The sequence below is a fragment of the Acetivibrio sp. MSJd-27 genome (assembly GCF_018918095.1).
Taxonomy (GTDB): Bacteria; Bacillota; Clostridia; order UMGS1840; family HGM11507; genus HGM11507.
Window position 1 is genome coordinate 1 of the sequence record NZ_JAHLPV010000005.1, and the last position, 56,971, is coordinate 56,971.

A 56,971-nucleotide genomic window follows, 5' to 3' on the forward strand; every position below is an offset into this window, starting at 1 on the left:
ACATACGAAATCAGTTACAGGAGGATATGACAAGTGACCAAATGAGCATGAAAGAATACATAGACCCGTTCACGGGTGAGCAGGTAAAAGAAGGCTAGAAAAAAGCCCCATTAGGGGCAGCCGGTGAAAGCTTCGCGGTTGGCGAACCTTTCGGCGGGCCTATAGGCCCAGCCGGTATCAAGCCCTAAGGGGGCAGTGCATACCACCGGCACGACCGGTGGTTATGATTTTATTTAAATGCCTGCCGCGTAATAAAAACGTATAGGAATAGCTGTCTTATGATTGTTCTGTGAAGGAAAACAAGTATCAATGGAATTGTGGCATAAAAACTCTGATTTTCTGAAATATCGTTGCAAACGATATTGGATCCGTATATACTTTACGCCTTATACATCATTGTTTTTTATGGATTGCTTTTTTGCATTGGGATTATGATTATGATTTTCCTCTGTAAGAGGTGTTTGCCCTTTGGACTTGCGCTTTCTGGCCTTTTTATTGTCCGGTTGACTGTCCTTTGGCATAAAAATTCCTCCTATCTTTTGGTGTTTGGTCCCAGAGCTTCTTTTTTTGCATTGTGATGCTCATTTTGATTTTTTACTTCACCGCTTGTTTCTTGATTATTCTTTTGCAGGCTTACCTGGCTGTCATAGAGAGGTTTCTTTTTCAACACAGACATCTCCTTTCCTTTTTGAAATCTGTCACTTCGCTGTCCTATCCATAGTATTGGAAGACAACAGTGATTTATTCACAAAAACATAGAAAAATACCGCCTTTCCAAGTTTTAACGATTAAGCGCAAAATATTTAATTATTTTGGAAAATCTATTGATTTTGACGGATATTTGATGTATAATCCGTTGTGGAAGGTTTTCTGAAAATGATTAGGGCCTTTTGCCGTCTTAAAATGCAGGCGGATTAAGAATTTTTTGACCATTTTGTATATTTAGGAAGATTCCTGTACAAAATATATAGCCATGCGGACAGCTGGGTCAAATGCCGACACTGGCAACTTTTGTTGCCTTATTGATTGAGCGAATGCTCAAATTTCATAGAGAAATCACACTTGTGAATCAATCAATAAGAGTAGTCAAAGGTATTCTTATGGACTCTAATCTTAAAATCTTCGGCCACCGATTTATAGATTTTGAAACTCAAGTGTATTTTAGGTTGATACCTGAAAAGGCATTTGAGTTTTTTTTATCCAGACAAACCAGGGGAAAGAGTGATGAAATGGAAGATAAACTGAAATTATATGGGTTTAATAACCTGACGAAATCCTTGAGCTTTAATATTTATGATGTATGCTATGCGAAATCGCCCCGGGAACAGAAGGACTATGTGGCTTATATTGATGAGCAGTACAATTCGGACAGACTTACGGATGTTTTATATAAAGTGACGGAAATGATCGGCGCAAACGTGCTGAATGTATCCAAGCAGGATTATGAGCCGCAGGGGGCAAGCGTTACTTTTCTGATTGCGGAGGAAAGCATGATACCCTGCGGGGATACGGTGGTAGCGCATCTGGACAAAAGTCACGTGACGGTACACACTTATCCGGAATACCATCCGGACACTTCGATTGCAACTTTTCGAGTGGATATCGACGTGGCAACTTGCGGGGAGATCACGCCTCTTTCCACACTGGATTTTCTGATCGGCAGCTTTGATTCGGACATCATCACCATGGATTACCGGGTGCGGGGCTTTACCCGCGATATTTCGGGCAGGAAGCTTTTTATGGATCACAAAATGACTTCCATTCAGGATTATATTGATGAAAAAACGCTGGAGCACTACGATGCCATTGACATCAATGTTTACCAGTCCAATATTTATCATACAAAGATGCTGATCAAGGAAATTGACTTGCAGAACTATCTGTTTAATACCGATGTTTATGAAATTCCGCCCAAAACCAGACTGAACATCATGAACAATCTGCACAGCGAAATGATTGAAATATTCAGCGGGAAGAATATCTATTAGAGAGGGGTTAGAAATTGTCAGGACAGGAAAGAGCTCCTATATTGGAAGCATTGAATCAATTTAAAAAGCAGCGTGTGGTGCCATTTGACGTTCCAGGCCACAAAAGAGGAAAAGGAAATCCCGAGCTGACCGGATTTTTAGGCGAACAGTGTATGACGGTCGATGTGAATTCCATGAAGTGTCTGGATAACCTCTGCCATCCTGTTTCCGTTATCCGCGAAGCGGAGGAGCTGGCAGCGGAGGCGTTTGGGGCGGCTCACGCTTTTTTTATGGTCAACGGAACAACCTCCGCAGTGCAGAGCATGATTCTGTCTGCCGCAAAGCGGGGAGAAAAGATCATTCTTCCCAGAAATGTGCACCGCAGTGTCATCAATGCGATGATTTTAAATGGCGCAATCCCGGTTTATGTCAATCCCGAGACGAATAATGAGCTTGGCATTTCGCTTGGAATGTCCCTGGAGAAGGTGAAAAAAGCGGTTGAGGAAAATCCGGAGGCAAAGGCAATTTTAGTGAATAATCCCACCTATTATGGAGTTTGCTCCAACATTCGGAAGATTGCGAAGCTGGCGCATGACAATGGGATGCTGCTATTGGCGGACGAGGCGCACGGCACACATTTTTATTTCGGGGAAAATCTGCCTGTTCCCGCAATGCGCGCTGGGGCGGATATGGCATCGGTCAGTATGCATAAATCCGGCGGTTCCCTGACACAGAGTTCCTTCCTTCTGGCAGGAGAACGGGTGAATCCGGATTATATACGGCAGGTGATTAATCTGACGCAGACCACCTCGGGTTCCTATCTGCTTTTATCCAGCTTGGATATCTCCAGAAAAAATCTTGCGCTGCATGGAAAGGATATCTTTTCCCGTGTGTGTGACATGGCGGAGTATGCCCGGTATGAGATCAATCAGATTGGGGATTACTACGCCTATTCCAAAGAGATCATAAACGGGGATTCCATCTATGATTTTGATGTGACAAAGCTGTCAATTCACACGCTGAATGTGGGGCTGGCGGGGATTGAAGTCTATGATATCCTCCGGGATGACTATGATATCCAGGTGGAGTTCGGCGATCTGGGCAATATCCTTGCCTATGTCTCGGTGGGAGACCGCATTCGGGATATTGAGCGGCTGGTCAGTGCTCTGTCGGAAATCCGCCGGCGGTTCAAGCGGGATAAAACCGGTCTGATGAAACAGGAATATCTGAGCCCTCAGGTTGTGATTACACCTCAGAAGGCTTTTTACAGCGAAAAGGTTTCCCTTCCTCTTAAAGAGAGCGAGGGGCATGTGTGCAGTGAATTTGTGATGTGCTATCCGCCGGGCATTCCGATTCTGGCGCCGGGGGAACGGATCACCCGCCAGATTCTTGACTATATCGAGTACGCAAAGGAGAAGGGTTGCAGCCTGACCGGGGCCGAGGATATGAATACGGAACGGTTGAATATCGTAAAGGAGTATTGAGAAAGAAAGGAGAACGTGCATATGGAATTATGGTTTACTGAGCGGCATACCCCCCATGTGGAATTTTCCATCCGGGTGGATCGCCAGCTGTATTCCGGACAAAGTGAATTTCAGAGGATTGATGTGTTTGATTCCAAAGAGTTCGGACGCTTTCTGACGCTGGACGGCTATATGATGCTCACTGAGAAGGATGAGTTTATCTATCACGAGATGATGGTGCATGTACCCATGGCGGTGCATCCCGACCCGGAAAAAATTCTGGTGATCGGGGCAGGGGACGGCGGCGTTGTCCGTGAACTTGCAAAATACCAGAAGGTGAATACCATTGATGTGGTGGAGATCGATGAGCTGGTGGTGGAGGTGTGCAAGATTCATTTGCCTCAGACTGCCTGTGGGTTTATGGATGAGCGGGTTAACCTGCACTTTGAGGACGGTCTGAAGTATATCCGTTATCACGAAAATGAATATGATCTGATTATTGTGGACTCCACCGATCCCTTTGGACCAGGAGAAGGGTTGTTTACCAAAGAGTTTTACGGCAACTGCTACAAGGCGCTGAAAGAGGATGGCATTATGGTGAACCAGCACGAGAGTCCCTTCTATGCGGGGGATGCGCTGGCAATGCAGCGGGCCCACAAGCGGATTGTGGAATCTTTCCCTATCAGCAAGGTGTATCAGGCACATATTCCGACGTATCCCTCCGGACACTGGCTGTTCGGCTTCTCCTCCAAGAAGTATCATCCGATCCGTGATTTGGATAAGGCGCGCTGGAATACCTTTGGGTTCAAAACAAGATACTATAACACGAATCTTCACGTGGGTGCTTTTTATCTGCCCAATTATGTAGAGGAGCTGCTCAGAGATGTTGAATAAAAACGTGGAAACTTTTATCGGATGTGACTGTGAATACGGGGAGGCAGAAATTGTCCTGTTTGGTGCCCCTTTTGATTCCACAACCTCTTTTCGTCCGGGAACCCGGTTTGCCTCCAAGGCGATCCGCTCTGAGTCCTTTGGCTTGGAGACATACAGTCCGTATCAGAACAAGGACTTGACGGATTATCGGATTTTTGATGCCGGTGATTTGGAACTCTGTTTTGGAAATCCGGAAAAAGCACTTGGGCAGATCGGTGAATTGACAAAGAAGATTCTGAAGGATGAGAAAATTCCCATGATGATCGGCGGGGAACATTTGGTCACACTTGGAGCATTTCGTCCGGTATTTGAAAAATATCCTGAGGTACACGTGATCCACTTTGACGCGCATACCGACCTGCGGGAGGAATACTTGGGTGAGATATTGTCCCACGCGTCGGTGATCCGGCGGCTTTGGGATCTGACGGGGGATGGAAAGATCTTTCAGTTTGGAATCCGCTCCGGTGACCGGAGCGAATTTGTGTGGAGCAAAGGGCACACCGCTCTTCAGAAATTCAATTTCGACGGGCTGGAGGAAGTGGTTGAAAAGCTGGAGGGAAAGCCGGTCTATTTTACGGTGGATCTGGACGTGATGGATCCTTCGGTGTTTCCGGGAACAGGAACCCCCGAGGCGGGCGGCGTTTCCTTCCTGGATTTGTTATATGCTGTCTTAAAGGTGGGCAGATTAAATATTGTGGGGCTTGACGTAAACGAACTGAGTCCAGTATATGATCCAAGCGGAGCATCCACTGCGGTTGCCTGCAAAATCATAAGAGAAATTCTTTTGGGGATACAAAAATAATGACAGAGAGGTAGGTTGAAACAAATGGGAAAAGTATTGGTGATCGGCTGCGGCGGCGTTGCCGGCGTTGCCATCCATAAATGTGTGCAGAATGCGGAAGTGTTCGATGAGGTGGTGATTGCCAGCCGGACAAAATCCAAATGCGACGCGTTAAAGGAAAAGCTGTCCGGCGGAAAGGTAAAAATCGAAACCGCCCAGGTGGACGCGGACAACGTGGACGAGCTGATTGCGCTGATCGAACGGGTAAAACCGGATGTGGTGCTGAATCTAGCACTTCCTTATCAGGATCTGACGATTATGGACGCCTGTCTGGCAACTAAGGTTCACTATGTGGACACCGCCAATTATGAACCGCTGGATACTGCAAAGTTCGAATATAAATGGCAGTGGGCATACCGGGAGAAATTTGAGAAAGCCGGAATTACCGCCCTGCTGGGAAGCGGCTTCGACCCCGGCGTCACCAGCGTGTTTTCCGCCTATGCCTTAAAGCATCACTTTGACGAGATCAACTATATTGATATTTTGGACTGCAACGGCGGTGACCACGGCTACCCTTTTGCCACTAACTTCAATCCGGAGATCAATATCCGAGAGGTATCCGCAAAGGGAAGCTATTGGGAAAATGGCAAATGGGTGGAAACCGAGCCGATGGAAATCAAACGGGTTTACCATTTTGACCAGGTGGGGGAGAAGGATATGTATCTTCTGCACCATGAGGAGATCGAATCTCTGGCCTTGAACATTCCGGGCATCAAGCGGATTCGCTTCTTTATGACCTTCGGGCAGAGCTATCTGACCCACTTGAAATGCCTGGAAAACGTGGGGATGACTTCGATTGAGCCGATTTTGTTCGAGGGGAAAGAGATTGTCCCGCTGCAGTTTTTAAAGGCGGTTCTTCCCGATCCTGCTTCTCTGGGACCTCGGACCGTGGGCAAGACCAATATCGGATGTATTTTCCGCGGCAAAAAGGATGGAAAGGACAAAACCTATTATCTGTATAATGTATGCGATCATCAGGAGTGCTATAAGGAAGTAGGATCCCAGGCGGTTTCCTATACCACCGGTGTACCGGCCATGATCGGCGCGATGATGGTTATGACGGGAAAATGGCAAAAGCCCGGCGTTTACAATATGGAGGAATTTGATCCGGATCCCTTTATGGACGCGCTGAACAAATGGGGACTTCCCTGGAGAGAATCCTTTGATCCCCAGCTGGTAGACTGATATGACGGAAGCGCTGAAACAGGTACAGACGCCCGCTTATGTAGTGGATCAAGGTTTGCTCACAAAAAATTTAGAGATTTTGAAATCGGTGCAGGATCGGACAGGCTGTCACATTCTTCTTGCACAGAAAGCGTTTTCCATGTTCTATTTCTATCCGCTGATCGGACGGTATCTGAAAGGGACAACTGCGAGCTCTTTGTATGAGGCAAAGCTGGGAAAAGAGGAGATGGGCGGCGAAACGCATATATTTTCTCCAGCCTATTTGGAGAGGGAGTTTGACGAGGTGCTTTCGCTCTGTGATCACATCGTATTCAACTCCTTTACCCAGTGGAAAAAATACAAGGAAAAAGCGCTGCAAAGCGGAAAAAGCTGCGGTCTGCGCATCAATCCCGAGTGTTCCACACAGGATCACGCTATCTATGATCCCTGTTCGCCCGGTTCCCGGCTGGGGATTCCGGTCTCTGCGTTTGAGGGAGAAAATCTGGATGGAATCGAAGGACTTCATTTCCATACCCTCTGTGAGCAGAACGCGGATGCGCTGCAAAAGACTCTTGAAGCGGTGGAGCAAAAATTCGGCAGGTTTCTGTATCGGATGAAATGGCTGAATTTCGGCGGCGGACATCACATTACACGGGCGGATTACGATATTGGGACGTTGGTTTCCTGCATTCTTCACATGAAGGAGAAATATGACTTGGAAATCTATCTGGAGCCCGGGGAAGCGGTGGCGCTGAATGCCGGCTTTCTGGTGACGAGGGTGGAGGATATTGTCCGCAACGGAATGGATATTGCAATTCTGGATACCTCCGCGGCATGCCATATGCCGGATGTGATTGAGATGCCCTACCGTCCGCCTCTTCTGGATTCCGGGATGCCCGGGGAAAAGGCTTATACTTACCGGCTGGGAGGACCTACCTGCCTGGCGGGGGACATCATCGGCGATTACTCCTTTGACCAGCCGCTTCAAATCGGAGACAAGCTGGTGTTCGGCGACATGGCGATCTATTCCATGGTCAAAAATAATACCTTTAACGGGGTGAGGCTGCCGGATATCGCGGTAAAGGATGAAATGGGTGTTCACGTGGTGAAACACTTTGGATATCAGGATTTTAAGGGACGGCTGTCATAGCCGTCCCTATTTAATGACTGCTGAATAATCCTGAAATGCAGCTGCATAGCGGTATGCAAGTGTTTCAGAATTGTTCAGGCGCAAAGTTTTTTGCTTTTATTCCGGTTTTGTATACGATTGCAATAAAAAATAAATGATATGTCAGGGGAGAATTGGGAGAGCAGAAAGCACTGCGCAGTGTACTATGCGCTATAATGCGGGCGAACACAGTTCGCCCCTACGGTAGATGGTAAACGGTATACGGTAAACAGTATTTTGTGGGTGCGGTTTGTTCTCTCGGCAGAACAGTCTAACTGTCAACTGTAAACTCGTTACTTATACGGGCGGATGATATCCGCCCCTACGATGGGAATGCTGGGAAATCTGGTGTAGGGAACGGTCTTGACCGTTCCGAAAACAGCAGTTCCGGGCTTGCTCCTGCTGTAAAGGATTGTGCATAGGTTGACAATCCCTCCACCGCTGAAGCGGTTCCCCTCCCTTTACACAAGGGAGACTGGGGAGGACAGAGGGCAATGCACACTGCACGCTGTTCTATGTGCCGTAATGCGGGCGGAGCAAGCCCCGCCCCTACAGTAGACGAGAGATGTCAAAGAGACAGTTTATTGACAACTCGGATAAACCAAAATTTTTAAAAGAGGAGCTGAAAAGCCCCTCTTTTGCTATTTTCTATATTTTTGTTTTGGACATCTTATGGATCGCTTCCAAAAATTTTTTTACCTCTTTTTCCTTGGTGAAGGCGGAAACAGAGACACGAACGGTTCCGGTCTTTTCTGTGCCGATGGTTTCGTGAGCCGGATAGGCGCAATGAAAACCGGAGCGGACAGCTATATGATAGTCATCGTTTAAAATGTTGGCGGCAACGCCGCTGTCCATTCCATTGAGATTGATGCTTAAGGTGCCCGTCTGACGTTTGGAATCCACTGGGCCGTAGACCGTTACCTGTTCCATATTATAAAGCGTTTCTTTCATCAAATCCAACAGGAAATGTTCATAGGAAAGGATGTTTGAAACGCCTTCCTTCAGGACATATTCCACTCCTTTTGACAATCCGTAGAAGCCAGGCGTATTCAAGGTTCCGCTTTCCAATTTATCCGGCAGAAAATCAGGATTATTCAGAAGGGAGGACTCGCTGCCTGTGCCGCCCTCTATGATGGTTTTCAGATTTAAACCGGGACGAATATAAAGCCCGCCGGTTCCCTGAGGACCGTAAAGTCCTTTGTGACCGGGAAATCCCAGTAAATCAATCTGAAATTCATTTACATCTATGGGTAATACGCCGGCGCTCTGAGAAGCATCGACCATAAAAAGAATTCCATGCCGTTTGGCAATTTGGCCAATGGTGCAGATATCCTGGATACTTCCCGTTACATTGGAAGAATGGTTAACCACAATCAGCTTGGTTTCCGGTTTGATTTCCGCCTCGATCCAGGCGGGTTCCACAAATCCATAACAATCCGCCTTTACCCGTGTTACGGAAATTCCTGAAAGCGCGTGTAGCGGCCTTAAAACGGAGTTGTGCTCCATGGAAGTGGTAATGACGTGATCGCCTTCCGACAGGATTCCTTTGATACCGAAATTCAGGGCATAGGTCGCATTCGGAGTCAAAATAATGTCTTCAATATTTTCAATATGAAATAAATCGCCAAGAACTTTCCTTGCATTGTAAATACGCTCAGAAGATTTTAAAGAGCAGTTATGACCGCTTCTCCCAGGATTAGCGGAATTTTTCAATTCATTTTCAACAGCTTTTAAAACGCTTTTCGGTTTGTGACGCGTGGTCGCCGCATTATCCAGATAAATCAAGAAATGCGATACTCCTGATAAGCATGGTTCGGCATCTCCCGGTAGATCGCTTTTATCGGGATATCAAACCGGTTTGCCGCTTCCATGACATCATTGAGTTTTTCTTCACGAAACCGCAGACAGTACGCACAGCCATTCATGGGAATCGAAGTGGGCGCATGCATCAGCGCCATAAAGCTGCCGTCATATTGAAAATGCTTTTTCAGCTTATTTGCCAGTGTAATGGATGAAAAAACTGCGATATAATAATTCATTTTCTTCTCCTCTTTGAAAAGCCGGCAAGCCGGCCCGCTGTTGTCAAACAGCTATGGTATTTACAGTTTAATATATGAAACGTACCTATATTCGGTGAATGAAAGCATTGTGAAATGCGGTTTGGCAAAAATGAAAACCGCTTCGTTATTCATTAAAGGATCGTTTCCAGATTCAGCCTGTTTTTTTCGATGAGATGCCGGAAATATAACTTTAGTTTATAACTGGTCTGATAATAGTCTTCATATATATTTTTGATAAAGTAGGAATCTATTTCTGCAAACTGTTCCATAATGCTGTCGATTTCGTTGTGTTCGATGGAAATGGTCAGGATTTTTTCACTTTTCAGCCAGTCCTTTTTCAGCCGGGCGTATTCCTCTTTCGCCGCTTCATAATCGCCTAAATCCATAGAGCGGTCCATTTCCTCCACAACAGCAATGTATTTTTTCATCGTATCCTCCAAATATGCCTGATAACCTATGGCGAACCCTATCATCAAAAGCAGGATACAAAGGGTTATCACAATCATTTTCATTTTTGTTTCTTCTCCTTCAGCTGTGTGAACATTACTTTCTTGTCATTTGCGCATAATAACAATATGTCCTTCTTATTTGTAATATGCAATTTTTTTAGTTCGCCGTTAAGCCAGTCTTCCGTGCGGTTAATCCGTTTGAGATTATCCTTGTAGATTTCACCTTTTACAACAATAGGGAAGGGCATCTGATCATCCTGAATGGGAAGAGATAAATCCTCCACAGTAGGAGTGGATGCGGATTTTTTTAAAACAAAGCTGACCTGTCCGTTTGTCTCCATAATGGCATATTGAATATCGGAAATATTGGTGATACCGTTCATTCGCATTTCTTCTAACAGATCATCCGTGGTAAAGCGCAGATCTTTCAGGGCAGACTGCTGCAGGACACCGTGCTCCACCAGGATACTAGGTTTCCCTGAAATATATTTGCGGACTTTGACGTTTTTTAAAATGAGCCAGGATATCAGCACTTCACAGCATACCAGAATTAATACAGGTACAATACCATTTACAAGGGGAATATCTTTTGACTCCATCGGAATGGAGGCTAATTCAGAAATCATGATAGCTACAGCCAGTTCGGAAGGTTCCAGCTGGCCAATCTGTTTCTTTCCCATAAAACGCAGCGAAAACACAACAAGAAGATAAAGAATGACAGTTCTCACAACGATTGCAAGCATAGAAATCTCCTCTCTGTGGAAAAATATAAGAAATATATAAGAATTTCTTCATAAAAAGCAAGCGGTATCAGCTGTTTGTGTTACCGCTGTTTCTATTTATAGTATTATGGATTGTTTTCGGTTCAAAAATTCACTTTGTGAATATTCTGTGATCTTTCTGCACAAAGCTTTGCTTTTCCGAAAAAAATCATGTATAATAAAAATATCCGGTTAAAAATGGAATTCGTTCGGCGCAGATTACAATATGTTATTTAGAGAATGCAAGAGAGAGGGGATGTATACCTTTGCTGAAAAAGTGGACAGCCTTTTTGGTGACAGTTGTCTTGGTGGCGGGAACGATTTTTGTTTCGGCAGAGGATGAAAACTCGACTTATTCGGCTCTTGTTTTTATCGATGATCCTTTTGTCAGCAGATTAATGGAATATGAAGGTATGACTGCCGGGCAAGTGGAGTCTTTCATGGATGACATAGATGATTTTATAGCGAGTTTTAAAGAAAATATCTATGAATCGGACGCAGATACCATTTTTATCACAATTTTGTTACAGGTCATGCAACGCGAAGAACATCTTCCTGTTATGGTTGCTTTTGACGCAATGTTTCCGGAAGAAATTGCATATATGCTGCAATACCGTAAGGTTCCAGAGGTTATGGGGAATTTTATGGACGTCGCCATGAGAAGAAAAATTATCATAGAGGTGGGACCAGCAAGAACAGAAGAGCCGCAGGAACCAGAACCGACTCCTACAACACAGCCGGAGGAGGAGAAATCAAAGTATTTTGACGATATGGCAGATTATAAGTACGCAGTGAAAGCTGTGGATGCAATGGCTCAGAGGGGAATGATAAGAGGTACCCAGGAGCGCTGCTTTTCACCGGGAGCCAATATTACGAGAGAGGAATTCACAAAATTAGTGGTTTCAGTACTTTTGGAAACAAATGATGTTTATACAAAGGAATATTTCAAGGATCCTTCCGGGGCATGGTATGAGCCTTACATAGCTGCCGGAGAATTTTATGGATTGTCTTTTGGCTACTATGAATGGCCCTATGAACTGGAAAAGCCGATCACGAGAGAAGAGATGGTGACGGTTGCATACCGCGCCGTGCGGAGGGTGGGACTGCAGCTTCCGGACATAAAGTATCCCACTCATTTCGATGATATGTATCAGATTAAATATTATGCGGTGGAACCAATCAATGAATTGCAAAAGGCGAATATCATCAGCGGAGTGGGGAATAATAAATTTGAACCAGCCGGGGAAACAAACCGTGCAGACGCAGCTTTGCTTCTGTATAAACTATTGTTGCTGAAAGAGAACTAGATCTTGGAAAGTTCTGAAATCACACCGAAAAGCATTGCAATTTATCATTTGAAATGCTATAATAAATAACAGAAAACAACAAAAAATCCTGCCGTTCACGTGAGTAAGCGCGTTATATAAACCAACATTTTTAATAAGGGAGTCCGTTCTCTGACCTGCGGCTTGCATGCCCCCCGGTTTTATTGCCGGCTTTAGGGGACCGATAAGCAGTCAGGAGGACACCCACCTGCTTAGGCAGGTTTGTATAAGGCTTATAACGGCTCGGCGGGGATATACATAATGAGATAAGAATGTTAGGTTCACACCTAGCATTTTTTTGTGAAGAAGTTTCAATAAAGCAGGGTGATTTCTTTGGGGGATGAAATCTTGATGAAAATATCCTCCGCTTACATGAACGGTGGGATTTCTGCAGCGAGTATCCCTGTTTTTTATCAGCAGGAAGGCATTTTGCAGTAAAGCGATGACCAACAGATCAGAGACCCTGGTTGTAGAGAAATCATTTTCACATAAAAGAAATTCGGCAAAAAGATGGAAACGGAGAGATGAAAATGGTAGAGTTTTTGAATCGCACAAAGATGCTTTTGGGAGAAACGGCGGTGGATAGATGTACAAAAGCTTCTGTAGCTGTGTTCGGCTTAGGCGGCGTAGGCAGCTTTACAGCGGAGGCACTGGCGAGGAGCGGAGTTGGCAAGCTGACTCTGATTGACAATGATGTGGTGACAAAAAGCAACATCAACCGCCAGCTGATTGCCCTGCAAAGTACAGTGGGGAAACGGAAAACGGATTTGATGAGGCGGAGAATTGCAGATATCAATCCAGACGCAGAAGTAGTGTGCCATTCGGTGTTTTTTTGTGAAGAAACAAAGAACGAAATTTTTTCACAGTCTTTGGGTCATTTTGACTATATTGTGGATGCTATCGATACCGTTTCCTCCAAGCTGCTGCTGATACAAACCGCAAAGAATGAAAACATTCCAATCATCTCCTCTATGGGGGCGGCAAATAAGCTGGATCCAACCCGATTTCGGGTGACAGATATCTATAAAACCGCTATGGATCCGCTTGCTAAGGTAATGCGAAGGGAACTGAAAAAACTTGGTATTCCAAAGCTTAAGGTAGTTTGCTCGGACGAACCGCCGCTCACGCCGGTTTTGGACTTGGGGGAGACGAAAAACAATCGTCCTGCGCCGGCCAGCGTTGCTTGGGTTCCCTCGGTAGCCGGTCTGATTCTGGCGGGAGAAGTGATAAAGGATTTGATGAAAAAATGAAAAAGCTGATCCTGATAAACGGGACAATGGGGGTTGGAAAGAGCACTGTGAGCAAAGAACTGATGAAGCGGCTTCAGCCGTCGGTTTATCTGGACGGGGATTGGTGCTGGAATATGAATCCCTTTGTGGTCAATGAAGAGAACAAACAGATGGTTTTGCGGAATATCGGTTTTCTGCTGCGGTCTTATTTGGAGAATTCTAGTTATGAATATGTCATCTTTTGCTGGGTCATGCATCAAGAGCAAATTGTAAAGCAGATACTGGAACAAATGAAAGGTCTGCTTTTCCAGCCTGTTCTGTTTACGCTGACCTGTTCGCAAGATACCCTCAGGGACCGCTTGACAAGCAGGATGCAAGCGGAAGGAAAAACAGATATTCCACGGAAAGTGGAGGAAAGCGTCAATCGACTAAAGCTATATGAGAAAATGGACAGCACCAAAATAGATGTGACGGATATTACCCCTTTGCAGGCTGCGGAGAGAATAGCGAACCGGATTTTTATCGTCGAATCATGATATAATAGTCGAAAGGGATCCAATAAGATTATAAAATAATAAAAAGGAAATTTAGGGATGAATCATACCGAAAAATTTACGGGAAAAGCGGAAATTTACCAAAAATTCCGACCTGCTTATCCATTGGCTTATATTCGGTATCTGACCGGAAAAATTCCGGTGAATGGCGTCGTCGCGGATGTAGGAGCGGGCACAGGGATTCTGAGCAAAGCGTTGCTGAAAGAAGGGTGCGCCGTGTACTGTGTGGAGCCGAATGCGGATATGAGAAAAATAGCGGCTGAAACGCTTGCGGGAGATTTCTGGATTATCAATGCCGCGGCGGAGCAGACAACTTTGCCGGAAGACAGCGTGGATTTGGTGACCGCCGCACAGGCGTTTCATTGGTTTGACGCGAAGGCTTTCCGCAGAGAATGCGGCAGAATCTTAAGACCGGGAGGGATTGTCTCCCTTGTCTGGAATACAAGGCGGGACAGCGCGCTTGAACGTGCAGCGGCGGAGGCTGCCAAGCAATATTGCCCTGCTTATCAGGGGGCAAGCGGGGGCATCCGTTTTGTGGGGGAGAGCTTTGGAACATTTTTTGAAGACGGAGTATATGAACACTGCGAATTTGACAATTCCTACTCCGCCGACAGGGAAACCTTCATCGGAAGGATTCTCTCCTCCTCCTATTCTCTGAAGCCGGAGGATACCGAATATGAGGCCTGGCTTGCCTCGCTTCACCGGATATTCGACCGTTTTTGTGAGAGAGATAGGGTAGCTGTTTCTATCGTGACACAGAGTTATACCGGAAAGGTATCAAGTGAATATTAATTTGCGTTAGCGATCCCTTTCGATTCCTTGATTTTTGAAGTACCAAACAGGGACAGAATTCTGCATATTGTCGTACCAACGAAGCACATCCCTGGCTTGGTTAAGCATTGTATTTATTTCTCCCTTACCAAAAGGGATCGCCCATGGAATAGAGGAAAGCATATTGGTGCTGATGTAAAGAGCAAGTAACTTCCAAAACTCGCTTGGCACCCTGCTGTCAAAATAACCGTTGACGATACCTGAGGCAAACAGCGGAGAGGTCTGTGCACACCATACAATACGGTTAAATTCTTCCCATGGATCCCCAAAATCATAACGATCAAAATCAATAATTACAATTTTTCCATTTTCAATCATCATATTGCCGATGTGGTAATCTCCGTGCTGAAAGGTCTGCGGTCTGTTTGCAAGCAAATGGCGGTTTTCTTCTATGTAAGCAATAAAATTTTCTGCTCCATCAAATTTTATGGGGCATTCATGATACATTTTAATTTTACGATCGATCTTTGCCTGAAAGCGAGCTTCCCAATCGGGCAGTGCTTCAGGGGCGGGAAGAGAATGAATTGTTTTAAGGATTCTGCCCGCCTCGAGACCATAAGCATACTGTTCTGTATCAGAAAGATAAGGTATAATATCTTCGGCATTCTTCCCATTCACCCATGTTTGAATACTATAAACACCGTCATCACACTTTCCGAACGCCACGGGCTTACACATTGGAACTCCAAGGAAAGCTGCTTTCTGCTGCATATGGAACATTTCCTGCCGCTTTGCGCTTTTTTCTGCGGGTGTAACTCTCAAAAGATATTTTGTACCATCGGGAGTTGTTACACAGTACTTTTTATCACAGGACCATCCCCTGTTGATTGGTTCCTTTGAAATAAAGTTTAATTGTGGCATTTATTTTCTCCTAAATAATATGGATGGAAAGCGAAAATTTCTTCACATTTCTTGTTTTCTTAAATGAACAGCTCATTTATTTATCTCCAGTTTCATCTTATTCGTCCGGATATTGCAGCCCCCAATCTCTGCGGAGTTTTGTCATAATTTCCATGACATCTATGGTCTCCGCCAGATGCATGGAATCAACACTGTGGTTCAGAACCGCTTTTTCCATATCCATTATTTCATATTGCAGTGCATGAGCGGTTTTGCCTTCTGTGATTTCCTGCCGTTTTCCGGTTTCCGCATCCACAATAACAGCTTTGTCTGCGCGGGGGTATTCCATGATTTCAATATATGCCCTTTCACAGCTGATGACAGCGCGTTTTGGCTGTTTTGAGTGAAGGCTTAAAGAAATCGCCGCCATCTGCTCCTCCCGATTCATCAGTAAAATTCCAGCTTGCTCATCAACGCCGGTAGAAGCCAATTTCACCTGGCTTAAAATATCCTCAGGCTGGCTGTCCATAAAGCTTCTCACTAAGCTTAGGGCGTAAACGCCGATATCCAAAAGCGCTCCGCCTGCCAGCTGAAGATTGAAAAAACGGCTATTCATATTATATTCTTTCAAGCTGCCGAAATTCAGCTGAAGCATTTGAACCTTTCCCAAGGTTCCGCTTTTTACCATATTCCACAGTTTTTGATACAGCGGCATATGCCAAATCGTCATTGCCTCCGCCAGTATCACATCATGGTTTTCGGCCAAAGTGACAGCTTCCCTCAATTCGTTACTGTTGAGGGTAATGGATTTTTCACACAGTACATGCTTACCATTTTTCAGTGCTGTACGCAGAAAATCGATATGCGTATTATGGGGCGTTGTGATGTAAATGATATCCACCAGGGGATCCCAAAACATTTCATGAAAATCCCGATATACCTTTCGCACCTGATGTTTTTCAGCAAACGCCAGCGCTTTCCCCAGCGTTCTGTTTCCAACTGCATAGAGAGGCTTTCCCATTGCCGTCAGAGCCTGTGCCATTTCATTGGCAATGACACCGGTCCCTAAAACTGCCCAGCGAAGTTCTTTTTTCATTTCCATATTCTCCTTTTAGCGTTGAGACAACTGATCGGAAATTCGGCAAAAATCCTGAATGGATAGGGTTTCCCCCCGCACGGTGGGGGAATAGCCAAGCTCCTCCAAAATGGAGGTGATTTCCTCCTTGGTCTGAGAGAAAAATCCGCTGTTGGACAGCCCGTTCAGTAATGTCTTGCGGCGCTGCAGAAAAACGGCTTTGACGGTTTTGAAATATACGGCTTCGTCCTTGGGATTCACCTTGGGTGTTTTTAAGAGCTTCATCAGAACGATAGAGGAATCCACGCTTGGCTGCGGTGTAAAACAGTGGGGTTTCACATCGCGGAGAATGGAGGCGTTGGTGTAATAGTCCACCATACAGGACAGAGCGCCGTAATCTTTTTCACGGCAGGTCGCTACCATTCGTTTTGCCACTTCCTTCTGCACCATTACTGTGATGCTTTTGAGCGGGTATCGTTTTTCCAGCAGAGCGGATACGATGGGCGTAGTAATATAATAGGGAAGATTTGCGACGACGACAGTATCTTCATTTTGGATGATTTGATTCAGATCGGTTTTCAGCACATCGGCATTGATTAGATGAAAATTTTCTGCCGAACCAAATAAATCGGTAAGAACAGGAATCAAATTCGAATCCAATTCAATAGCGGTTACATCCTTTGCGGCTTCCAAAAGAGATTGGGTCAGACTGCCAAATCCCGGTCCAATTTCGATTACGCTGGTGTTTCTTGTGATACCAGTGCCGACAATGGTGTCCTCCACCACGCTTTCATCAATCAAAAAATTTTGTCCCAGTCCTTTTTTAAAACGGAACCCATACCGTTCACATAGTTCTTTGACTATTTTAGGGTTTGTCACTCTGTCTGTCATACGCAATCCTCTCTTGTTCGGTTTTGAAAAAAAGGCGCGCACTGCGCGCCTTTTGCATTACTGTTCTTCGATCATTTTGCCCAGTTCTTTGGAAACCAGCATCAGGCATCTGGGATAGTGGAAGGGACCTTTGAAGATGGAACCCTTCAAATCTTTGGACACGGTGCCGTCTTTTCTCAGATATCCGTACCACTCGCCGTACTCCATATCCCGGAAATGGGAGAATGCGTAATCGTGAACCATTTCAAACTTATTCAGATATTCCTCTTTTCCGGTTTGCTGGTATGCCATAATAAAGGCGATGAGCGCTTCATTGTGAGGCCACCACAGACGCAGTTCGGCTTCCAGCGGTTCCACCGGCTTGCCCTCGACATCTACAAAATAAGTGATTCCTTTCGATTCCTTATCCCAGCCGATTTCAAAAGACCAATCCAAGATGGTAAGAGCCGTTTCCAACAAATCCTTATCTTTGCGGTATTCTGCTTCTGTCATGATAAACCAGGACGCTTCAATCGCATGACCCGGATTGACGAGCCGACCTTTCTGAGAATTCAAGTACTGTCCTTTTGGAGAGACATTTTCCAGAACCGCTTTCAGCTGCGGCTGCATGTGGAGCTTGACTTCCGAAAGAAACATGTCGATGTTCTTATTGTATTCCGCTTCATTCGCAGGATCAGCAGAACGGAGAATCTGAGTGGTTGCCAGCATAATCATCGGGTTTGCCAGCGTTATAGAACCCGGCAGATCCGGATTGAATTTCGGAGGAAGTTTTTCCGGGTGAAGGAAAAGATCAAGGGCCAAGGTATAGGTCTTTTTGGCCAAATCAAGTGCTTCCTGCTTTTTTGTCACAATAAAATACTGCGCCAGCGCAATCACGGCAAAAGTTTCCGAGAAGTAATAGCGCCGTTTCTGGATATAGGTCCCTTCTCTTGTCACTGTGAACGGCATTCTGCCATCCTCCAGATAGCAGTGGTTTTTGATGAACTCATATCCGCAGTCCGCAGCTTTCAGCCATTCGTCACGGACGCCGAACTCGGTCATCAGCTTGGACAGTGTCCAGAGCATCCGCCCCTGAAACCATACGGATTTGTCGGTGGAATAAACCTCGCCTTTCCGATCCAGGCAGGTAAAATAACCGCCATACTCATAATCCACTCCGGTCTTCAGCCAGAAAGGAATACAATCGTTTAGCAGGGCATCTTCATAATACTGTTTCCATTCTTTTAATTTTTCTTTCGACATGACACATTCTCCTATATTAAAATATAAATTTTATTTACATGCTTTTCCTATTTATTTATATTAGCACATTCGGATGGATTTCACAATCATTTCTTTTCACATTTATTGCCGAAATGGCATCCGAAAAATAAGATTTGCCTTTCCTTGATTTATTTTTCCCCAAAAATTTTCGAAAATTTTCGAAATAAGATAAATTTGTACGGAAATAGCAAAATCTCTTGACAATCACAGTGAATTTCATTATAATAAATGTGTTTTACAGGTTTCGTGCGCGCAAAACAGCGTGTATGGGATTAAAAGGAGGTGCGCAGATGAAAAGAACATATCAGCCGAAAAAGAGACAGAGAAGCAGAGAGCATGGCTTCCGGAAAAGAATGAGAACCAGAAATGGAAGAAAGGTTCTGGCCAGAAGAAGATTGAAAGGCAGAAAAAAATTAAGTGCTTAATACACAAAAGTCGTAAAATGTGCTTTGACACATTTCTATTTGGACTTTTATGAAACCGGCAAAACTGCGGCATTGCGCCGCGGGGTGCCGAGGTTATAAAAAGTGCCGTATCTTCTGCGGCATTTTTTTCACATTTGGAGAAATTTAGGATGCAGCGAACCATATCTTTAAAGGAAAACAGGGATTTCGGCCGTGTCTATCGAAGAGGAAAAAGCATTGCCGGAGATTGTCTGGTACTTTATTACCGAAAGAATAATCTGGGGATGAACCGTTTGGGGTTGACCGCCAGTAAAAAAGTCGGCAAAGCTGTTGTCCGCAACCGTGTCAGAAGACTGATTAAGGAAAATTTCCGCCTTCTGGAGGACAAGATACCGCTTTCCTATGATCTTGTCATCGTTGCGCGTGTGAAAGCTGCCGGCAGCGACTATCAGAAAATAGGCGGATGTCTCAGATACCTCCTTCGGAAAAGCTCCCTTTTGTAAATAGGACGGGGCTTTCTTTTTCATTTTGGCAGTTTGCAGCACAGCTTAAAATTTTGCTTGCCTGTTCGCTTTTTGGACAGGCTTTCCGAAGGAATCGTCGGGAAAAACCTTATGAAACGAATCGGGTTTTGAGATGAAAAAGATTGTTATCTGTTTGATTCAATGGTACAGAAGAAATTTGTCGCCATTGAAGAAATATCCTACCTGCCGTTTTTTGCCCACCTGTTCGGAGTATGCCGTGCTTGCAATTGAGAAGTACGGACTTTTAAAGGGCGGTGTGAAAACGGTTTATCGAATTTTGAGATGCAACCCTTTTTGTAAGGGAGGCGTCGATTACCCGTAAATTACTGAAAATTAGGAAGTGAATCTATGTATTTTTTAGGTACCCCTATCGGCTTTGTCATGAATTTTATTTATGATTTCATAGGGAATTATGGTTTGTCAATTATTTTGCTGTCCACATTTGTGAAACTTTGTACGTTGCCGCTTACACTTAAGCAGCAAAAATCTATGGCGGCGATGCAGCAGGTTCAGCCATTGATGACAGAAATTCAGAATAAATATAAAAATGACAAAGAGAAACAGTCTACGGAAATGATGAAACTGTATAAGCAGTACAATATCAGCCCCATGTCCGGCTGTCTGCCAATGTTGATTCAGTTTCCTATTCTGTTTGGTCTTTATGCGGCGGTAGCGAAGCCGCTTACTTACATGCTGCGGCTGACGGCAGAACAGATCACAGCGATTGCGCAGGCGCTGAATTTTAACATGCCAGCCAATTCCTTTACCGCTGAAATGAGTTTGGCTCAGCAGATGAGCCTGCCGGAGAATATTGCGAATATTCAGGCTTTGGTGCCCAATGTACATGCCATTGATTTTAATTTTTTGGGATTAAATTTGGCACAGACCCCCAGCTTTTCCGTTCCGTCAATCATTTGGATTTTGCCGGTATTATCGGCAGGTCTCAGCTTTTTATCCAGCTATATTATGCAGCCGAAACAAAAGAGCAATGATGACAACCCAATGGCTTCCACCACCAAAATGATGACCTATTTTATGCCGCTGATGATTCTCTGGATTGGTTTCAGCGTGCCGGCGGGCTTAAGCCTTTACTGGGTAGTGAACAGTGCTTTGCAGATTCTGCAGTATTTTACAATTGATAAAAAAGCGAAAATGAAAATAGCGACTGAAATTGCCGCTTCATCGATTACAACAGAAGCGGTCAAGAAGAAAAAAAGGAGGTAACCGTGTGATGAAAGAAGTTACAGCCACCGGAAAAACGATTGACAGTGCCATAGAGACTGCGTTGTCCCAGTTGGGAGTAAGCAGGGACGATGTAGAGATCGAAATTATAGAAAATCCGGCAAAGGGTGTGCTGGGTATCTTTGGACAGAAAGATGCAAAAATTCTTGTCAAAGTGAAAGAGTCTCCCGAAATAACAATGGCTGAATTTGTAGAGACGATTCTGACAAAAATGGGGATCGAGGCAAAGGTCGCGGCAGCCATAGATGGATCGCGTATTACACTGGATGTATCAGGTCCTGATATGGGAATCGTGATTGGCCGCCGCGGCGAAACTCTGGATGCCCTGCAGCAAATTGCGCAGCTGTATGTCAATCGGATTTATGAAGAATATTATAAAATTCGTATTGATACGGAAAATTACCGTGCAAAGCGGGAAGAGGCACTTATTATTCTGGCAAAGGGCTTGGCAAAAAAAGTATTAAAGACCCGTAAAGAAGTAGCTTTGGAGCCTATGAAGGCATACGAGAGAAGAATCATTCACACAACCCTTCAGGATTATAACCGCATTTCAACGCACAGTATTGGAGAGGAGCCAAACCGTCGTCTGGTGGTGAGCTACCGTTACTCCAATGCGCCCAAGGGAAACAAAAAAGAAGAGAAATAAAACAGACTGCCGAAAAACTCGGTCTACCGCAAACAATAACCGAGAAAAGATAGAAAGAAATATATTGAATGAATTTCACTATTCAAAATGCCAATGGCTCCATTGAGGGACCATTGGCATTGCTTGCTTTTTGCAGCCTGAGATCCGCTTGTTGATAAAGGCGACAAGCGGACCGGTGCAATTCTGCACCGATCTTTTCAATAGCGGACTATATGTCTGACTTTTCGACAATGTTATTCCAGTCTATATTCCAATTGGCAATCACATGGTTCCGCTTCGGTCAATGATGGATCATATTCCTCCGCCTCCAAACAGCCTACCGCATGATAAAAGGCCTGTGTCTCCCTTGCGGAATGAGAAGAGATATACAGTTTCCGGCCGCTCAGTTCTCTTGCTTTATTGCAGGCCAGATAAAACAGGTGTCTGCCGATACCTTTTCCGCGCATGTCCGCAGAGACGTGAAGGCTGGAGAGCTGCAAATACTGTTTTTGGCTTCCGAAAAGTCTGCTTTCCACGGAACAGAATCCTTTCAGCTTTTTATCATAAAAAGCGCCGAATACGCCGCCGCCTGTATCAATGGTGTTTTTCAGACAATGGCACAAGATTTCATATTCTTTTTCTCCCCATTGCTCGGTAAATGAAATGTTTTTTAATATCCAGCCACATTCTTCTTTCCGCCAGCACTGGGTTACTTTCTGAAAACGATCGAAATCGGAAAATAATTGGGGAGAAATTTCTTTTTGGAAAATTGTTCGAAAAATAATCCGTTCCATAATGCTCTCCTTCTCTTTTCTGTGCTGAAAAATTTTATCACAGAAAACCGGAGACTGTCAAGGAAGAAAAAATTCACTTCGGCAGCTCTAAAATAGCTTTACAAAAGAAAACGAAAATGTTAAAATAAATCAGAATGTTAAGGAGGAATGGCAGCATGTATTACATAGGTGTGGATGTGGGCGGAACCAATATTGCCACAGGCTTAATCTCGCAGGATGGTAAGATGATTACCAAAACATCTGTAAAAACGCTTGGGGATCGAGCGCCCGAAGAAATCACGAAAGATATCTATCAAACGATTGAAACGATAATGCAGGAAACCGGGACACCACTTTCTGAAATCGGCGGTATCGGTATGGGGATTCCGGGCTGTTTCAACAATGATACCGGAGTGGTTATTGAGACAAATAATATGAATCTTTCCGGGTTCAACCTATTTGAGGAACTGAAAAGATATATCAATAAACCAATGATGATGGCGAATGACGCAAACTGTGCGGCTTTGGGAGAAGCGGCTTACGGGGCTGCAAAGGGATATGACGATGTCATTATGATCACCATCGGTACCGGTATTGGCGGTGGCTTTGTCTGTAATGGAAAGGTTTATAACGGATTTAACGGTGCTGCGATGGAAGTCGGGCACATTTGCATCGATCTGAAGGGAAAGAAATGTAACTGCGGTCGTGTTGGCTGTTGGGAGCGGTATGCGTCCGCAACCGCATTGATTGAACTGACAAAGGAGATTATGGAAAAAAATCCGGATAGCGAAATGCATGCTTATGTATCAGAACATGGCGGCGAAGTCAGCGGCAGAACTGCTTTTGACTGCGCGCGCAAGGGGGACAGGGCAGCCAATGAAGTGGTGGATACCTTTGTGTATTATCTGGGAAGCGGCATTGTGGACTTGATCAATCTGTTTCAGCCGGCTGTTATTATTGTAGGCGGCGGCGTCTCCAACGAAGGAGACTACCTGATGGAAAAGCTTAAGAATTTTGCAAAAGGCTACTCCTATGCCAGCACGAAAATTCCACAGCCGGAATTTAAAAAGGCAGAGCTGGGAAATGACGCGGGAATCATCGGCGCAGGGATGCTCTTGGTGTAATCCCGCTTTGTGAAACTGTCGTAATCTGTAAAAAAGAAAGAGATGAAAAAGCAAGCAGCGCTATGGAGTGAATCCATTTGCATTGCTTGCTTTTCTATTCTGGAAGCCATTTGCGGTGGTGCGTCTGGAAAAAAGCATTTTTTCGCTGACTCTAATCCGTGAAATCAGAATTTAAATATTTTTCATTCGTCCGACCAATATATCCAGATCGACTGTTATCTCAGAAAAATCAGCGGCTTTTTGAATGTCCACATGAAAAGTCATAGGTGTCATTTTCAAAAAATCGATGCGCTGTTCCGGCGTGAGGGAAAAGGTGGCGGATGATTTTTGAATTTTCAGAATTTCTGCATATTTCTTAAAATGGCTGATAATATCCCCGCCCTTATATCTGGAAGCGTTTAACTGTCCGGATACAGCGCTTCGAATCTCCTTTAAGTAGTCTTCTCCCGGAACGACTTTAATAAGAATACCTTGGGGAGATAAAACCCGCTGAAACTCACGGTAGTTTGCCGGCGTTAAAATATTGAGGACGGCATTCATGGAATCATTTCTCAATGGAATCTTGGCAAGATCAGCGACCATCCATTTGACATTTTTCGATCTTTTGGCAGCGAGGGTAACAGCTTCTTTTACTACGTCTAATCCAAATCCGTCCATTTGGCTGTCTTTCGTCAAAAAGGAGGCATAAAAACCTTCTCCGCAGCCAGCATCCAGAAAACGGCAGACAGTATCACTGCTATATGCAGTTAGAATATTCTGCACAGCTTCTGCAGCGCGATCGTAAAATCCGGAATCAAAAATACGCCCGCGGCTTTCAAAGAGAAATTTTTCATAGGGCTGTCTTTTCGGATTGGTTAAAAAGTTTACATAGCCTTTGGAGGAAACATCGAAGCAATGTCCTTTTTGACAGAGAAAGCTTTGCTCTTTTGCAGCAAATGCTTCCCCGCAAAGGGGGCAGCGGAATGCATCCGCATGGTTGATCAAAATGTTATTTTTCATAGAGACTCCTTAAACACTACCAATACTTCATTCTATTAAAAAAATTGTTATTTGTCAAAGAGACAGAATGACTTCATATCCTTTTACACTATTCTATACGCAAATCCTTCATTTGTCCATCCATAATAACATTTTCAAATCTTTATATGTTCCGTTTCTGCTTATACTTGGGGTTCCATTTATGAGTAAACGGCAGGTAAATATCCATCGTTTAATAAGACTGAAATGTCCATTGTGCCATAAAAAATGAGTAGGATAGTGCAAAAAGTGAATGAAAAAATGCAAAAATTTATTTTCAAACGTGATATACTATTTGTGAAAATTGTACGAAAGGGATGGTTTCTATGAGAAAAACATGCAGCATATTTATTTGTATCTGCCTCATGCTTTTAAGCTTTGCACCATCGGCTTTTGCAATCGATAAGGGGGACGGAACGGAGGAAAATCCGTATCAGGTTTCGACCTTGGACGATTTGAAGGCAGTAGCAGATAATCTTTCCGCATATTATATCCAGACGGCGGATATTGACGCCAGCGGAGAAAACGCTGCGCTGATTTCCGGCTCATTTACCGGTCATTATAATGGGAACGGTAAAAAGATCACGTTTAACACGACCGAAGCCGGTTTTGCGTTTAGTATCTTTAAGATAATTGAGGCTGGAGGTGTGGTAGAAAATCTATACACGGAGGGGACGATTGCAGGCGGACAAAATTCAATTGCCCCGATTGTTTATTCTCTGCTCGGAACTGTGAGAAACTGCCATAACTCTGCAGATGTTACAAGCACACAGACATATTCTGACGGGCAGCGCGGCAATGTCGGAGGAATTGCCGCATTTATGGGAAAAGGTGCTGTGATTGAGAACTGCACCAACAGCGGCGATCTTTCCGCACAGGATTATGTGGGCGGTATCGTCAGCGGTGTGAATTATTCCACTGCCGATTATGCGATACGCAATTGTTCTTCCACCGGCAATCTGACGGCGGGTAAACTGTTTGCCGGAGGCATTGTCGGCGCTGTTACCGGAAGTGTTACCGGCAGTCTGGTAATAAACAACTGTCACTCCAGCGGAAATATTCAGGCAGGGAGCTATGCCGGTGGCATAATAGGCGGACTCAATCAGAATCTGAACGGGACTCTGGATATCAGATACTGCTCCTCCTCTGCTGATGTGACCGCCACAACGGATTATGCGGGAGGAATCTTCGGCGCATCCGCATACAGTCTTACAGACGGAACCATTAATATCACAAGGTGTTATGCGACCGGAAAGATATCCGCAACAACATCAGCGGGTGGTATGGGAGCCTGCTTTGTGGTTGTCAACACCACAAAAACCAGTGCGAATATCACGGGAAATTATTTTGCTGGCACCTTGTCAGGCGGCCGTATCGGAGCGATGGTAGGGACTCCTTTTGTCAACAATCGAACTGGTACGATCAATATCGCTATCAGCCGCAATTACAGTACAGCGCCCGCTGTGTCTAGTTATCAGAAAATGGCAGGATATAACTCTACCAGTACCAGCGGAACAGCAAAATGGTCCTGCCCGACGGCTTCAAACTTTATTCTTAAGGATGGGACAAGCACATTAAGTTATGCTTCTGCTATCACAGCAGAAGAGCTTTCCGATGCAGATACATTTTATGCGAAGTATGATACCTTAAGTGACTACTTTGATTATGATATTGGTGACAGAACAGATAAATATCCCTATCCGCAGTTTGCAAGTAATCCGCACAATGCGCCGGGTACCGTGCTGATTCCGGTGACCTTTACCTGCGGAGAGAATGGCACCGTGTCCAAGAAAGACGGATATGTGACCTCAGGAGATACGGTTTCGGTAAAGATTCAGCCGAATGACGGTTATATTATCAGCTCCGTTCTCTGCGGCGAAGCGCCGGCCGTCATTCAGGACGTGAGCGGCTTCACCTATCAGACTTCTCCGCTTGCCAAGAACACGGCGATCACCGTGGCATTTGAGACGGCTCCGGTGCAGACGCCGGAGATTGTTTCCGATGTCAAGTGGAACTATGTTCCGTCCGGCGAAACAGCTTCCGGAAACATAACGTTTGGTAAAGTAACCGGAGAGGAAGCGAAAATCACCGATTACGGTATCGTTTATTCTGCTTCAAATGCGGTTCCCTTATTAGATGGGGATGATTGCATTACCTTTTCCGCAAGAAATTACGGCGGAAAAAGTGCCAACGGATTCTACGGTGTTTTCCTCACGGGCTCCGTTTTGGACAATCAGCAGTATTATACCAGAACCTACGTCACATACACCGGCCAGGATGGCTTGCCTCATACCGAATACGGCGTTGTAATTACAGTGGACCTCAGAAAATGACACTTTTCCACTGTTGACAAAAGAAAAACTTTATGGTATACTGTCCGAGAATAACAGAACGACGTTGATGGAGACAGTAGGGTTAAAGAGAAAACCAAAGCGAGCCGGGGACAGTGCGAGCCCGGTGTGAGTAAATTTTTCTCCGAACATCACTCCAGAGTCGCGGGCTGAACGCAGTGCAAGTAAGCCTCGCCGGTTTCCCGCCGTTATCGGGGGCGCATATGATGGTATGCTGAAATAGGTGGTATAGCGAAGTTAGCCTTCGCCCTGTTTTCAGGGCGGAGGTTTTTTGGTATAAGCATAGGATATACTTGGAGGTTGATGATATGTATAAGAAAGTCTCTACAGATCTGAATTTTGTGGAAAGAGAGAAAAAGACAGAACAGTTCTGGAAGGAAAACAACATCTTTGAAAAGAGCATGGAAAACCGGAAAGAAGGGGAGACTTACACCTTCTATGACGGACCGCCCACGGCGAACGGCAAGCCCCATATCGGGCACGTGCTGACAAGGGTCATCAAGGACATGATCCCGCGTTACCATACCATGAAAGGGCAGATGGTTCCAAGAAAAGCCGGCTGGGATACCCACGGGCTTCCAGTGGAGCTGGAGGTGGAAAAGCTTCTGGGCTTGGACGGCAAGGAACAGATTGAGGAATACGGTCTGGAGCCCTTCCTGAAAAAGTGTAAGGAAAGCGTCTGGAAGTATAAAGGGATGTGGGAGGATTTCTCCGCCACTGTCGGCTTTTGGGCGGACATGGAGCACCCCTATGTGACCTATGAAAACAGCTTTATCGAATCGGAATGGTGGGCTTTAAAGCAAATCTGGGAGAAAGGCTTGCTTTACAAGGGCTTTAAGATTGTGCCCTATTGCCCCCGCTGCGGAACGCCCCTGTCCAGCCACGAGGTGGCGCAGGGCTATAAGGACGTCAAGGAGAAATCCGCGATTGCCAAGTTTAAGGTAAAAGATGAGGACGCATACATTCTGGCCTGGACAACCACGCCCTGGACCCTGCCCTCCAACGTGGCGCTTTGTGTAAATCCCAATGAGGACTATGTGAAGGTGCAGGCGGACGGCACGGTTTATTACCTGGCGGAAGCGCTGGCTCCGACTGTTCTGGGCGAGGATTATACCGTTCTGGAAAAATATCTGGGGAAAGATTTGGAATACAAAGAGTATGAACCCCTGTTTGATTTTGTATCCCCCAAGGAAAAATGCTGGTATGTCACCTGTGATACCTATGTCACTCTGACCGACGGTACCGGCGTGGTTCACATTGCTCCCGCTTTCGGTGAGGACGACGCCAATGTAGGACGGAAATATGAGCTTCCCTTTGTTCAGCTGGTGGACGCAAAAGGCGAGATGACGGCGGAAACCAAATGGGCGGGAACCTTCTGCAAGAATGCGGACAAGGAAGTCCTGAAGGATTTGAAGGAGCGCGGATTGTTGTTCTCCGCGCCGGATTTCGAGCACAGCTATCCCCACTGCTGGCGCTGCGATACACCGCTTATCTACTATGCAAGGGATTCCTGGTTTATCAAAATGACAGCGGTGAAGGACGATCTGATCCGCAACAACAACACCATCAACTGGATTCCGGAGAGCATCGGCAAAGGCCGGTTCGGCGACTGGCTGGAGAATGTGCAGGATTGGGGCATCAGCCGGAACCGTTACTGGGGAACCCCCTTGAATGTGTGGGAGTGCGAGTGCGGACACCGCCATGCCATCGGCAGCATCGAGGAGCTGAAAGCCATGTCGGACAACTGTCCGGACGAGATCGAGCTGCACCGCCCGTATATTGACGCGGTGACCATCCAATGCGAGAAGTGCGGCAAGCAGATGAAGCGGGTGCCGGAGGTTATCGACTGCTGGTTTGATTCCGGTTCCATGCCCTTCGCGCAGCATCACTATCCCTTTGAGAATAAAGATCTGTTTGAACAGCAGTTCCCCGCCGACTTCATTTCGGAAGCGGTGGATCAGACAAGGGGATGGTTCTATTCCCTGCTGGCGATCTCCACCTTGATTTTCAACAAGGCGCCTTATAAAAACGTCATCGTTCTGGGACATGTACAGGATGAGAACGGGCAGAAAATGTCCAAATCCAAGGGTAATGCAGTGGATCCCTTTGACGCGCTGGAAACTTACGGAGCGGACGCGATCCGCTGGTATTTCTATATCAATTCCGCACCCTGGCTGCCCAACCGGTTCCACGGCAAGGCGGTGACCGAGGGACAGAGAAAGTTCATGGGAACCCTGTGGAATACCTATGCGTTCTTTGTGCTGTACGCAAACATTGACGAATTTGACGCGACAAAATATCAGATCGAGTATGATAAGCTGTCCGTGATGGACAAATGGCTTCTGTCCAAGCTGAACACGCTGGTGAAAACCGTGGACGGCAATCTGGCGAACTACCGGATTCCGGAAGCGGCAAGAGCGCTGCAGGAATTTGTGGACGAGATGAGCAACTGGTATGTCAGAAGAAGCCGGGAGCGGTTCTGGGTGAAAGGAATGCCGCAGGATAAAATCAACGCCTATATGACCCTGTACACCGCCCTTACGACGGTGGCAAAAACAGCGGCGCCCATGATTCCGTTCATGACCGAGGATATCTACCGCAACCTGGTTTGCAGTATCGATAAAAGCGCGCCCGAAAGCGTGCACCTGTGCGATTTCCCGGCGGCGGACGAAAGCCTCATTGACAAGCAGCTGGAAGAGGATATGGAGCTGGTTCTGGAGATTGTGGTGCTGGGACGGGCTGCCCGCAACAGCGCGAACATCAAGAACCGCCAGCCCATCGGTGAAATGTTCATCAAATCCAAGGAAACGCTGAGTGATTTCTATAAACAGATCATCGAGGAAGAACTGAATGTGAAAAAGGCTTCCTTTACCGACGATGTATCCGACTTTGCGGCATACAGCTTCAAGCCGCAGATGCGGACGCTGGGGCCGAAATACGGCAAACAGCTGGGTGAAATCCGCGCCCTTCTGCAGAATCTGGACGGCGGAAAAGCCAAGAAGGAGCTGGATACCACCGGAGTCCTGAAGCTGGCGCTGCAGAGCGGGGAAATCGAACTGGCACCGGAGGATTTGCTGATTGAAACCGCAAAATCCGATCGGTATGCAACCGAGGAGGACAACGGCGTGACGGTGGTTCTCGACACGCAGCTCACTCCGGAACTGATTGAGGAGGGCTTTGTCCGCGAAGTCATCAGCAAAATCCAGACCATGCGGAAGGAAGCCGGCTTTGACGTCACGGATCACATCCATGTCTATGTGAAGGGCAGTGAAACGATCGGCGAGATTGTGGGGCGGAATCTGGATGCCGTCAAGGAGGATGTTCTGGCAGAAACCGTAAAATTTGACGCGATGGACGGTTTCACCAAGGATTGGGATATCAACGGGGAAGCGGTTACCATCGGCGTGGAGAAAATATAATCTCGCTAAGATGTGCCCCGCCTCTTTCGATGGTGGGTACCGCATTATCGAAGCAAGCGGCGGGCATATATCCTTCGCTTCACGAGGTTGAAACGCCTGCAAGGCAGCTTTTGCAACATTTTTTCATCTTGTTATAAAACGGGGGCTATCCATTTTGGATAGCCCTTTGTAATTTAGAAAACAGATATATTTCTATGAAACATATTCTTTGTTTGTAAAGCTTCAGTCAAACAAAGTTCAATTTGTATGATGGCGGGACGATGTGGGCATCGTCCCCTACAAATGGGAGTTGCGCGTCATTAAGATTTTAACTGTTTTCTTATATTGAAAGACAGGAATTTCATTTTTTTAAATTTTATCTTGACACTAAAGGTCACCCATAGTATACTAAAGGTGACCCTTAGTCTTTAGGAGGTGATTCTTTGGCAAAGGGGAAAATGGGGCGCCCTACAGATAACCCAAAGCCGTACCGTATCGCTGTGAAGATGGATCAGGAATCCAAGGACATTCTGGACGCGTACTGCGCGCAGGAGAATGTGAACAAGATGGAAGCGGCAAGGCGGGGGATCAAGCTGTTAAAGGCGTACCTCAAATAAAAAGGAGAAGCAATGTTCCCGACTAAAGCAACAATCGCTCCTCCGCTATGCACCCACTGCCAGAGGCAGCGGTACATGAATATGATACCACATGTGCCTGTTCCTTTGCAAGCGGTTGGCGCAAAAACGTAAAAAAAGGAAAGGTGATTGAGATGAAATTGGAAGATTATTTGGAGGAATTATTTGAGGAACTGTATCAGAAGGCAAGAAAAGCGTTTAAAAATGATATTCGGTATGCGTATACCAATTCCAGCATTGAGGAAATCGGTTTTGAGTGGAAAAAGCGCTATTCCCAGCAGGAGCAGGAATATTTGGAGGAATGCTTAACGGAATACCGCAGCTATTATATGGGAGAAGAGCAGTTTCTCTACCGGCAGGGCATACAGGACTGTATAGCCCTTCTGAAACATTTGCAGGTGCTGGCGTGAAATACTGATTCGCTGAACCGCGCGGAGGGCAGGGAGGAAACCCTGCCCTTCCAATATTGCCTCTTGTTCAAGCGGGTGGAAAAAAGAATCTTTTGTTCCCGTTGTTCGTATTTTTGCTGAAATCCTCAAAAATCCCTTGAAAATCACGGCTTTTCGTACTATAATATATATGTTTGTGTAAAATTTGGGCAAACTACTAAAATAAAATTGGAAAAATATATAGGGGGTAGCTCACATATGACTTTCATGGAACGAATCAAAGCCATGGCCAAAAGCGATAAAAAGACAATCGTTTTGGCGGAAGGCGAGGAATTGCGTACAGTACAGGCATGCCAGCAGGTATTGAAGGAAGGGATTGCCAACATTATTCTTCTGGGCAATGCGGACAAAATCAAAGAGGTTGCAAACGGTTATGACATCAGCGGCGCAACCATCATTGATCCGGAAAAAGCGGATAACTTCATGGAATTTGCGGAAAAATTCTGTGAGATGAGAAAAGCGAAAGGCATGACCATGGAAAAAGCGGTGGAAACCATGAAAAGCACTCTTTACTATGGTGTTATGCTGGTCAAAGAAGGGATTGCCGACGGTATGGTCGCCGGTGCGGTGAACGCCACGGCAAACGTGCTGCGTCCCTCTCTTCAGATTTTGAAAACAGCGCCCGGCACAAAGATTGTTTCCGCTTTCTTTGTGATGGTCTGCCCGGACAAAGACTACGGTGCGGACGGCGTGTTTGTATTCGGCGACTGCGGTCTGGTGGAAAATCCGTCTGCGGAGGATTTGTCTGAGATCGCTATCTCTTCCGCCGGTTCTTTCAAATCACTGGTAGGTGTTGACCCGGCTGTTGCAATGCTTTCCTATTCCACATACGGCAGTGCGAAAAACGAACTGGTTGACAAGGTGAACACCGCCACCAAGCTGGCACAGGAAAAACGCCCGGATTTGATGCTGGATGGAGAACTGCAGCTCGATGCCGCTATCGTCCCCTCTGTCGGACAGGCCAAAGCGCCTGGCTCCAAGGTGGCGGGCAAGGCGAACGTTTTGATTTTCCCGGATCTGAACGCCGGCAACATTGGATACAAACTGGTACAGCGGCTGGCAAAGGCAGAAGCTTACGGACCCATGACGCAGGGTATCGCAAAACCGGTCAACGATCTGTCAAGGGGATGCTCCTGGCAGGATATCGTCGGGGTTGTCGCTATCACCTGCGTACAGGCGCAGAATCAGAATAAATAATGAAACAAGGGAGTACACAGATGAAAATATTAGTTGTAAATGCGGGCAGCTCTTCTCTGAAGTACCAGCTGCTGGACATGGACACCAAGGAAGCGCTGGCAAAAGGATTGTGCGACCGGATCGGCATCGGCGGAAGCGCCATCACCCACAAAGCACATGGCGGAGAATGGAAAGTGGAAGCGGAATTTCCGACCCATACCGAAGCTTTTATGAAGATGGTAGAAATGATGACAACCGGCGAAGGTGCGGTCATCAAAGATAAGAACGAAATTTCCGCAATCGGTCACCGTGTGGTGCAGGGTGCGGAACGTTTCCATAAATCCGAGATTGTGACGGACGAAGTGATCGATACCATTGAGGAGATTGCTCCTCTGGCGCCGGTGCACAACATGGCCCATGTGCAGGGCTTGCGCTGTGCCCAGAAGGTGTTCGGAAAAGAGGTTCCCAACGTGGTTGTCTTTGATACCACCTTCCATCAGACGATGCCCCCGAAAGCATATGTTTATGGAATTCCTTATAAATTCTATGAGGAGAATGCTATCCGGAAATACGGCGCCCACGGTACCAGCCACCATTATGTCAGCATGAAGGCTGCGGAGTATCTGGGCAAAGATCCTTCCGAGCTGAAAATGGTAACCTGCCATCTGGGCAACGGCAGCTCCATCTCGGCGGTTGACGGCGGGAAATGCGTGGATACCAGCATGGGGCTGACACCTTTGGCAGGTGTTATCATGGGTACCCGCTGCGGCGATCTGGATCCCAGTGTTGCCTGTTATCTGGCAGAGATCACCGGCATCCATGGCAACAAGCTTTCTGAACTCCTGAATAAGGAATCTGGATTCCTGGGCGTTTCCGGTGTTTCCAGCGATAAGCGCGACCTGGAGAAAGCCGCTGCGGAAGGAAACGAGAGAGCAAAGCTTGCAAGTGATATGTTCAACTATCAAATCAAGAAATATATTGGTTCCTACACGGCTGTTATGAATGGCTTGGACTGCATTGTCTTCACCGGAGGAATCGGTGAGAATGACGCGCCGGTCAGAAGCAATGTATGCGGTGATATGGAATTCTTCGGCATTTTCATTGACGAAGAGAAAAACAGCAAGAGAAGCTCTGGCATTATGGACATCACCGGAAAGGACAGCAAGGTGAAGGTTTTGGTTGTGCCGACGAACGAAGAACTGATGATCGCCATGGATACGCAGAGGCTGGTCGAGGGAAAATAAAACTTCTTTCCCGTGAAAAGAGGACGGAAAACAGCAGTGGAACAAATGAAAAAATAATCAAAAAACCTTGACAAACCAACTGGATTGTATTACAATATTGTAAGCGTCTTTCTGTAACTTCTTTGCATGAGGTGATTCATATGATGATCGATATTTCCAATATCATTAAATTGGAAGGTGCAAAGGAATCGTTTGAAGGTGAAGTCGTCTTTTCCGAGGAAACCGATTTTGGCGAAAACATCAGGCTGGCAAAGCCGGTGCGCGTTCAAGGTGTGATGGAAAACCTTGGCGGCGTGTTTGATTTTCACGCCCAGGGGGAGGCCGATATGGTCTTTCAGTGTGCAAGATGTTTGAAGGAATTCACAAAAACCGTAACCTTTTCCATGGACGAGCGGTTTTCCAAAGAGGGAAACGAGGAATATTTAAAAATCGAGCATAATAAAGCGGATATTACGGATGCTGTTTACATGAACCTGCTCCTGAACCTGCCGCAGAGAGTATTATGTTCTGAGCAGTGCAAGGGTTTGTGTTCAAGCTGTGGAGTTGACCGGAATCTTTCGCAATGTGATTGTAAAAAAGAGGAAGGCGACCCTCGTTTTGCAGTGTTAAAAAATTTATTGAAATAAAGTTTGGGGAGGTGTTGTAAATGGCAGTTCCAAAGAGAAAAACATCCAAGGCAAGAAGAGATAAAAGAAGGGCAAACTGGAAATTGCTGATTCCGGGTATGGTAAAATGCCCAGAGTGTCACGAATATAAACTACCTCACAGGGTTTGCAAAGCCTGCGGTAGTTACAAAGGAAAAGAAGTTATCAAAGTTGACGCGAAATAATATAACGGAGTGCCGTTATCCGAAATAGAGAGGAGTTTTCCTCTCTATTTTTTTGTTTTTGCGGAATCTTTGAAAATACACTGGAAAAATATTCAGTTCTATTGTAAAATAAAATTGAGTTAGAGTACAATAGGAGATAGATTATGTCGATTGAAACGGTAAAATCATATTTGAAACAGCACGGCTTTGAGAAAAACATATTGGAATTTTCAGAATCCTCCGCCACAGTGGAACTGGCTGCGCAGGCAGTGGGATGCGAACCGGCACGGATTGCAAAAACATTGTCTTTTCTGGCAGATAACCGCGTGATTTTAATCGCGGCGGCTGGGGATACCAAGATAGACAACGCAAAGTACAAAGCACAGTTTCATACCAAAGCAAAGATGATTCCATTTTCGCAGGTGGAAGAGCTTACCGGACATGCACCGGGCGGCGTTTGTCCCTTTGCGGTTAGAGAGGGGACGGAAGTTTATTTGGATGTATCCCTGAAACGGTTTGACACCGTTTTTCCGGCCTGCGGTAGCAGCAACAGCGCGGTGGAGATGACGATAGAGGAGCTGGAGAAGTATTCTTGCTGCATTGGCTGGGTTGACGTCTGCAAGTAATTTGTGTGAAAGAGCCGGTGTTATTTATCGGGAGGGATACCTCGTCCATTCAGAAGGAGAAATCAAATGAGTGTAACAATTTTTAATATTGATCCGGGCAGTATCGCCCAGGAGCTTGGCATTGAGAAGGGAGATATTCTTCTTTCTGTCAATGGGGAACAGTTTACCGACGCCTTGGAATATAAATTTCTGACAGCGGAAGAGTATGTGGAACTAGAGATTCTGCAAGGGGACGAGATCGTTGTCTACGAGATAGAGAAGGAACCCTATGAGGACATTGGTCTGTCCTTTGAAAATTCTTTGATTGACGAGCCGCGTTCCTGCCGCAATAAATGCATCTTCTGTTTTATCGATCAGCTTCCCAAGGGACTGCGCAAGCCTCTCTATTTTAAGGATGACGATACCCGGCTGTCCTTTTTGACCGGAAACTATGTGACGCTGACCAATGTCAAGGATGAAGAGATTGATAAAGTGATCCGTCTGCGCCTTTCTCCTATTAATGTTTCTGTGCACGCTACCGAGCCGGAACTGCGCAAACAGATGCTTAATAACCGGTTTGGAGGTCGGATTATGGAGCATATCAGGAAGCTGACGGAAAACGGAATCACGGTCAATTGCCAGATTGTTCTGGTGAAAGGGGTTAATGATGGCGTACATCTGGAGAAATCGGTAAGGGATTTGTCGGATTTTTATCCGGGTGTTCACAGTATATCAGTAGTTCCGGTGGGCATCAGCGATCACCGGGAGGGATTGTATCCGCTGTCTCCTTTCGAAAAAGCGGATGCGGAAGAAGTCGTGTCTTTACTGGAAAAATTGCAGGAGGAAAACCGGAAAAAGTATGGCTCCCGCATTGTGTACATTGCGGATGAATTTTATCTAAAAGCCGAACAGGAGATCCCGGATATTGAGGTGTATGAGGATTTTCCCCAGATTGAAAACGGAGTGGGAATGCTGTCCTCCATGCAGGAGGAACTGTGCTGCGAACTGAAAACAGAACGAAAAGAGGTTCGTCCTGGAAAAAGGAGTATTGCAACCGGCTTGTGCGCATATGATTATATCAGGCGGTTTGCGGATATGGTGCAGCAGCGGTATCCTCAGGTGGAAATTGATGTCCATCCGGTGGAAAACCGGCTGTTCGGTCATAGAGTCAATGTAGCGGGACTTTTGTCTGGCGGCGATTTGCTGGCTGGACTTTCCGGAAAACAGCTGGGGGACACGCTGATTTTGACAAGATCCATGCTGCGGGCGGAGGGAGATCTGTTTTTGGATGATATGACGCCGCAGGAGCTGGAAGAAAAATTAGGTGTAAAAGTGGTCTTTGTTGAAAACGAGGGCAAAGATTTTGTTGATAAAATTTTGAAATGATGGTAAACTGTAAAAGAGGAAGAATTTACACAGCTGATCGTAAAGCATCCGATCAATAAGAAATACAACGGAGGAAACTATGGCAAAACCAGTCGTTGCGATTGTCGGCCGTCCGAATGTAGGAAAGTCGACTTTATTCAATAAAATAGCAGGAGAGCGGATCTCTATTGTGGAGGACACTCCGGGCGTTACCCGCGACCGCATTTACGCGGAAGGGGAGTGGTGCGGGAAAACATTCACTTTGATTGACACCGGAGGCATTGAGCCCCACAATGACGACCCTATTCTGAAGCAGATGGTGCTTCAGGCAAACATCGCCATTGAGATGGCCGATGTCATCGTTTTTATGACCGATGTGCGGGATGGACTGACAGCGGCGGATGAAGAGGTCGCGTCTATGCTCAGCCGGTCGGGCAAGCCATTGGTATTGGCATGTAATAAGGCGGATAATTTCAGCCGTGATACCTATGCACATTTTGAATTTTATAACTTGGGGCTGGGCGATCCAATTGCCATTTCCTCTACCCACGGTTTGGGGGTAGGCGATTTGCTGGATGAGATTGTCTCAAAGTTTGAAGGCTTAGAGCTGGAAGAGAATGAGGATGACAGCATCAAGGTTGCTGTGATAGGAAAGCCGAATGCAGGAAAATCCTCTCTGATTAACCGGATTCTCGGGGAAGACCGGCTGATTGTGAGCGATATTCCGGGCACTACCCGGGATGCAATCAATGCCAGATATGAGAGGGAAGGCACTGCCTATACCTTCGTGGATACGGCAGGAATGCGCAAGAAGAGCAAGATTAATGATAAGATTGAAAAATACAGTATCCTGCGGGCCTATCAGGCCATTGAAAAAGCGGATGTCTGTCTGATGGTGATCGATGGAACCGCAGGTGTTACCGAGCAGGATACGAAAGTAGCCGGCTATGCCCACGACCAGGGCAAGGGAATCATTGTCGTTATTAACAAGTGGGACATCGTGGAAAAGGAAACCAGTACCATGAACAATTATAAAAAGAAGGTGCTGGAAGGATTGCCCTTTATGATGTACGCGCCATGCATGTTTATCTCCGCCAAAACCGGTGCCAGGGTGGATAAATTGTTTGATATGATTAACCATGTTCACCAGCAGCAGAATCTGCGGATCAAAACGGGAATGCTCAATGATATTTTGGCGGAGGCGACCGCAAAGGTTCAGCCGCCCACGGATAAGGGGCGCCGTTTGAAAATTCTGTACGGAACGCAGGTGGACGTTTGTCCGCCGACCTTTGTTCTGTTTGTGAATGATACACGGCTGATGCATTTTTCCTATGAGCGGTATATTGAAAATCAGCTGCGGGCCGTGTTTGGGTTTGAAGGAACCTCCATCCGGTTCTTTGTGCGGGAGCGCAACGGGGAAAAGCAGTAACGGCATTCGGATAACTGTATCAAAGAAATCCGGCAGGAGCAAGCCCCTGCCCTACAAATGGATAACAGTGGGATAGCGCGGGCGTTTCTTGCTGAAATTGATAAAAAGGGGAAATCGAGATGATTTATTTTATCTTACTGCTGATGGCGGTGATGGGCTATCTATTCGGAAGCCTGAATTTTGCGGTTATCATCGGAAAGCTTTTTTATAAAACGGATGTGCGTCAGCATGGTTCCGGCAACGCGGGGGCAACCAATGTTCAGCGCACGCTCGGATCCAAGGCTGCGGCTTTTGTGGCGCTGGGAGATTTTCTGAAGGGGATTGCTGCCTACTTTATCGCCTACCTGGTGGGCGGTATATTTGAACAGCCGGTTTTGTTTGGTTGTATCTGCGGATTTGCCGCAGTTATCGGGCATAACTATCCCCTCTACTTTCACTTTAAGGGCGGAAAGGGGATTCTGACCTCCCTTGGGCTTTCCTTTGCCATCGATTGGCGTGCAGCATTGATTACATTGGCGGTAAGTATTTTGATTATAGCGCTGACCAGATATGTTTCTCTGGGTTCTATCCTTGGGTGCATCGCAAATGTGGGGTTGATTCTTCTGTTTGATGCCGATCCATTGAAAATATGGTTTATTGCCCTTCTGGCAGTTCTTGCCGTTATTCGGCATCACGCCAACATCAAGCGGCTGATAAAAGGGGAAGAGGCCAAGCTGGGTGCAAAGAAAAAAGGATAAAAAGGACGGACTTTGTCCGTCCTTTGTGATAAATCATTTGCATATTTGAATAACTATTGTGAAAAGGAGATTCCCATCATGACGGAAAAGAAAAAAATCGGAGTACTCGGTTCCGGAAGCTGGGGGACAGCGATAGCCAGCCTTCTCGCGGATAACGGGCATGAAGTTACCCTTTGGTCCTTTTTGGAGGAAGAATGTGAGGAGTTAAAACAGTTTCATGAGAACAGAAGATATTTAAAGGGCGTTATCCTGCCGGATTCCGTCCGCTTTACACCGGACATCCGGGAAGCGGTGGAAGGAAAAGAGATTGTGGTGAGCGCAACGCCATCCTTTGCGGTGCGCGGCACAATCGGAAAGATGAAGGACTTTTTTGACAGGGAAAACCAGATTATTGTCAACATTGCCAAAGGCTTTGAGGAGAGTTCCCTCATGCGTCTTTCCCAAGTTATCCGCAGTGAGTTAGGGGAGGATATCAGCTTATGTGTGCTGTCTGGACCTTCCCATGCGGAGGAGGTTGGCAGGAAAATGCCGACAACCAATGTGGCGGCTTCCGAGAATCTAGAAATTGCAAAATTAATTCAGGACGTATTCATGTGCGGTTATTTTCGTGTCTACACATCCAGCGATGTGCTGGGGGTAGAACTGGGGGCGGCTTTGAAAAACGTGATTGCCCTTTGTGCCGGGATTTCGGACGGACTAGGGTATGGCGATAATTTGAAGGCTGCATTGATGACACGCGGTATGGCGGAAATTATGCGTCTTGGTACGAAAATGGGAGGCAACAGCAAAACCTTTGCCGGATTGACGGGTATGGGCGACTTGATTGTTACATGCACCAGTATGCATTCCCGAAACCGCCGCGCAGGAATTTTGATAGGGCAGGGAAAATCGGTGGAGGCTGCGATGAAGGAGGTCAATATGGTGGTGGAAGGGGTTCTTTCCTGCAAAACCGCCTATGCGCTTTCCAAGAAATATGATGTGGAGATGCCCATTGTGGAGGAAGCTTACCATGTTCTGTTTGAGGGAGCCGATGTGAAACAATCCATGACAAATTTGATGCTGCGGGATAAGAAAAATGAGATATGATGGAAATCTTCCGCAATACAACGAGGGAGAATCAATGTATGAGACATTGCTTCAAAAAGCCAAAGAGGCCAGCGGTCACGCCTATGCGCCCTATTCGAAATTTCAGGTAGGGGCGGCGCTTCTCGCAAAGAGCGGAAAAATTTATATGGGAGCAAATGTGGAAAACAGCAGTTTCGGTGTGACCGTCTGTGCAGAGCGCATGGCCTTTCTGACAGCTATTTATGCGGGTGAGCGGGATTTTAAAGCGATCGCTGTTTCCTCTCCCCAAAAGCAAGAATTGGTTCCCTGTGGTATTTGCCTGCAAACCATGCAGGAATTCTGTACCGGAGACTTTGTGATTGCGGGAGAAACAAAAAAATATTTGCTTAAGGAATTGCTGCCTCGAGGATTCCAGTTATGAACCGTTTTGTTTATCATGGGCTGACACGGATAACGGATGATGATGGGTTCCTTATTGACTTGAAATATGCGTCCGAAGACAATTTTACCGGAATTGTTCATTATGAAACAGAATTGTGTCTGGTTCATAATGATATTCTGATTGCTCTGCAAAATGCTGCAAAACAGTTTCAAAGGGATGGATTGCAGTTGAAGATATTGGACGCTTACCGCCCTATGACGGTTCAAAAAGCGCTGTATGAAGCTACGCCGGAAGACTTAAAGGCTTATGTGCCGGCTCCCTCAGCGAACGCGCCGCATCCGCGGGGCTGTACAGTGGATGTTACGCTTGCGGACAAAAACGGAAAGGAACTTGCTATGCCCACTGGTTTTGACGACTTTTCCGAGAAGGCCCATGCGGACTTCCTGGCTCTGCCGCAGAAGCAGCGGGAAAACAGGGACTATCTGATTCGTGTTATGAATAGGTTTGGGTTTGAAGTTTCTCCGCTGGAGTGGTGGCATTTTAATTACCGTGGCTGGAGGGAATATCCTTTGCTGGACATCCGTTTTTCTGAATTTCTTCAGGAGATAAGCAGTGTATGACGAAAGGCTTGACAAAAAGAGAAGCTTTCTATAAAACAAAAATAAGAATTGTTATTGATAATACAAAAAAGGGGAAGCGTAATGATTGAATTTAAATATGATACACAGCTGTTGATCGAGGGAAAAAATCTTGATGAGAACAGGATCAACGAGCATTTTAAAAAGAATTTTCAAGGGGATTGCCTGTTGGCGGTCGGGGATGAAGAGTTGATAAAAATTCATTTTCATACCAATGAGCCATGGAAAGTGCTTGAATATTGTGCTTCTCTGGGAGAAATACATGATATTGTAATAGAGGATATGGATAGACAGGCGAGAGGGCTGCAGGGATAAGAATGAAAGAATCAACCCCAATATGATTTGCAATTGCCTTTTCAGATTCCGGGATAGTCTTGCCGTATCCTTACGCATCAAAAAAACAAAAATTTGTATATGAAAATAATATTAATTTTAATATTTTCAATCAATTTATGTCGAAGGAGTGTATCAAATGGATGGAAAAGCTTTTCATAAGCTGAGCTATGGATTGTACATACTCAGCACCTCTTATAATGGAAAATATGCCGGCTGCATTATTAATACAGCGATGCAGGTGACCTCCAAACCGGCGCAGATTTCTGTCACGGTCAACAAGGAGAATGCCACGGAAAAGATGCTTGCAGAATCCTGCTTTTTTGCTGTGACAGCGCTTACTCAGGAAGCGGATATGGAGTTGATTGGAAAATTTGGTTTTCAGACCAGTTCGGAAACCGATAAATTTGCGGGCTTCCATACAGCGATGGATGGCAATGGAGTGCAATATGTCACGGATTGCGCCGCCGCCCGAATCAGTTGCCGCGTGGTCAAGACGGTGGATTTAGGCAGCCATGTCATGTTTATCGGCGAGGTGACGGAGGCGGAAGGAATGAATGGCGCTGAGCCTATGACTTATTCCTATTATCATCAGGTGAAAAAAGGCGTCACTCCAAAGAATTCTCCTGCTTATCAGGAGGAGACGGAAAAAAAGGGATGGCGTTGTTCCGTCTGCGGCTATATTCTGGAATCGGAAACCATACCGGAGGATTATGTCTGCCCTATCTGCGGGCAGGGAAGAGATAAGCTTGTGAAGCTGCCGTAGAAAGCGGTTTTATTTTTGTAAAACAGAGGGTATACATCCACTCCTGATCGATTTCGTTGATTTCTTCTTTCATTATAAAGGGAGAAAACAGAACAGGAGATTGTAATTTAAATAGAATAACACAGGTTCCCACAGAGGGATACCCCTGCATCATTTACCGGGATAATGGCCCCCAAAGAGCCAAAAATGCTTTTCGGGGGCTTTTCCAATGGCGCGAAAGATTTAATTGTTTTCTAATTCAAGCAGCGAATAGAAAAGCTGTTTCGGCACTAGTTTGAAATAGAATACCAAGTAGAAAATAATGTCCACGCTTAGCTGCGGCGGTAATTCATTTCTTTCTATTTTCCGCAGGGAGGAAACGCTGATATGGCAGATTTCCGCCATTTTTTTCTGTGTTAATTTGTATTTCCTGCGCAAGTATTTTATATTTTTTCATAGGATGATGTATTGCTCTTTTTTGTTCATTTGGATCACCTCGTATAAATGCTAGCTCTATTTTCATGAAACAATAGGGTGATTTTGACCTATTGAAGATTTGAAAAAGAGTAAGATTAACTGAATCTGCTTTTATTATATCTGTTCCACGTTATGAGAACAATTCGGCAAAACTGTTATATAACATATGTGTAATATATAGGTTTATCTTATAAACTTTTAGTATAAACCCTTCCGAGGACAAATGCTGTCCGATTACGGAAGGGTTTTTCTCTCTCTTTTTTCTGTAAAAAATCTCCTTTTTTCTCCCTTCACGTGACAGAAAAAGATTGGATTATCATTCTGAACTTTTTAAATAATTGGAAAATATTATGAAGCTGTAATACTTTTGTCAAAAAACTTTTATGAAATTGCAAAAAAAACTTGAAAAGTGGGCTGAAAAGTGATATATTTTGAATGTAAGTGGTTTGAAAATACATAAATGTGGTGTAAAGTGGTTTATATCACCTGAAGTGGGGTGAGCAAAAAGGTGTTTTACGGACAGAACAGGCATACGATTGATCCGAAGGGGAGGGCAATCTTCCCTGCGAAATATCGTGAGAAGCTGGGCGATGTGTTCTATATCACCCGGGGCCTTCAGTCCTGCCTTTTTGTCTATCCGAGAGACGAATGGCTGAAATTTGAAGAGAAACTCAAAGCTCTTCCTGATAGTACGGGAGGCGCAATTCAGCGGTATTTTTTCAACAATACCGAGGAAGTGTCTTTTGACAAGCAGGGAAGAGTGCTGATACCCGGTCATCTGCGGGATTTCGCAGGTCTTTCTAAGGATATTGTGATTGCCGGAGTATCCAGCAAGATAGAAATTTGGGACGCGCAGAAGTTTGACGAGCTAAATACCATGGACAACATGTCCCCGGATGAAATTTCAGCGCAGATGGAACTTCTCGGATTGTAATGATAGGTGATAATGTGACCGGAAAAGAATTTAGGCATGTGTCTATCATGCTGGATGAATGTATTTCATACTTGAAGGTGAAGCCGGACGGAATATATGCGGACGCGACTTTGGGTGGAGCGGGGCATGCGGGTGCCGTCTGTGCAAAGCTTTCGGAAAATGGTATCTTTATTGGCATTGACCGGGATCTGGACGCTCTTTCGGTGTCCAGAGAGAGGCTTTCGAAATATTCCTGCCGTCTTATCCTGGAACATTCCAATTATACAGATATCAAAGATGTCCTTGAAAAGCACCAGATTGAGAGCGTGGACGGTATTCTGGCCGACTTGGGTGTATCCTCTTATCAGTTTGATAACGGGGAAAGAGGCTTTTCTTACCGTTTCGACGCTCCTCTGGATATGCGCATGGATCAAACGCAGACACTTACTTGTTACGACATTGTGAATGGATATGAATTCGAAAAGCTGTTTCGGATTATAAAAGAATACGGGGAAGAAAAATTCGCGCATACGATAGCAAAGAATATCGTAAAGCAGCGGGAAAACAAACCAATTTCAACAACCTTTGAGCTTGTAAAGGTGATAGAGGGTTCCATGCCGAAGAAATATGTGGCAACCGGGAAAAACAAAGCGGCAAAAACCTTCCAGGCACTGCGCATTGAGGTAAATAACGAATTAAACGGTCTTAGGCAGGCGGTGGAGAATTTTTTTGATTGCCTAAGCACCGGCGGACGGCTGGCGGTGATTACCTTCCACTCTCTGGAGGATCGGATTGTAAAGACAGCATTTAAGGAATTTGCAACCGGGTGTACCTGTCCCAAAGAGTTTCCTGTCTGCATCTGCGGAAAGGAACCCAGGGGAAGATTAATAACAAAAAAACCGGTGATTCCCTGTGAAGAAGAGATGCTGGAAAATACCCGTTCAACCAGCGCGAAGCTTCGGGTTATTGAAAAGATCGAACCGATTGAAAAAATCGGGAAAAATTAGTTTTGTTTTAAAGGTGGGTGTTTTGAATGAAGTACAATAGGACAAGCCTGGCGTACAGTACCGAGGAAATCGATGTGGAGAACAGTCAAGAAAAAACTGCGTCGCCGAAAACACAGCAGAGAAAGAAAAAAAGCAATGCATACCGGTTTTTTATTCTGTGTGCGCTCTATCTGCTTGCGATTGCCTGCGCACCGATTATGAAGTCTACCCAGGTTGCCTTGGCAAAACAGCAGTTGAACCAGGAAAAAGCTGCATACAATGAAATTTTAAATGAGAACAAACGGCTGGAAGTGGCAATCAACACGGAAGTTGATTTAAGAAAAGTAGAAAATATTGCCCTCACGAAGCTGGGAATGAATAAACCTTTGCCCAGCCAGATCGTCTATGTCAACACAAACGCGAGCAACTACGGAGAGGTAGTTACCGCAAACAAAGAGGAAGATGCAAAAAAGGATACCATGTGGGGCTCCTTTGTCAAATCATTTATGGGCATGTTCGCCTTCAGCAATTAGCCTTTGGCTGTGTGCTACCATGAATATGAGACGGCGGCGGCGCATATAATTGAATGAATGAGTTTCCGAGGAATGAATGTCATTCCTCTTTTGTTGTATTTCAGGGGGACATCAAATTATGACAAATAATAACAAAAAAATCAAAAAGAGAATCCTGGTTATGCTGTTCGTTGTTGTCGGATGCTTCACTTTGCTGGCAGGCAAGCTGGGCTACCTGATGCTTGTAAAGGGTGATGATCTGAAAAGGCAGGCTATGGAAGACCAGTCCCGAGATCGCCTGATCAATGCAAAAAGAGGTACCATTTATGACCGGAACGGCAAAGTACTTGCCATTTCCGCATCCGTGGAAACGGTAAGCATTTCCCCGGTTACTGTCAGAAAAGACGGCGATCCGGAGAAAACGGCGAAACTATTGGCGGAGACCCTAGGTTTGGATGAAGCCAAAATGCTGGAGAAAATCAACAAGAATACATCCTATGAGATTATAAAGCGCAAAGTAGAGAAAGAAGAGGCGGACAAAATCCGTGAGGCCGAATTGGTCGGCGTCTATCTGGATGAGGATTCTAAGCGCTATTATCCCTATGGAAATTTTGCGTCTCATGTTATTGGATTTACGGGAACAGACAATCAGGGCTTGCTTGGAATCGAAATGGTTTATGATTCTGTCCTGAAAGGCAAACCAGGACGGGTTGTCACTGCGAAAAAGGCTGACGGCACCGAAATGCCTTATAAACAGGAACGCTATTATACGCCGGAAAACGGAACGGACATTGTTCTGACAATCGATCAGACCTTGCAGCATTTCTTAGAAAAACATTTGGATACCGCGGTTGTAGAAAACAAGCTGCAAAAAGGCGCGGCGGGTATGATTATGGATGTCAAAACAGGTGAGATCCTTGCGATGAGCACAAAACCGGATTTTGATTTGAACGATCCCTTCACTCTGAATGATGAGGCGGAGAAACAGCGCATCGAGACCATTGCGGACAAGGAGGAAAGGGAGAAGGAGTACAATGCAGCCATTCAAAAGATGTGGAGGAACAAAGCGGTGGTAGACAGCTATGAAGCGGGATCTACCTTTAAGATTTTTGTTTCCGCCATGGCGTTGGAGGAAAAACTGGTTACTTTAAACGATACGTTCTACTGCAGCGGTGTAAAGAATGTGGGCGGATGGCCGATCCACTGCTGGAAGCGGCAGGGTCATGGAAGCCAGACATTTGTAGAAGCGCTGCAAAACTCCTGTAACCCTGCGTTTATGACGATTGGGGAGCGCATCGGAACCGATCTGTTTAAAAAATATTATGAGGGTTTTGGATTTACCTCCAAAACCGGAATCGAATTGCCTGGGGAAACAGCCGGCGTCTTTTATCAGAAGGGAATGTTCAATGAAGTAGAGCTGGCGACCAGTTCGTTCGGACAGGGACCAGTGGTTACGCCGCTGCAAATGATAACAGCCGCGGCGGCAGTGGCAAACGACGGATATCTGATGAAACCGCATCTGGTCAAACAGTTTAATGATGAGAATGGCACGCCAACCCAGGTGATAGAACCCACCGTGGTACGTCAGATAATATCCCCTGAAACCTCGAAACAGCTGCGTGAACTGCTGGAGAAAGTTGTTTCGGAGGGGAGCGGAAACCGGGCTTTTCTGCAGGGATATCATGTCGCTGGAAAAACTGGTACCAGTGAAAAGCTGCCTCGCGGCCAGCAAAAATACGTATCCTCCTTCATCGGGTTTGCACCGGCAAACGATCCGAAAATTGCAGTGCTGATCGCACTGGACGAGGCGACGGGAGGGGATACTTACGGCGGTGTTATCGCGGCTCCAGTTGTTAAAAAAATCATGGAGGATTCTCTGCGCTATCTTGGAGTGGAACCGGATTTAACTGAGGAGGAAGCTGCTAAGACGGAAGTTGCAACCCCTGATGTGACGAATAAATCAGTGGACGAAGCCAGAGGGGTCATGACAACTTTTAAATTGAATGTCAAGGTGGAAGGCAATGGAGATACCGTTTTGGAACAGGTTCCGAAGGGCGGCGTCAAAGTGGCTGAAAACTCCACCGTTATCCTGTATACCGAAAAAAGAGTGATTCCGAAAACCACAAAGGTACCGGATGTCACTGGCCTTACTTTTAAGGAAGCGGAACAGAAGCTTTCTGAATATGGGCTGAAAATCAGTGCTGCAGGCGATACTGGGGATAAGGTGGCAACCAAACAATCTCCGGCGAAAGATGAGATGATAACTCCCGGCGGCACGGTAACGGTCACATTTGAAAAGAAAGCACATTAATGATGATAAATATCAGGCAGGAGCTCTGCAGAAACTGCAAACTCAAAGGAGGGTTATCAAATGAAATTGGAAAAATTGATTCAGAGTATTGAGACAACTGCGGTCACCGGAAACAAGGATGTGGAGATAACCGGTATCGCATACGATTCCAGAAAAGTGCGTCCAGGCACTCTGTTTGTCTGTATCAAGGGATTTCAGAGCGACGGACATTTATATACCAAAAGCGCGATTGAACGGGGAGCGGCGGCGATTGTATGCCAGGATGAGATAGGAGAGCTGGATGTTCCGGTTATCAAGGTGGCAAACAGCCGGAAAGCGTTGAGCTATTTATCCGCCGCCTGGTACGGCAATCCCTCAAAAAAGATGAAAATGATTGGTATAACCGGTACAAATGGAAAAACCACTTGTACCTATCTTATCAAAGGAATATTGGAAAACTGCGGATACAAAGTAGGATTGATAGGAACAAATCAGAATATGATTGGAACGGAAGTGCTCAAGAGCGAGCGTACCACGCCGGAATCTCTGGAACTGAATGAGTTGCTTTCCAGTATGAGAGAAAAAGGATGTAACTATGTGGTAATGGAGGTTTCCTCCCATTCTCTGTATCTGGATCGGGTAGCGGAGATTCATTTCGACGTGGGCGTTCTGACAAATATCACACAGGATCATCTGGATTTTCATAAGACGATGGACGCGTATGCTGAGGCAAAATCCATCCTGTTTGAACGGTGTGATACTGCTGTACTTAACAAAGATGATGCCTACTATGATTTGATGGCCTCCAAGGCAAAAAAAGTGCTGTCCTATGGAATTGACACGGATTGCGACCTCAAAGCTTCAGAGATTGAGATCAACCGCAACGGAGTAACCTTTCAAGTGAAAACAGCGGAAGAAAATTACTTAGCGCTTCTTCCAATTCCCGGACGGTTTTCCGTTTACAATGCATTGGCTTCCATCGGCGTCGGCATGGCTTGCGGAATTCCAAGCGGATTTATGAAACTGTCCCTAAAGAAACAAAAAGGGGTTAAGGGAAGGCTGGAAATCGTAGATACCGGTACGGATTACACGATGATTATTGATTATGCCCATGCCCCTGACGGTCTTTACAATGTTCTTTCCACTATCAATGAATTTAAAGAGAAAAGGGTGATTACCCTGTTTGGATGCGGAGGAGACCGCGATAAAACCAAACGGCCCATCATGGGGAAAATTGCCGGAAATCTTTCGGATTATTTGATTGTTACCTCTGATAATCCGCGAACAGAAGATCCCTTTGCCATCTTAAAGGACGTGGAACAAGGAGTAAAGGAAACAGAATGTCCTTATGAAGTGATCGAAAACCGCATCGATGCGATCCATCATGCCATGGACATCGCAGAGCCTGGAGATATTGTTTTACTGGCGGGAAAAGGGCATGAAACCTATCAGATTCTCCGCGATCGCACCATTCATTTGGATGAGAGGGAAGTGATTGCAGATTATCTGAACAGCCAGATTGCGACCAGCAGGAAATAACGTTTGAGACTTTACAGGTAAAGTATGCAAAAACGAAATAATCAGAAATATGCAGAGATAATACTGCTGGCTGGAAAAACGTCAGAATATCACACAAAAGCTGAGGGGATCAAAATGAATTTAGAAATCAATGAGATATGCAGGGCAGTCAAAGGAAAATTGCTTCGTCCGGGTAATATGCGCTCGGTGACCTCGGTTCAGACCGACAGCCGGATCAAAGCGTCCGGCAGCCTTTTTGTTCCGATACGGGGAGAGCGTTTTGATGCGCATGATTTTATCCATCAGGCCATTGAAAACGGCGCGTCCGCAATATTGTGCGAACGAGAACCGGATAAAGCGGGAGGATTGGCTGTGATACAGGTCGAGGATACCCGCAGGGCACTGGGGGATTTGGCGGCTTTTTATATTTCTACACTGGAGTTGAATAAGGTTGCGGTGACAGGCAGTGTGGGGAAAACTACCACGAAGGAAATGCTGTACCATGTGCTGTCGCAGCAAGCACAGACACTGAAAACAGAAGGAAACTTCAATAATGATATCGGTCTTCCACTGACCGTGTTCCGGCTGACGGAAGAGGATAAATTTGCGGTATTGGAGATGGGCATGAGCCATTTTGGCGAGATTTCCTATCTATCCAATATTGCAAAGCCTCATGTAGGTGTTATCACAAATGTGGGACATTCTCACATTGAAAATCTGGGAAGCCGGGAGGGCATTCTGAAAGCCAAGTTGGAAATTGTGGACGGGTTAGACGCGGACGGCACTTTGATTTTAAACGGAGATGACGATCTGCTGTTTGGCATAAAAGGAAAACTTCCCTGTAAAACCATTTCCTTCGGGATTGAAAATTCCCAGTGTAATCTTCTTGCTGACCATATTGAAGCAAAGGAAAAACACGTTGCTTTCTCCTGCGATGGTCAGGACTATATCATCCATACACCGGGCGCGCATAACGTATACAATGCACTGGCGGCTATCACATGCGGCAAGCTGTATGGAATCGAAGAATCGCGCATAAAAGATGGAATCGAAGCATATAAACCTTATAGTATGAGACTGGATATTCAGGAAAATGAGAAAGCCGGTATCAAGGTTATTGTGGATTGCTATAATGCCTCCCCGGATTCCCTGCGCGCTTCCTTGGGCGTGCTGGCGGATTACCGCAGCAACAGGACGATCGCTGTTCTCGGATCGGTTGCCGAGCTGGGAAATCACCGAGACTGTTTACTGTTTGATATCGGCAGACAGATAAAATCTATGGGGATTGATGTGCTGGTGACAACCACGGACGATTGCTTTGCGTTATGTGATGGGGCAATCGGTGCAGGATTCCCGGAAGAGAATATTTACAACTTCAGCAACAATTCGGATACAAACCGTTTTTTGGATGGCTTTATCCGTCCGGGGGATGTGGTGCTCACTAAGGGTTCCCGTATTTATAAATTGGAGGAGGTAGCCCAGCATCTGTTGGAGAAGGGGAGGGAAGAAGTATGATTCAAGCACAGAATATCTTTTCGATTACTCTGCCGATAATACTGTCTTTTGTCACCTGTGTCATTCTAATGCCGGTGTTGATTCCGCTTCTTCGCCGTTTAAAATTTGGTCAGAGTATTCTGGAAATCGGCCCCAACTGGCACGCAAAGAAGTCCGGTACGCCTACTATGGGGGGAATCGGATTTATTGTAAGCAGTATTTTAATTGGTCTGATTCTAGGGTTCTCACCCGATGTCATTTTGGCGGCAGGTTTTGCAATGCTTTGTGGGATTATCGGCTTTGTGGATGATTTTATCAAGGTTTGCCTAAAACGGAATATGGGCTTTAATCCAAAACAAAAAACAGCTTGCCTGATTGTCGCTATTCTGGCATTTATGTTTGCCTCTCATTCCATGGGAATCACAAATACCAACATTTATGTACCGTTCTTTAAAGCGGAGGTTGATTTTGGGTTTTGGTATTTTCCATTGGTATTTATCATGATCATGGCCACTGTTAACAGTGTCAACTTAACGGATGGAATTGACGGCCTGGCAGCCAGTATCACCTGTGTGGTGTCCGTTTTCTTTGCTGTGCTGGCATTTGCTATGCGGCGGGTGGAACTGGCTTACTTTGCCTGCGCTTTGCTGGGCAGCTTGGTAGCTTTTCTGATTTTCAATCTGAATCCGGCAAAGGTTTTTATGGGAGATACAGGCTCTCTGTTTCTGGGAGGCGCCTTGGCGGCTATTGCGGTTCTGCTAAAGCAGCCTTTGATTGTCGTTCTGGTTGGACTGATTTACTTGATTGAGACGGCCTCCGTTATCATTCAGGTTACCTTCTTTAAACTAACCGGAAAACGGTTCTTCAAAATGTCACCTATCCACCACCACTTTGAGATGTGCGGATGGAAAGAGAACAAGATTGTGATTGTGTTCTGCACTGTGACGATTGTCATGTGCGTGATTGCCTTTCTCTCACTGTAAAGCCGCATAGAGTTATTTGCAAAGTGCAAAGAACAGTGTGCAGAGCACCATTTTTGTACCGTGTGCTTTGTTCTGTGCACTTTAAAAAAGGAGTGAAACCATGAAAAAAAGTCAGGCGAAGAAAAAAAGAAAACCAGTCGACCATATCTTGCTTGCCGTGCTGTTCACGCTGGTTTGTATGGGCCTGATGATGGTGTTCTCTGCAAGTGCACCTTCTGCCTTTGAAGAGTTTGGAGACAGTCTGCATTATTTCAAACGACAGCTGGCATGGGTAGTGATGGGATTGTTTGTGCTGGCATTTGTATCCATAGTCAATTATAAATCCTATAAAAATACCCTGTCTATTCTGATGGTATTGAACATTGTGCTTTTGATTTTGGTTGCCACGGTGGGGACAGAGGTAAAAGGAGCCCAGCGCTGGCTGGGGATCGGTCCTTTTGGAATACAGCCTTCCGAGCTGACCAAGGTGGTCGTGGTGATTTATATGGCCAGCTATCTGGAAAAACTGCAAAAACAGAAGCAAACAATTGCAACGGTATATGTTCCGCCTGCGATTATGGTAGGTATTCCTTTGGTGCTGATTATTCTGCAGCCACACTTTTCCGCGATTATGATCATTGGTGTTGTATGTGCCGCCATGATGGTGGTGGGCGGGGTCAAATTCCGGTTTTTTGCTCCCGCTTTTGTGGCGGCAGGGCTAGGAGGGACGGCTTTGGCAATCATAGAGCCTTATCGTCTTCAAAGGCTGATTGCTTTTTCCGATCCCTTTGCGGATAAGCTGGGGGATGGCTGGCAGATTGTGCAGTCTTTGTATGCCATCGGTTCCGGAGGCCTAACGGGATTGGGACTGAGCAGAAGCCGGCAGAAACATTTATACATACCAGAGCCGCAGAATGATTTTATCTATTCGATTCTTTGTGAGGAACTGGGCTATATTGGCGCGATTTTTGTTATTGTGCTGTTTGTCATATTGGTATGGCGGTGTTTTGTAGTGGCGGCGCGGTGTCCGGACACTTTTGGATCTCTTTTGGCTTTTGGTATGGGATTCCTAATCATTTTTCAGGTAATATTCAACATCGGTGTAGCGACGGCGTCGGTACCGCCGACTGGAGTACCGTTGCCGTTCTTCTCGGCAGGCGGTTCCTCTTTCCTGTTTCAAATGATTGCGATGGGAATTGTATTAAATATTTCACGTTCGGCAGAATAGAATCCGAATTTCAAAAATAACGAAAAAGTAAGATGTCTCAAGCCTTTGAGATGATCAGAAGTTACTTTCCGCGGGAGTGAAATTTTCCGCGGAATCGTTGCATAACGGGGCAATGCCCTTTATTGAGAAAAGGTGCTGAATAATCTGCAAAAAACAAGATGAAAATTTGTTGGATTTGACGGAACCTTTTTTTCATAAATTGACAGAAAGACATTGATTTTATGCTGTATTTAACATATAATTAATTTATTGAGGTGAGATGATGAGGGCAATACTGGCGTGCGGTGGAACCGGTGGACATATCAATCCTGCGATTGCGATTGCAAATGCAATAAAAGCGGAGGATCCGGAAGCGGAAATTCTATTTATCGGCGCAAAGGTGGGGTTGGAAGGGGAGTTGGTATCCAAGGCTGGCTTTCCCATCGAATTTATTGATATTGAGGGTTTTATCCGAAAGGTTTCCTTTCATAATGCAATGGTGATGCTGAAGCTGGGTCGCAGTATGCTGCAATCCCGCAGGATCATAAAGCGTTTTAAACCGGATGTCGTTATCGGTACGGGAGGATATGTGACAGGACCAGTCCTTCTTATGGCCAGCAAAATGCGCATTCCAACTCTTATCCATGAACAGAATGCTTTTGCAGGTGTGACCACTCGTCTCCTGTCCAAGCATGTGAACCGGATTTGCATTGCTTTTCATGAAGTGAAAAAACTGGATGCGGATCCCTCAAAAATTATTTATACGGGCAATCCAATCCGCGCGGCTTTCAAGGGTGTGGAGCAAAAAACAGCAAAACGCCAACTGGGGATTGATGACGGACTTCCTTTTGTTATATGTTTTGGGGGAAGTCTCGGTTCTCAGAAAATCAATGAATGCATGACCGATTACATCAAAAAAACATATCGGGATAACAAGTATCATCTGCTTCTGGTTACCGGAGATCTCTACATTGAGGACGTGCGTGAGGAGTTGAAAGCCTGTCACATCGATTTGAGTCATTCTAAGATATATCTGAAAAATTATTTGGATGACATGCATAAATATTTGGCAGCAGCGGATGTGGTTATCTGCCGTTCCGGCGCCCTGTCCTTAAGTGAGATTAATTTTCTGGGGAAGGCATCCATCCTCATTCCTTCCCCCAATGTGACGGATAATCATCAGGAATTCAATGCGGATGCCGTTGTTTCAGCCGGCGGGGCGATTAAGATTTCAGAAAAGGACTTGAATCCTGAGACGCTGTACCGGGCAATTGAGTCATTAATTACCCATCCTTCTGAAATTACAATCATGGCGGAGAGCTCCCGCAAAATCGGTACGGGCAATGCAACGGAGAAGATATTAAAGGAAATCCATCAGCTTTTAAGCTAGCTTCAAAAATATATATAACTTTTGGGCAGGCTGCTCCGTCTAATCTATAAGCCCGCGAAGATATCCTCTTGCCTCTTCCAGCTACGAGAATTCCTTCCTTTTTAGGGGGAGTGTAGTCTCGTGCTGAGACGTTGTATACAAGGGGAATCTCTTATGAAAGGCTAAATCCCTTTTCAGCAGAACATGTTCTGCTGAAAATTCTATACAAGGAACCATATACGCATTTAGCACCTCTTTTCAAAGTTTGCATAGGATATAACGAGGCTGAGATGTTTCTCGTTGCAGCAAGATGAGAGTGGTCTATTTTGATTCAACGGATATCCGTACGCATAATCGGCGCTTCGTTGAAACACATAATAGGCGGTTTTTGTATTTTCCAGAAACATTGAACTCTTGTTTGAATGCATGGATGTTTATGCCGACTTTGGAGGTGTTATAGAATGAGTAAGATTATCGTTGCAGGAGGGAAGAAACTGGAGGGGGAGATCCGAATCCCGGGGGCAAAAAATACAGTCCTTCCCATCCTTGCCGCGACGCTGATAAGCGGGAAAAAGAGTGTGATTCATGACTGTCCGCTTATCTCTGACGTTAAGCTGACTTTGGAAATATTGAGACAGCTGGGCTGTGAAGTGGCAATAGAAGGAAATTCCATAACGGTGGACTCCTCTGGCTTTGACTGCACCATTCTGACGGAGGAGTGGATGCACAAGATGCGTTCCTCTATCATTTTAACCGGTGCAATTCTTTCGCGCTGCGGCAGGGTGCGTACCAGTTATCCGGGCGGCTGCGAATTGGGTTTAAGGCCAATAGACCTACATATTAAGGCATTTAAGGATATGGGAGTTCGTGTGGAAGAGCAGTTTGGCTACATTGACTGTATCATGGAACATCCCAAACCTTGTGATATCCATCTGGGATTCCCAAGTGTGGGAGCTACAGAAAATATCATGCTGGCGGCGGTCGGCATAAAAGGAACCACTCGTATTATCAATGCGGCCAAAGAGCCGGAAATTGAAGATCTGCAAGTTTTTCTGAATGCAATCGGGGCAAAAGTCCGAGGTGCCGGCACAAGCGTTATTGAAATACAGGGGGTTGGCAGCTTCCGAGATGCAGAGCATACCGTGATACCGGATCGCATTGTTGCGGCAACTTATATGGCGGCGGCGGCTATTACCGCAAGTACGGTGGAAGTAGCCAATGTAAATACAGAGCATATCAGTTCCATTATCGCGGCATTACGTGAAATGGGTGTGAAAATTTGCAGAACTAGGCGGAATTCTTTGGTAGTCAGCGGCAATGCCAGACTGCAGCCTCTGAATATTCTGAGAACAACACCTTATCCGGGATTTCCCACTGATGCACAGTCGGTTTTTACCACTTTGCTTTCGGTGGCAGACGGTACCAGTATTCTAATTGAGAGTATTTTTGACCAGCGTTTTAAGCACATTGATGAGCTCATTAAAATGGGCGCAGATATTACGGTAGACGGCAGAACGGCTGTGATAAAGGGTGTGGAAAGGCTATATGGGGCGAAGGTAAACGCACCGGATCTGCGGAGCGGAGCTGCTCTTGTGATTGCAGGACTTCGAGCGGATGGTCTTACAACGGTAGACGAAATCAGCCATATTGAACGGGGATACGAAGATATCGTCCGGGACTTAAGTTCCTTGGGCGCTGAAATAAAAAGGATTGATTAAAGCATGTCAAGAAAGAAAAAGGCGGCGAGCGTCGAAGAGAGAAGAGAGGCTCGCCGTAAAAGACAAAGAAGAAAACGGACAAGCCGTAAGATAGCGGTTACCCTGCTGCTTCTTATAGGTGTGTGTATCGGTATCTGCTTTACCCCTGTATTTTCCGTTAAAGAGATTCGGGTAAGCGGGACAAACCAGGTGCCGGCAGAGCAGATCTCTGCTTCTTCCGGCGTCTCGGTGGGGCAGAACATCTTTACTTTTAATATCCATGAGGTGGCTGAACGCCTGAAACAGATTCCCTATGTAGATGAGGTCACGGTGCGCCGCAATTATCCCAATGTGTTATCCGTTGAGGTGAGAGAGGCAGTTCCTGTAGCCTATGTTTCCATCGGAGGAGGTTTTGCGGTTATTGATAAGACGGCAAGAGTTTTGGAAGGTACCGAAGATCGTGCTAAGTATAAAATTCCGTTGATTAGCCAGGAGGAAATTGGAAATTATACCCTTGGAGAAAAATTGACAGTTGCCAAGGAGGGAAGTTTTCCTGTATTATTAGAAGCAGCAGTGGCGGTTAGCAACAATCAGTTTTCCGATCGGATTACCGATATCTACAGTGAGGAAAAAGAAGTCTATATGAAAATCAGTGATACATTGAAAATAAAGCTTGGCAGTGGGGAGAAACTCAGTGCCAAGATGAATATGCTGAAAGCTGTTTTGGAAAATCTTCCAAAAGGAAGCAAAGGAACTTTGGATATGACAAACGGAGAGAAGGTGTATCTGACATCGGATGGCTGATGCCTACAGATAGCTTGGACGAAGACGGAAAGCAGATTGAAAAAGATGAGAGGAGTATGGATTCATGAACAACAGAAAAGCACAGCTGTCCATTGGATTTGTATGTATGGTACTTGCGTTCTTTATCACCTGGCAGGTCAAGAGCGTATACAAAAACAGTGCAGATCCTACGTTGGGTGTCGTCCGTGCGGATCAACTGCAGAATATGCTGCGGCTGGAAAAAGAAAAAAATGAAGCGCTCTACAAACAGGTTATGGAGTATAAGGACGAGATTGCGGAATATCAAGCCAGCATTTCACAGGACAGCAATGCCGCAAGCATCCTCAAAAACGATCTGGATAAGGCAGAATTTCTTGCCGGTATGACAGAAGTGGAGGGTCCTGGGCTTATCATCACCCTGAAGGACAGTCAGATGGCCAACCCGACCAGTGGCAATGAAAATCTCTATGTGGTACATGATGATGATGTCCTGAAGGTGCTAAATGAACTGCGCGCGGCGGGTGCAGAAGCAATCAGCGTCAACGAGGAACGCATTATCGCTACCAGTGAAATCCGTTGTGCAGGTCCCACGATCAGCGTCAACAACAACCGTACAGCGGCTCCTTTTGTCATCAAGGCAATCGGGGATTCCAAGCAGTTAGAAAGCGCGCTTATGATGCGGGGCGGCGTTGTCGACACCTTGACACAATGGGGAATTGAGGTTGAACTCAAGCATAAGAGTAATATGAATATTGCCGCATACAAAGGAGCAGTCAAGAATAATTATGCCAAAAAAGTTGTTCCGACAGCAACGCCGGATCCAAACGGCACGAAACAGTAAAAGGAGGATAAGACCATGTTATTTCCAATCATTGGCGCG

General features: G+C 45.7%; 59 protein-coding genes, 1 other RNA gene and 1 pseudogene (1 of these 61 cut by a window edge). 48 read left to right on the forward strand and 13 right to left on the reverse strand.

Translation table 11 applies throughout. The features are described 5' to 3' along the window. A pseudogene (locus tag KQI32_RS02785) lies at positions 1-98 on the forward strand (IS200/IS605 family transposase); the annotation flags it as partial. A gap of 288 nt (positions 99-386) precedes the next feature. Here KQI32_RS02785 and KQI32_RS13515 read toward each other — a convergent pair. Continuing rightward, complete coding sequence (locus tag KQI32_RS13515; RefSeq protein ID WP_256443627.1) at positions 387-521, reverse strand: hypothetical protein; 135 nt, start codon at positions 519-521, stop codon at positions 387-389. An 11-nt stretch (positions 522-532) separates the two neighbouring features. Further along, the gene (locus KQI32_RS02790; protein WP_216423888.1) at positions 533-670 is read right to left on the reverse strand and encodes a hypothetical protein; all 138 of its coding nucleotides are present in this window, start codon (positions 668-670) and stop codon (positions 533-535) included. Positions 671-1,229: 559 nt separating this feature from the next. Here KQI32_RS02790 and speD point away from each other — a divergent pair. From speD to nspC, 6 genes are read left to right on the forward strand one after another with little or no spacing between them, the layout of a single operon-like run. Then, on the forward strand, positions 1,230-1,988 hold the full coding sequence (speD, locus tag KQI32_RS02795) for an adenosylmethionine decarboxylase (RefSeq protein ID WP_177690055.1): 759 nt from the start codon (positions 1,230-1,232) through the stop codon (positions 1,986-1,988). Positions 1,989-2,002: 14 nt separating this feature from the next. Continuing rightward, a complete protein-coding gene (locus tag KQI32_RS02800) occupies positions 2,003-3,451 on the forward strand; it encodes an aminotransferase class I/II-fold pyridoxal phosphate-dependent enzyme (protein WP_177690053.1) in 1,449 nt (482 codons plus the stop codon). 21 nt (positions 3,452-3,472) lie between these two features. Next, on the forward strand, positions 3,473-4,324 hold the full coding sequence (gene speE / locus KQI32_RS02805; protein ID WP_177690051.1) for a polyamine aminopropyltransferase: 852 nt from the start codon (positions 3,473-3,475) through the stop codon (positions 4,322-4,324). Then, a complete protein-coding gene (gene speB, locus KQI32_RS02810; RefSeq protein WP_374197054.1) occupies positions 4,317-5,165 on the forward strand; it encodes an agmatinase in 849 nt (282 codons plus the stop codon). Before speE ends, speB begins: the two co-directional genes overlap by 8 nt. A 24-nt stretch (positions 5,166-5,189) precedes the next feature. Further along, entirely contained in the window at positions 5,190-6,389 is a 1,200-nt protein-coding gene (locus tag KQI32_RS02815; RefSeq protein WP_177690047.1) for a saccharopine dehydrogenase family protein, read from the forward strand. A gap of 1 nt (position 6,390) precedes the next feature. After that, positions 6,391-7,518 carry a carboxynorspermidine decarboxylase gene (nspC, locus tag KQI32_RS02820; RefSeq protein WP_216423890.1) on the forward strand — a complete coding sequence of 376 codons (1,128 nt, stop codon included), beginning with the start codon at positions 6,391-6,393 and terminating at the stop codon, positions 7,516-7,518. 666 nt (positions 7,519-8,184) lie between these two features. Here the strand turns inward: nspC and KQI32_RS02825 are convergent. The 4 genes from KQI32_RS02825 to KQI32_RS02840 form a co-directional block, all read right to left on the reverse strand. Continuing rightward, positions 8,185-9,321 (reverse strand): aminotransferase class V-fold PLP-dependent enzyme, encoded by a 1,137-nt coding sequence (locus KQI32_RS02825; RefSeq protein ID WP_216423892.1) that lies wholly within the window; start codon positions 9,319-9,321, stop codon positions 8,185-8,187. Continuing rightward, entirely contained in the window at positions 9,318-9,575 is a 258-nt protein-coding gene (locus KQI32_RS02830) for a putative Se/S carrier-like protein (RefSeq protein ID WP_177690036.1), read from the reverse strand. Before KQI32_RS02830 ends, KQI32_RS02825 begins: the two co-directional genes overlap by 4 nt. A 152-nt stretch (positions 9,576-9,727) precedes the next feature. Beyond that, positions 9,728-10,108: a DUF4363 family protein gene (locus KQI32_RS02835; protein ID WP_216423893.1), complete on the reverse strand. Its 381-nt coding sequence runs from the start codon at positions 10,106-10,108 to the stop codon at positions 9,728-9,730. After that, a complete protein-coding gene (locus KQI32_RS02840) occupies positions 10,105-10,788 on the reverse strand; it encodes a DUF421 domain-containing protein (RefSeq protein WP_216423895.1) in 684 nt (227 codons plus the stop codon). The genes KQI32_RS02835 and KQI32_RS02840 overlap by 4 nt, the downstream gene beginning before the upstream one ends. Positions 10,789-11,072: 284 nt before the next feature. Between KQI32_RS02840 and KQI32_RS02845 the strand changes: the two genes are divergently transcribed. The 5 genes from KQI32_RS02845 to KQI32_RS02865 all read left to right on the forward strand — a co-directional run bounded on the left by KQI32_RS02845 (position 11,073) and on the right by KQI32_RS02865 (position 14,706). Next, entirely contained in the window at positions 11,073-12,113 is a 1,041-nt protein-coding gene (locus tag KQI32_RS02845) for an S-layer homology domain-containing protein (RefSeq protein WP_216423897.1), read from the forward strand. 82 nt (positions 12,114-12,195) lie between these two features. Next, positions 12,196-12,388: non-coding RNA, 6S RNA (gene ssrS / locus KQI32_RS02850), on the forward strand. Positions 12,389-12,661: 273 nt separating this feature from the next. After that, positions 12,662-13,381 carry a ThiF family adenylyltransferase gene (locus KQI32_RS02855; protein WP_216423898.1) on the forward strand — a complete coding sequence of 240 codons (720 nt, stop codon included), beginning with the start codon at positions 12,662-12,664 and terminating at the stop codon, positions 13,379-13,381. Then, on the forward strand, positions 13,378-13,896 hold the full coding sequence (locus KQI32_RS02860; protein ID WP_216423899.1) for an AAA family ATPase: 519 nt from the start codon (positions 13,378-13,380) through the stop codon (positions 13,894-13,896). Before KQI32_RS02855 ends, KQI32_RS02860 begins: the two co-directional genes overlap by 4 nt. Positions 13,897-13,953: 57 nt before the next feature. After that, positions 13,954-14,706: a class I SAM-dependent methyltransferase gene (locus tag KQI32_RS02865; RefSeq protein WP_216423900.1), complete on the forward strand. Its 753-nt coding sequence runs from the start codon at positions 13,954-13,956 to the stop codon at positions 14,704-14,706. A gap of 6 nt (positions 14,707-14,712) precedes the next feature. On the opposite strand, the gene KQI32_RS02870 is transcribed toward KQI32_RS02865, so the two are convergent. The 4 genes from KQI32_RS02870 to KQI32_RS02885 form a co-directional block, all read right to left on the reverse strand. Further along, entirely contained in the window at positions 14,713-15,606 is an 894-nt protein-coding gene (locus tag KQI32_RS02870; protein WP_216423908.1) for an aminoglycoside phosphotransferase family protein, read from the reverse strand. A 97-nt stretch (positions 15,607-15,703) separates the two neighbouring features. Then, entirely contained in the window at positions 15,704-16,681 is a 978-nt protein-coding gene (locus KQI32_RS02875; RefSeq protein WP_216423910.1) for a Gfo/Idh/MocA family protein, read from the reverse strand. 15 nt (positions 16,682-16,696) lie between these two features. Then, positions 16,697-17,551 carry a 16S rRNA (adenine(1518)-N(6)/adenine(1519)-N(6))-dimethyltransferase RsmA gene (rsmA, locus tag KQI32_RS02880; protein WP_216423912.1) on the reverse strand — a complete coding sequence of 285 codons (855 nt, stop codon included), beginning with the start codon at positions 17,549-17,551 and terminating at the stop codon, positions 16,697-16,699. Between the two features lie 57 nt (positions 17,552-17,608). Next, the gene (locus KQI32_RS02885) at positions 17,609-18,793 is read right to left on the reverse strand and encodes an AGE family epimerase/isomerase (protein WP_216423914.1); all 1,185 of its coding nucleotides are present in this window, start codon (positions 18,791-18,793) and stop codon (positions 17,609-17,611) included. A 311-nt stretch (positions 18,794-19,104) separates the two neighbouring features. On the opposite strand from KQI32_RS02885, the gene rpmH reads away from it, so the two are divergent. The 5 genes from rpmH to jag all read left to right on the forward strand — a co-directional run bounded on the left by rpmH (position 19,105) and on the right by jag (position 21,630). Continuing rightward, positions 19,105-19,239, forward strand: a complete 135-nt coding sequence (gene rpmH / locus KQI32_RS02890; protein ID WP_177690718.1) for a 50S ribosomal protein L34 — start codon at positions 19,105-19,107, stop codon at positions 19,237-19,239. A 149-nt stretch (positions 19,240-19,388) separates the two neighbouring features. After that, positions 19,389-19,721: a ribonuclease P protein component gene (gene rnpA / locus KQI32_RS02895; protein ID WP_216423915.1), complete on the forward strand. Its 333-nt coding sequence runs from the start codon at positions 19,389-19,391 to the stop codon at positions 19,719-19,721. A gap of 133 nt (positions 19,722-19,854) precedes the next feature. Further along, complete coding sequence (yidD, locus tag KQI32_RS02900) at positions 19,855-20,064, forward strand: membrane protein insertion efficiency factor YidD (RefSeq protein WP_177690722.1); 210 nt, start codon at positions 19,855-19,857, stop codon at positions 20,062-20,064. 26 nt (positions 20,065-20,090) lie between these two features. Next, on the forward strand, positions 20,091-20,966 hold the full coding sequence (locus KQI32_RS02905; protein ID WP_177690724.1) for a YidC/Oxa1 family membrane protein insertase: 876 nt from the start codon (positions 20,091-20,093) through the stop codon (positions 20,964-20,966). 7 nt (positions 20,967-20,973) lie between these two features. Beyond that, entirely contained in the window at positions 20,974-21,630 is a 657-nt protein-coding gene (jag, locus tag KQI32_RS02910) for an RNA-binding cell elongation regulator Jag/EloR (RefSeq protein WP_177690810.1), read from the forward strand. 233 nt (positions 21,631-21,863) lie between these two features. Here the strand turns inward: jag and KQI32_RS02915 are convergent, their stop codons facing one another. Continuing rightward, positions 21,864-22,403, reverse strand: coding sequence for a GNAT family N-acetyltransferase (locus tag KQI32_RS02915; protein ID WP_216423916.1), 540 nt, complete (start codon positions 22,401-22,403; stop codon positions 21,864-21,866). Between the two features lie 155 nt (positions 22,404-22,558). On the opposite strand from KQI32_RS02915, the gene KQI32_RS02920 reads away from it, so the two are divergent. Then, the gene (locus tag KQI32_RS02920; RefSeq protein WP_216423917.1) at positions 22,559-23,506 is read left to right on the forward strand and encodes an ROK family protein; all 948 of its coding nucleotides are present in this window, start codon (positions 22,559-22,561) and stop codon (positions 23,504-23,506) included. Positions 23,507-23,677: 171 nt separating this feature from the next. Here the strand turns inward: KQI32_RS02920 and KQI32_RS02925 are convergent, their stop codons facing one another. Next, complete coding sequence (locus KQI32_RS02925; protein ID WP_216423918.1) at positions 23,678-24,505, reverse strand: putative RNA methyltransferase; 828 nt, start codon at positions 24,503-24,505, stop codon at positions 23,678-23,680. Between the two features lie 344 nt (positions 24,506-24,849). On the opposite strand from KQI32_RS02925, the gene KQI32_RS02930 reads away from it, so the two are divergent. The 17 genes from KQI32_RS02930 to KQI32_RS03010 all read left to right on the forward strand — a co-directional run bounded on the left by KQI32_RS02930 (position 24,850) and on the right by KQI32_RS03010 (position 41,904). Beyond that, complete coding sequence (locus KQI32_RS02930) at positions 24,850-26,856, forward strand: hypothetical protein (protein WP_216423919.1); 2,007 nt, start codon at positions 24,850-24,852, stop codon at positions 26,854-26,856. 326 nt (positions 26,857-27,182) lie between these two features. Next, entirely contained in the window at positions 27,183-30,293 is a 3,111-nt protein-coding gene (gene ileS / locus KQI32_RS02935) for an isoleucine--tRNA ligase (protein ID WP_177690734.1), read from the forward strand. A gap of 422 nt (positions 30,294-30,715) precedes the next feature. Further along, complete coding sequence (locus KQI32_RS02940; RefSeq protein ID WP_177690708.1) at positions 30,716-30,889, forward strand: hypothetical protein; 174 nt, start codon at positions 30,716-30,718, stop codon at positions 30,887-30,889. Between the two features lie 152 nt (positions 30,890-31,041). Continuing rightward, positions 31,042-31,317, forward strand: coding sequence for a hypothetical protein (locus KQI32_RS02945; protein ID WP_177690736.1), 276 nt, complete (start codon positions 31,042-31,044; stop codon positions 31,315-31,317). Positions 31,318-31,554: 237 nt separating this feature from the next. Next, positions 31,555-32,553, forward strand: coding sequence for a phosphate acetyltransferase (gene pta / locus KQI32_RS02950; RefSeq protein ID WP_177690738.1), 999 nt, complete (start codon positions 31,555-31,557; stop codon positions 32,551-32,553). A 20-nt stretch (positions 32,554-32,573) separates the two neighbouring features. Beyond that, complete coding sequence (locus KQI32_RS02955) at positions 32,574-33,776, forward strand: acetate/propionate family kinase (protein WP_216423920.1); 1,203 nt, start codon at positions 32,574-32,576, stop codon at positions 33,774-33,776. Positions 33,777-33,916: 140 nt separating this feature from the next. After that, positions 33,917-34,402, forward strand: a complete 486-nt coding sequence (locus tag KQI32_RS02960; RefSeq protein WP_177690742.1) for a DUF177 domain-containing protein — start codon at positions 33,917-33,919, stop codon at positions 34,400-34,402. Positions 34,403-34,422: 20 nt separating this feature from the next. Further along, positions 34,423-34,605 (forward strand): 50S ribosomal protein L32, encoded by a 183-nt coding sequence (gene rpmF, locus KQI32_RS02965; RefSeq protein ID WP_177690744.1) that lies wholly within the window; start codon positions 34,423-34,425, stop codon positions 34,603-34,605. 143 nt (positions 34,606-34,748) lie between these two features. Next, a complete protein-coding gene (locus KQI32_RS02970) occupies positions 34,749-35,210 on the forward strand; it encodes a YbaK/EbsC family protein (protein ID WP_177690746.1) in 462 nt (153 codons plus the stop codon). A 66-nt stretch (positions 35,211-35,276) separates the two neighbouring features. Beyond that, on the forward strand, positions 35,277-36,575 hold the full coding sequence (locus KQI32_RS02975; protein WP_216423921.1) for a DUF512 domain-containing protein: 1,299 nt from the start codon (positions 35,277-35,279) through the stop codon (positions 36,573-36,575). A 79-nt stretch (positions 36,576-36,654) separates the two neighbouring features. Continuing rightward, the gene (gene der / locus KQI32_RS02980; RefSeq protein WP_216423922.1) at positions 36,655-37,983 is read left to right on the forward strand and encodes a ribosome biogenesis GTPase Der; all 1,329 of its coding nucleotides are present in this window, start codon (positions 36,655-36,657) and stop codon (positions 37,981-37,983) included. Between the two features lie 119 nt (positions 37,984-38,102). Then, positions 38,103-38,720, forward strand: coding sequence for a glycerol-3-phosphate 1-O-acyltransferase PlsY (plsY, locus tag KQI32_RS02985; RefSeq protein WP_216423923.1), 618 nt, complete (start codon positions 38,103-38,105; stop codon positions 38,718-38,720). Between the two features lie 78 nt (positions 38,721-38,798). Further along, positions 38,799-39,806, forward strand: a complete 1,008-nt coding sequence (locus tag KQI32_RS02990; protein ID WP_216423924.1) for an NAD(P)H-dependent glycerol-3-phosphate dehydrogenase — start codon at positions 38,799-38,801, stop codon at positions 39,804-39,806. Further along, on the forward strand, positions 39,796-40,206 hold the full coding sequence (locus KQI32_RS02995) for a cytidine deaminase (RefSeq protein WP_253291005.1): 411 nt from the start codon (positions 39,796-39,798) through the stop codon (positions 40,204-40,206). The genes KQI32_RS02990 and KQI32_RS02995 overlap by 11 nt, the downstream gene beginning before the upstream one ends. Further along, complete coding sequence (locus KQI32_RS03000; RefSeq protein ID WP_177690759.1) at positions 40,203-40,787, forward strand: M15 family metallopeptidase; 585 nt, start codon at positions 40,203-40,205, stop codon at positions 40,785-40,787. Before KQI32_RS02995 ends, KQI32_RS03000 begins: the two co-directional genes overlap by 4 nt. Before the next feature lie 81 nt (positions 40,788-40,868). Continuing rightward, on the forward strand, positions 40,869-41,120 hold the full coding sequence (locus KQI32_RS03005) for a kinase to dihydroxyacetone kinase (protein ID WP_177690761.1): 252 nt from the start codon (positions 40,869-40,871) through the stop codon (positions 41,118-41,120). 157 nt (positions 41,121-41,277) lie between these two features. Next, entirely contained in the window at positions 41,278-41,904 is a 627-nt protein-coding gene (locus KQI32_RS03010) for a flavin reductase (RefSeq protein WP_216423925.1), read from the forward strand. Positions 41,905-42,126: 222 nt separating this feature from the next. Here KQI32_RS03010 and KQI32_RS13610 read toward each other — a convergent pair whose 3' ends face one another. Then, positions 42,127-42,321, reverse strand: coding sequence for a helix-turn-helix transcriptional regulator (locus KQI32_RS13610; RefSeq protein WP_216423926.1), 195 nt, complete (start codon positions 42,319-42,321; stop codon positions 42,127-42,129). Positions 42,322-42,868: 547 nt separating this feature from the next. On the opposite strand from KQI32_RS13610, the gene mraZ reads away from it, so the two are divergent. The 13 genes from mraZ to KQI32_RS03080 form a co-directional block, all read left to right on the forward strand. Next, the gene (gene mraZ / locus KQI32_RS03020) at positions 42,869-43,294 is read left to right on the forward strand and encodes a division/cell wall cluster transcriptional repressor MraZ (protein ID WP_177690765.1); all 426 of its coding nucleotides are present in this window, start codon (positions 42,869-42,871) and stop codon (positions 43,292-43,294) included. Positions 43,295-43,308: 14 nt separating this feature from the next. Next, complete coding sequence (rsmH, locus tag KQI32_RS03025) at positions 43,309-44,280, forward strand: 16S rRNA (cytosine(1402)-N(4))-methyltransferase RsmH (protein ID WP_308167032.1); 972 nt, start codon at positions 43,309-43,311, stop codon at positions 44,278-44,280. A gap of 26 nt (positions 44,281-44,306) precedes the next feature. Next, complete coding sequence (locus KQI32_RS03030; RefSeq protein ID WP_216423927.1) at positions 44,307-44,792, forward strand: cell division protein FtsL; 486 nt, start codon at positions 44,307-44,309, stop codon at positions 44,790-44,792. A 118-nt stretch (positions 44,793-44,910) separates the two neighbouring features. Beyond that, entirely contained in the window at positions 44,911-47,082 is a 2,172-nt protein-coding gene (locus KQI32_RS03035) for a stage V sporulation protein D (RefSeq protein WP_177690772.1), read from the forward strand. Positions 47,083-47,142: 60 nt separating this feature from the next. After that, positions 47,143-48,600: a UDP-N-acetylmuramoyl-L-alanyl-D-glutamate--2,6-diaminopimelate ligase gene (locus KQI32_RS03040; RefSeq protein ID WP_216423928.1), complete on the forward strand. Its 1,458-nt coding sequence runs from the start codon at positions 47,143-47,145 to the stop codon at positions 48,598-48,600. 114 nt (positions 48,601-48,714) lie between these two features. Continuing rightward, complete coding sequence (murF, locus tag KQI32_RS03045; protein WP_177690776.1) at positions 48,715-50,094, forward strand: UDP-N-acetylmuramoyl-tripeptide--D-alanyl-D-alanine ligase; 1,380 nt, start codon at positions 48,715-48,717, stop codon at positions 50,092-50,094. Next, on the forward strand, positions 50,091-51,056 hold the full coding sequence (gene mraY / locus KQI32_RS03050) for a phospho-N-acetylmuramoyl-pentapeptide-transferase (protein WP_216423929.1): 966 nt from the start codon (positions 50,091-50,093) through the stop codon (positions 51,054-51,056). Before murF ends, mraY begins: the two co-directional genes overlap by 4 nt. A 100-nt stretch (positions 51,057-51,156) precedes the next feature. Next, positions 51,157-52,263, forward strand: a complete 1,107-nt coding sequence (ftsW, locus tag KQI32_RS03055) for a putative lipid II flippase FtsW (RefSeq protein ID WP_177690780.1) — start codon at positions 51,157-51,159, stop codon at positions 52,261-52,263. 259 nt (positions 52,264-52,522) lie between these two features. Next, on the forward strand, positions 52,523-53,632 hold the full coding sequence (murG, locus tag KQI32_RS03060) for an undecaprenyldiphospho-muramoylpentapeptide beta-N-acetylglucosaminyltransferase (protein WP_216423930.1): 1,110 nt from the start codon (positions 52,523-52,525) through the stop codon (positions 53,630-53,632). Positions 53,633-54,072: 440 nt separating this feature from the next. Beyond that, entirely contained in the window at positions 54,073-55,329 is a 1,257-nt protein-coding gene (murA, locus tag KQI32_RS03065) for a UDP-N-acetylglucosamine 1-carboxyvinyltransferase (protein WP_177690784.1), read from the forward strand. Positions 55,330-55,332: 3 nt separating this feature from the next. Next, positions 55,333-56,112, forward strand: coding sequence for a cell division protein FtsQ/DivIB (locus KQI32_RS03070; RefSeq protein WP_177690786.1), 780 nt, complete (start codon positions 55,333-55,335; stop codon positions 56,110-56,112). A gap of 64 nt (positions 56,113-56,176) precedes the next feature. Next, entirely contained in the window at positions 56,177-56,932 is a 756-nt protein-coding gene (locus tag KQI32_RS03075) for a DUF881 domain-containing protein (RefSeq protein WP_177690788.1), read from the forward strand. Between the two features lie 15 nt (positions 56,933-56,947). Continuing rightward, positions 56,948-56,971 carry the 5' end (the start) of a small basic family protein gene (locus tag KQI32_RS03080; RefSeq protein ID WP_177690790.1) on the forward strand. The gene runs 351 nt beyond the window's last position, so 24 of the gene's 375 nt are visible here — the first part of the coding sequence; the start codon lies at positions 56,948-56,950; the stop codon falls past the right edge of the window.

What these genes read in the sequence shown, in the direction of transcription:
- KQI32_RS13515 (WP_256443627.1), bottom strand. Translation starts at nt 521, where the DNA reads ATGCCAAAGGACAGTCAACCGGACAATAAAAAGGCCAGAAAGCGCAAG.
- speD (WP_177690055.1), top strand. Translation starts at nt 1,230, where the DNA reads ATGGAAGATAAACTGAAATTATATGGGTTTAATAACCTGACGAAATCC.
- speE (WP_177690051.1), top strand. Translation starts at nt 3,473, where the DNA reads ATGGAATTATGGTTTACTGAGCGGCATACCCCCCATGTGGAATTTTCC.
- KQI32_RS02815 (WP_177690047.1), top strand. Translation starts at nt 5,190, where the DNA reads ATGGGAAAAGTATTGGTGATCGGCTGCGGCGGCGTTGCCGGCGTTGCC.
- nspC (WP_216423890.1), top strand. Translation starts at nt 6,391, where the DNA reads ATGACGGAAGCGCTGAAACAGGTACAGACGCCCGCTTATGTAGTGGAT.
- KQI32_RS02830 (WP_177690036.1), bottom strand. Translation starts at nt 9,575, where the DNA reads ATGAATTATTATATCGCAGTTTTTTCATCCATTACACTGGCAAATAAG.
- KQI32_RS02835 (WP_216423893.1), bottom strand. Translation starts at nt 10,108, where the DNA reads ATGAAAATGATTGTGATAACCCTTTGTATCCTGCTTTTGATGATAGGG.
- KQI32_RS02840 (WP_216423895.1), bottom strand. Translation starts at nt 10,788, where the DNA reads ATGCTTGCAATCGTTGTGAGAACTGTCATTCTTTATCTTCTTGTTGTG.
- KQI32_RS02855 (WP_216423898.1), top strand. Translation starts at nt 12,662, where the DNA reads ATGGTAGAGTTTTTGAATCGCACAAAGATGCTTTTGGGAGAAACGGCG.
- KQI32_RS02860 (WP_216423899.1), top strand. Translation starts at nt 13,378, where the DNA reads ATGAAAAAGCTGATCCTGATAAACGGGACAATGGGGGTTGGAAAGAGC.
- KQI32_RS02865 (WP_216423900.1), top strand. Translation starts at nt 13,954, where the DNA reads ATGAATCATACCGAAAAATTTACGGGAAAAGCGGAAATTTACCAAAAA.
- KQI32_RS02870 (WP_216423908.1), bottom strand. Translation starts at nt 15,606, where the DNA reads ATGCCACAATTAAACTTTATTTCAAAGGAACCAATCAACAGGGGATGG.
- KQI32_RS02875 (WP_216423910.1), bottom strand. Translation starts at nt 16,681, where the DNA reads ATGAAAAAAGAACTTCGCTGGGCAGTTTTAGGGACCGGTGTCATTGCC.
- rsmA (WP_216423912.1), bottom strand. Translation starts at nt 17,551, where the DNA reads ATGACAGACAGAGTGACAAACCCTAAAATAGTCAAAGAACTATGTGAA.
- KQI32_RS02885 (WP_216423914.1), bottom strand. Translation starts at nt 18,793, where the DNA reads ATGTCGAAAGAAAAATTAAAAGAATGGAAACAGTATTATGAAGATGCC.
- rpmH (WP_177690718.1), top strand. Translation starts at nt 19,105, where the DNA reads ATGAAAAGAACATATCAGCCGAAAAAGAGACAGAGAAGCAGAGAGCAT.
- rnpA (WP_216423915.1), top strand. Translation starts at nt 19,389, where the DNA reads ATGCAGCGAACCATATCTTTAAAGGAAAACAGGGATTTCGGCCGTGTC.
- yidD (WP_177690722.1), top strand. Translation starts at nt 19,855, where the DNA reads ATGAAAAAGATTGTTATCTGTTTGATTCAATGGTACAGAAGAAATTTG.
- KQI32_RS02905 (WP_177690724.1), top strand. Translation starts at nt 20,091, where the DNA reads ATGTATTTTTTAGGTACCCCTATCGGCTTTGTCATGAATTTTATTTAT.
- jag (WP_177690810.1), top strand. Translation starts at nt 20,974, where the DNA reads ATGAAAGAAGTTACAGCCACCGGAAAAACGATTGACAGTGCCATAGAG.
- KQI32_RS02915 (WP_216423916.1), bottom strand. Translation starts at nt 22,403, where the DNA reads ATGGAACGGATTATTTTTCGAACAATTTTCCAAAAAGAAATTTCTCCC.
- KQI32_RS02920 (WP_216423917.1), top strand. Translation starts at nt 22,559, where the DNA reads ATGTATTACATAGGTGTGGATGTGGGCGGAACCAATATTGCCACAGGC.
- KQI32_RS02925 (WP_216423918.1), bottom strand. Translation starts at nt 24,505, where the DNA reads ATGAAAAATAACATTTTGATCAACCATGCGGATGCATTCCGCTGCCCC.
- KQI32_RS02930 (WP_216423919.1), top strand. Translation starts at nt 24,850, where the DNA reads ATGAGAAAAACATGCAGCATATTTATTTGTATCTGCCTCATGCTTTTA.
- ileS (WP_177690734.1), top strand. Translation starts at nt 27,183, where the DNA reads ATGTATAAGAAAGTCTCTACAGATCTGAATTTTGTGGAAAGAGAGAAA.
- KQI32_RS02945 (WP_177690736.1), top strand. Translation starts at nt 31,042, where the DNA reads ATGAAATTGGAAGATTATTTGGAGGAATTATTTGAGGAACTGTATCAG.
- pta (WP_177690738.1), top strand. Translation starts at nt 31,555, where the DNA reads ATGACTTTCATGGAACGAATCAAAGCCATGGCCAAAAGCGATAAAAAG.
- KQI32_RS02955 (WP_216423920.1), top strand. Translation starts at nt 32,574, where the DNA reads ATGAAAATATTAGTTGTAAATGCGGGCAGCTCTTCTCTGAAGTACCAG.
- KQI32_RS02960 (WP_177690742.1), top strand. Translation starts at nt 33,917, where the DNA reads ATGATGATCGATATTTCCAATATCATTAAATTGGAAGGTGCAAAGGAA.
- rpmF (WP_177690744.1), top strand. Translation starts at nt 34,423, where the DNA reads ATGGCAGTTCCAAAGAGAAAAACATCCAAGGCAAGAAGAGATAAAAGA.
- KQI32_RS02970 (WP_177690746.1), top strand. Translation starts at nt 34,749, where the DNA reads ATGTCGATTGAAACGGTAAAATCATATTTGAAACAGCACGGCTTTGAG.
- KQI32_RS02975 (WP_216423921.1), top strand. Translation starts at nt 35,277, where the DNA reads ATGAGTGTAACAATTTTTAATATTGATCCGGGCAGTATCGCCCAGGAG.
- der (WP_216423922.1), top strand. Translation starts at nt 36,655, where the DNA reads ATGGCAAAACCAGTCGTTGCGATTGTCGGCCGTCCGAATGTAGGAAAG.
- plsY (WP_216423923.1), top strand. Translation starts at nt 38,103, where the DNA reads ATGATTTATTTTATCTTACTGCTGATGGCGGTGATGGGCTATCTATTC.
- KQI32_RS02990 (WP_216423924.1), top strand. Translation starts at nt 38,799, where the DNA reads ATGACGGAAAAGAAAAAAATCGGAGTACTCGGTTCCGGAAGCTGGGGG.
- KQI32_RS02995 (WP_253291005.1), top strand. Translation starts at nt 39,796, where the DNA reads ATGAGATATGATGGAAATCTTCCGCAATACAACGAGGGAGAATCAATG.
- KQI32_RS03000 (WP_177690759.1), top strand. Translation starts at nt 40,203, where the DNA reads ATGAACCGTTTTGTTTATCATGGGCTGACACGGATAACGGATGATGAT.
- KQI32_RS03005 (WP_177690761.1), top strand. Translation starts at nt 40,869, where the DNA reads ATGATTGAATTTAAATATGATACACAGCTGTTGATCGAGGGAAAAAAT.
- KQI32_RS03010 (WP_216423925.1), top strand. Translation starts at nt 41,278, where the DNA reads ATGGATGGAAAAGCTTTTCATAAGCTGAGCTATGGATTGTACATACTC.
- KQI32_RS03030 (WP_216423927.1), top strand. Translation starts at nt 44,307, where the DNA reads ATGAAGTACAATAGGACAAGCCTGGCGTACAGTACCGAGGAAATCGAT.
- KQI32_RS03035 (WP_177690772.1), top strand. Translation starts at nt 44,911, where the DNA reads ATGACAAATAATAACAAAAAAATCAAAAAGAGAATCCTGGTTATGCTG.
- KQI32_RS03040 (WP_216423928.1), top strand. Translation starts at nt 47,143, where the DNA reads ATGAAATTGGAAAAATTGATTCAGAGTATTGAGACAACTGCGGTCACC.
- murF (WP_177690776.1), top strand. Translation starts at nt 48,715, where the DNA reads ATGAATTTAGAAATCAATGAGATATGCAGGGCAGTCAAAGGAAAATTG.
- mraY (WP_216423929.1), top strand. Translation starts at nt 50,091, where the DNA reads ATGATTCAAGCACAGAATATCTTTTCGATTACTCTGCCGATAATACTG.
- ftsW (WP_177690780.1), top strand. Translation starts at nt 51,157, where the DNA reads ATGAAAAAAAGTCAGGCGAAGAAAAAAAGAAAACCAGTCGACCATATC.
- murG (WP_216423930.1), top strand. Translation starts at nt 52,523, where the DNA reads ATGATGAGGGCAATACTGGCGTGCGGTGGAACCGGTGGACATATCAAT.
- murA (WP_177690784.1), top strand. Translation starts at nt 54,073, where the DNA reads ATGAGTAAGATTATCGTTGCAGGAGGGAAGAAACTGGAGGGGGAGATC.
- KQI32_RS03070 (WP_177690786.1), top strand. Translation starts at nt 55,333, where the DNA reads ATGTCAAGAAAGAAAAAGGCGGCGAGCGTCGAAGAGAGAAGAGAGGCT.
- KQI32_RS03075 (WP_177690788.1), top strand. Translation starts at nt 56,177, where the DNA reads ATGAACAACAGAAAAGCACAGCTGTCCATTGGATTTGTATGTATGGTA.